This window comes from Paenibacillus camelliae (genome assembly GCF_023715345.1).
Classification (GTDB): Bacteria; Bacillota; Bacilli; order Paenibacillales; family Paenibacillaceae; genus Pristimantibacillus; species Pristimantibacillus camelliae.
Window position 1 is genome coordinate 115,343 of sequence record NZ_JAMBNY010000011.1, and the last position, 47,198, is coordinate 162,540.

The 47,198-nt window shown below is 43.8% G+C and carries 38 protein-coding genes, 14 tRNA genes, 1 rRNA gene and 1 other annotated feature; of the genes, 7 read left to right on the forward strand and 46 right to left on the reverse strand.

What is annotated here, in order from left to right; genetic code table 11:
* Positions 1 to 144: 144 nt before the first annotated feature.
* Positions 145 to 876, reverse strand: a complete 732-nt coding sequence (locus M3180_RS16515; protein WP_251669529.1) for a MerR family transcriptional regulator — start codon at positions 874 to 876, stop codon at positions 145 to 147.
* Between the two features lie 168 nt (positions 877 to 1,044).
* Positions 1,045 to 1,548: an AAA family ATPase gene (locus M3180_RS16520; protein ID WP_251669530.1), complete on the reverse strand. Its 504-nt coding sequence runs from the start codon at positions 1,546 to 1,548 to the stop codon at positions 1,045 to 1,047.
* A 250-nt stretch (positions 1,549 to 1,798) separates the two neighbouring features.
* On the opposite strand from M3180_RS16520, the gene M3180_RS16525 reads away from it, so the two are divergent.
* Together M3180_RS16525 and M3180_RS16530 are read left to right on the forward strand one after the other, a co-directional pair.
* Complete coding sequence (locus tag M3180_RS16525; protein ID WP_251669531.1) at positions 1,799 to 2,263, forward strand: hypothetical protein; 465 nt, start codon at positions 1,799 to 1,801, stop codon at positions 2,261 to 2,263.
* Between the two features lie 148 nt (positions 2,264 to 2,411).
* A protein-coding gene (locus tag M3180_RS16530; protein WP_251669533.1) for an IS3 family transposase occupies positions 2,412 to 3,745 on the forward strand; the annotation gives its coding sequence in 2 pieces (ribosomal slippage) (positions 2,412 to 2,796 and positions 2,796 to 3,745; 1,335 coding nt in all).
* A 220-nt stretch (positions 3,746 to 3,965) separates the two neighbouring features.
* Here the strand turns inward: M3180_RS16530 and M3180_RS16535 are convergent.
* The 32 genes from M3180_RS16535 to fabD form a co-directional block, all read right to left on the reverse strand.
* The gene (locus M3180_RS16535; RefSeq protein ID WP_251669535.1) at positions 3,966 to 4,697 is read right to left on the reverse strand and encodes an NADPH-dependent F420 reductase; all 732 of its coding nucleotides are present in this window, start codon (positions 4,695 to 4,697) and stop codon (positions 3,966 to 3,968) included.
* Between the two features lie 66 nt (positions 4,698 to 4,763).
* On the reverse strand, positions 4,764 to 6,212 hold the full coding sequence (locus M3180_RS16540) for a DHA2 family efflux MFS transporter permease subunit (RefSeq protein WP_251669537.1): 1,449 nt from the start codon (positions 6,210 to 6,212) through the stop codon (positions 4,764 to 4,766).
* Positions 6,213 to 6,237: 25 nt separating this feature from the next.
* Positions 6,238 to 6,978, reverse strand: coding sequence for an oxygen-insensitive NADPH nitroreductase (nfsA, locus tag M3180_RS16545; protein ID WP_251669539.1), 741 nt, complete (start codon positions 6,976 to 6,978; stop codon positions 6,238 to 6,240).
* A 27-nt stretch (positions 6,979 to 7,005) separates the two neighbouring features.
* On the reverse strand, positions 7,006 to 8,337 hold the full coding sequence (locus M3180_RS16550; protein WP_251669547.1) for an NtaA/DmoA family FMN-dependent monooxygenase: 1,332 nt from the start codon (positions 8,335 to 8,337) through the stop codon (positions 7,006 to 7,008).
* 96 nt (positions 8,338 to 8,433) lie between these two features.
* Positions 8,434 to 8,859 (reverse strand): MarR family winged helix-turn-helix transcriptional regulator, encoded by a 426-nt coding sequence (locus M3180_RS16555; protein WP_251669549.1) that lies wholly within the window; start codon positions 8,857 to 8,859, stop codon positions 8,434 to 8,436.
* A gap of 621 nt (positions 8,860 to 9,480) precedes the next feature.
* Positions 9,481 to 10,305, reverse strand: coding sequence for an ATP-grasp domain-containing protein (locus M3180_RS16560; RefSeq protein WP_251669551.1), 825 nt, complete (start codon positions 10,303 to 10,305; stop codon positions 9,481 to 9,483).
* Between the two features lie 60 nt (positions 10,306 to 10,365).
* Positions 10,366 to 10,617 (reverse strand) — a binding site (T-box leader).
* A 284-nt stretch (positions 10,618 to 10,901) separates the two neighbouring features.
* Positions 10,902 to 11,117, reverse strand: coding sequence for a helix-turn-helix domain-containing protein (locus M3180_RS16565; RefSeq protein ID WP_251669553.1), 216 nt, complete (start codon positions 11,115 to 11,117; stop codon positions 10,902 to 10,904).
* Positions 11,118 to 11,289: 172 nt separating this feature from the next.
* Positions 11,290 to 13,125 carry a glutamine--fructose-6-phosphate transaminase (isomerizing) gene (gene glmS / locus M3180_RS16570; RefSeq protein WP_251669555.1) on the reverse strand — a complete coding sequence of 612 codons (1,836 nt, stop codon included), beginning with the start codon at positions 13,123 to 13,125 and terminating at the stop codon, positions 11,290 to 11,292.
* A gap of 732 nt (positions 13,126 to 13,857) precedes the next feature.
* Positions 13,858 to 15,198, reverse strand: coding sequence for a phosphoglucosamine mutase (glmM, locus tag M3180_RS16575; protein WP_251669563.1), 1,341 nt, complete (start codon positions 15,196 to 15,198; stop codon positions 13,858 to 13,860).
* A 75-nt stretch (positions 15,199 to 15,273) separates the two neighbouring features.
* The gene (locus M3180_RS16580; RefSeq protein ID WP_251669565.1) at positions 15,274 to 16,770 is read right to left on the reverse strand and encodes a CdaR family protein; all 1,497 of its coding nucleotides are present in this window, start codon (positions 16,768 to 16,770) and stop codon (positions 15,274 to 15,276) included.
* The gene (gene cdaA / locus M3180_RS16585) at positions 16,763 to 17,596 is read right to left on the reverse strand and encodes a diadenylate cyclase CdaA (RefSeq protein ID WP_251669567.1); all 834 of its coding nucleotides are present in this window, start codon (positions 17,594 to 17,596) and stop codon (positions 16,763 to 16,765) included. The genes M3180_RS16580 and cdaA overlap by 8 nt, the downstream gene beginning before the upstream one ends.
* 132 nt (positions 17,597 to 17,728) lie before the next feature.
* On the reverse strand, positions 17,729 to 18,376 hold the full coding sequence (locus tag M3180_RS16590) for a zf-HC2 domain-containing protein (RefSeq protein ID WP_251669569.1): 648 nt from the start codon (positions 18,374 to 18,376) through the stop codon (positions 17,729 to 17,731).
* Between the two features lie 110 nt (positions 18,377 to 18,486).
* Positions 18,487 to 19,053, reverse strand: a complete 567-nt coding sequence (gene sigW, locus M3180_RS16595; RefSeq protein ID WP_251669571.1) for an RNA polymerase sigma factor SigW — start codon at positions 19,051 to 19,053, stop codon at positions 18,487 to 18,489.
* A 107-nt stretch (positions 19,054 to 19,160) separates the two neighbouring features.
* The gene (locus M3180_RS16600) at positions 19,161 to 20,207 is read right to left on the reverse strand and encodes a S1C family serine protease (RefSeq protein WP_251669572.1); all 1,047 of its coding nucleotides are present in this window, start codon (positions 20,205 to 20,207) and stop codon (positions 19,161 to 19,163) included.
* A gap of 295 nt (positions 20,208 to 20,502) precedes the next feature.
* Positions 20,503 to 23,307: a phosphoenolpyruvate carboxylase gene (ppc, locus tag M3180_RS16605; RefSeq protein WP_251669573.1), complete on the reverse strand. Its 2,805-nt coding sequence runs from the start codon at positions 23,305 to 23,307 to the stop codon at positions 20,503 to 20,505.
* 740 nt (positions 23,308 to 24,047) lie between these two features.
* Positions 24,048 to 24,121, reverse strand: a tRNA-Gly gene (locus tag M3180_RS16610).
* 8 nt (positions 24,122 to 24,129) lie between these two features.
* Positions 24,130 to 24,206 (reverse strand) — tRNA-Pro (locus M3180_RS16615).
* Positions 24,207 to 24,219: 13 nt separating this feature from the next.
* Positions 24,220 to 24,296 (reverse strand) — tRNA-Arg (locus M3180_RS16620).
* A 5-nt stretch (positions 24,297 to 24,301) separates the two neighbouring features.
* Positions 24,302 to 24,376: transfer RNA gene (locus tag M3180_RS16625), tRNA-Gly, on the reverse strand.
* A 254-nt stretch (positions 24,377 to 24,630) separates the two neighbouring features.
* On the reverse strand, positions 24,631 to 27,735 hold the full coding sequence (locus M3180_RS16630; protein WP_251669574.1) for an efflux RND transporter permease subunit: 3,105 nt from the start codon (positions 27,733 to 27,735) through the stop codon (positions 24,631 to 24,633).
* A 195-nt stretch (positions 27,736 to 27,930) separates the two neighbouring features.
* Positions 27,931 to 29,337, reverse strand: coding sequence for a DHA2 family efflux MFS transporter permease subunit (locus tag M3180_RS16635; RefSeq protein WP_251669575.1), 1,407 nt, complete (start codon positions 29,335 to 29,337; stop codon positions 27,931 to 27,933).
* Between the two features lie 85 nt (positions 29,338 to 29,422).
* A complete protein-coding gene (locus M3180_RS16640) occupies positions 29,423 to 30,880 on the reverse strand; it encodes a phytoene desaturase family protein (RefSeq protein WP_251669576.1) in 1,458 nt (485 codons plus the stop codon).
* Position 30,881: 1 nt separating this feature from the next.
* Complete coding sequence (locus M3180_RS16645) at positions 30,882 to 31,958, reverse strand: 3-oxoacyl-ACP synthase III family protein (protein WP_251669577.1); 1,077 nt, start codon at positions 31,956 to 31,958, stop codon at positions 30,882 to 30,884.
* Between the two features lie 15 nt (positions 31,959 to 31,973).
* The gene (locus M3180_RS16650) at positions 31,974 to 34,595 is read right to left on the reverse strand and encodes a beta-ketoacyl-ACP synthase II (protein ID WP_251669578.1); all 2,622 of its coding nucleotides are present in this window, start codon (positions 34,593 to 34,595) and stop codon (positions 31,974 to 31,976) included.
* 15 nt (positions 34,596 to 34,610) lie between these two features.
* A complete protein-coding gene (locus M3180_RS16655) occupies positions 34,611 to 35,876 on the reverse strand; it encodes a beta-ketoacyl-[acyl-carrier-protein] synthase family protein (protein ID WP_251669580.1) in 1,266 nt (421 codons plus the stop codon).
* On the reverse strand, positions 35,873 to 36,331 hold the full coding sequence (locus M3180_RS16660) for an ApeI family dehydratase (protein WP_251669582.1): 459 nt from the start codon (positions 36,329 to 36,331) through the stop codon (positions 35,873 to 35,875). Before M3180_RS16660 ends, M3180_RS16655 begins: the two co-directional genes overlap by 4 nt.
* A complete protein-coding gene (locus M3180_RS16665) occupies positions 36,318 to 37,595 on the reverse strand; it encodes a beta-ketoacyl-[acyl-carrier-protein] synthase family protein (RefSeq protein WP_251669584.1) in 1,278 nt (425 codons plus the stop codon). The genes M3180_RS16660 and M3180_RS16665 overlap by 14 nt, the downstream gene beginning before the upstream one ends.
* Complete coding sequence (locus M3180_RS16670; protein ID WP_251669586.1) at positions 37,592 to 38,044, reverse strand: hotdog family protein; 453 nt, start codon at positions 38,042 to 38,044, stop codon at positions 37,592 to 37,594. The genes M3180_RS16665 and M3180_RS16670 overlap by 4 nt, the downstream gene beginning before the upstream one ends.
* 10 nt (positions 38,045 to 38,054) lie before the next feature.
* A complete protein-coding gene (gene acpS / locus M3180_RS16675) occupies positions 38,055 to 38,429 on the reverse strand; it encodes a holo-ACP synthase (protein WP_340838707.1) in 375 nt (124 codons plus the stop codon).
* Positions 38,430 to 38,448: 19 nt separating this feature from the next.
* On the reverse strand, positions 38,449 to 38,856 hold the full coding sequence (locus tag M3180_RS16680; RefSeq protein ID WP_251669591.1) for an acyl carrier protein: 408 nt from the start codon (positions 38,854 to 38,856) through the stop codon (positions 38,449 to 38,451).
* A gap of 20 nt (positions 38,857 to 38,876) precedes the next feature.
* Complete coding sequence (locus M3180_RS16685; RefSeq protein ID WP_251669594.1) at positions 38,877 to 39,641, reverse strand: SDR family NAD(P)-dependent oxidoreductase; 765 nt, start codon at positions 39,639 to 39,641, stop codon at positions 38,877 to 38,879.
* A 250-nt stretch (positions 39,642 to 39,891) separates the two neighbouring features.
* On the reverse strand, positions 39,892 to 40,839 hold the full coding sequence (gene fabD / locus M3180_RS16690) for an ACP S-malonyltransferase (protein WP_251669596.1): 948 nt from the start codon (positions 40,837 to 40,839) through the stop codon (positions 39,892 to 39,894).
* Positions 40,840 to 41,087: 248 nt separating this feature from the next.
* On the opposite strand from fabD, the gene M3180_RS16695 reads away from it, so the two are divergent.
* The 5 genes from M3180_RS16695 (at position 41,088) to M3180_RS16715 (ending at position 45,113) form a co-directional block, all read left to right on the forward strand.
* A complete protein-coding gene (locus M3180_RS16695) occupies positions 41,088 to 41,672 on the forward strand; it encodes a hypothetical protein (RefSeq protein WP_251669598.1) in 585 nt (194 codons plus the stop codon).
* A gap of 105 nt (positions 41,673 to 41,777) precedes the next feature.
* The gene (locus M3180_RS16700) at positions 41,778 to 42,374 is read left to right on the forward strand and encodes a TetR/AcrR family transcriptional regulator (protein ID WP_251669600.1); all 597 of its coding nucleotides are present in this window, start codon (positions 41,778 to 41,780) and stop codon (positions 42,372 to 42,374) included.
* A gap of 14 nt (positions 42,375 to 42,388) precedes the next feature.
* The gene (locus M3180_RS16705) at positions 42,389 to 43,159 is read left to right on the forward strand and encodes an SDR family NAD(P)-dependent oxidoreductase (RefSeq protein ID WP_251669602.1); all 771 of its coding nucleotides are present in this window, start codon (positions 42,389 to 42,391) and stop codon (positions 43,157 to 43,159) included.
* A gap of 28 nt (positions 43,160 to 43,187) precedes the next feature.
* Positions 43,188 to 44,435, forward strand: coding sequence for an FAD-dependent oxidoreductase (locus tag M3180_RS16710; RefSeq protein ID WP_251669604.1), 1,248 nt, complete (start codon positions 43,188 to 43,190; stop codon positions 44,433 to 44,435).
* Positions 44,436 to 44,456: 21 nt separating this feature from the next.
* Positions 44,457 to 45,113 carry a LuxR C-terminal-related transcriptional regulator gene (locus M3180_RS16715; RefSeq protein WP_251669606.1) on the forward strand — a complete coding sequence of 219 codons (657 nt, stop codon included), beginning with the start codon at positions 44,457 to 44,459 and terminating at the stop codon, positions 45,111 to 45,113.
* 132 nt (positions 45,114 to 45,245) lie between these two features.
* On the opposite strand, the gene M3180_RS16720 is transcribed toward M3180_RS16715, so the two are convergent.
* The 12 genes from M3180_RS16720 to M3180_RS16775 all read right to left on the reverse strand — a co-directional run.
* Positions 45,246 to 45,328: transfer RNA gene (locus tag M3180_RS16720), tRNA-Leu, on the reverse strand.
* Positions 45,329 to 45,371: 43 nt separating this feature from the next.
* Positions 45,372 to 45,454: transfer RNA gene (locus M3180_RS16725), tRNA-Leu, on the reverse strand.
* A 39-nt stretch (positions 45,455 to 45,493) separates the two neighbouring features.
* Positions 45,494 to 45,576: transfer RNA gene (locus tag M3180_RS16730), tRNA-Leu, on the reverse strand.
* 179 nt (positions 45,577 to 45,755) lie between these two features.
* Positions 45,756 to 46,076 carry a heme oxygenase gene (locus tag M3180_RS16735; RefSeq protein ID WP_432806951.1) on the reverse strand — a complete coding sequence of 107 codons (321 nt, stop codon included), beginning with the start codon at positions 46,074 to 46,076 and terminating at the stop codon, positions 45,756 to 45,758.
* A 241-nt stretch (positions 46,077 to 46,317) separates the two neighbouring features.
* Positions 46,318 to 46,400 (reverse strand) — tRNA-Leu (locus M3180_RS16740).
* A gap of 14 nt (positions 46,401 to 46,414) precedes the next feature.
* A tRNA-Lys gene (locus M3180_RS16745) sits at positions 46,415 to 46,490 on the reverse strand.
* Positions 46,491 to 46,503: 13 nt separating this feature from the next.
* Positions 46,504 to 46,578 (reverse strand) — tRNA-Gln (locus tag M3180_RS16750).
* A 6-nt stretch (positions 46,579 to 46,584) separates the two neighbouring features.
* Positions 46,585 to 46,660, reverse strand: a tRNA-Val gene (locus M3180_RS16755).
* Between the two features lie 4 nt (positions 46,661 to 46,664).
* Positions 46,665 to 46,739, reverse strand: a tRNA-Glu gene (locus M3180_RS16760).
* Between the two features lie 37 nt (positions 46,740 to 46,776).
* A tRNA-Thr gene (locus tag M3180_RS16765) sits at positions 46,777 to 46,852 on the reverse strand.
* A gap of 2 nt (positions 46,853 to 46,854) precedes the next feature.
* Positions 46,855 to 46,930 (reverse strand) — tRNA-Asn (locus M3180_RS16770).
* Positions 46,931 to 47,091: 161 nt separating this feature from the next.
* A 23S ribosomal RNA gene (locus tag M3180_RS16775) occupies positions 47,092 to 47,198 on the reverse strand; the annotation flags it as partial.

The window sequence follows — 47,198 nt, forward strand, 5'->3', positions numbered from 1 at the left end:
GAAATATATATTTAACATTAATTTTGTCCATTAAGTAATGAAAGCCGAGCCGAATTCAGGAGATGATTAACCTGAAACTTTGGCTCGGCTAACTGTGCCTACTTATATAGCTTATAGGTTAGTCAATAACCTCAATGCCCATACTTAGCTATTCCTCTGTTCACGCTGATGACGGGTAATCTTACGCTGAATTAGCTCCTCAATGACCTGCTCCATAAATTTCTCTTCTTCCTTATTAAAGGCAGAAGGAAATAAATATGGGTTAGGCTCAACAATAGGCTTCATCGTGGATACCATCGCTTCGGCATGGTCAAGCACTTTAGGGTCACTCGGTGCTTTTCCCTCTTGAATGTATCGCTTCATTGTACTCGTCCATATGGTCATTTCCTTATCGGCTTCAAGCTGCACGTTGCTTGCGTGGATCTTATTCAATGCCGAAACTGCCTCATGCTCACGTAACCAGCGATTACGTGCATCCTCATTTTTTAAGGCATGAATAAGCACAAGCAGAGAGTCATGGTCGATTGCTTCCTGGCCCGTAGCAGTTCTTTGCACGCGGGCAATGATTTCTAGCACCGAGTCAATCTGTTTTCGTTTTTCTTCCAGCAGCTTTGCCTGAATGTCCAGTTTGCTCGATAGATCTTGCTGAGACAGCTTAAGATGCTCGGAAATTTCCAGCAGTGGCACATCTAAAAATTTTAGCACTAATATTTTTTGAAGCTCGGCAATGGAGCTATCGTCATACTTCCGATGCCCATGCTCCGTGTACTCCGAAGGCTTCAACAGCCCAATTTGATCATAGTGACGTAATGTGCGCTCCGTGATTCCTGTCAGCTTTGCAAATTCCCCAATAGAGTATTTTTTCTCCATCATCATTTACTGTTCACTCCCTTTCAGTATGAACGATATCACTTGACGTTACGTCAAGTGCAAGTGCATTTTTAGATGTGTTGGAACATTTGAACTGAAAACAGAAAGCCAAGCAAACGTCGGGATATCATCCTGCATCTGCTCGGCTTCAGTATGGTTTTAGTCGTGAACACATCAAGTTGAAAATCGCTGAATAATAACGTCCGCTGCTTGCTCTGCTGTGATGCTCGACACATCCACTTTCGTTGTATTCAGTTTTTCATATAGCGGAATGCGCGCTAAGCTTCTTAATATTATATCTTCCGTACGATGTCCGGCAGCTACATCCTTCATCAGTCGCTTAGTTAATGCATCCCTACTACAAACTAAGGATATGGGATGAACCTTGCAGCAATCTGTATCAAGACGTGAAATAATGTCGTCAACAATGGCTTGCTCATGCATAACCCAGCAAAACACAATATGGTTAAAAGCCGAGCACTTGATAAAGTTATTCAAAAGAAAGCATATATTTTGCATAACCATCTCTTTGGTTTCTTCGGTCACTTGAAATGGATTCATATCCCAGCACCAGTCCCCGTCAAGAAACACGCTGTTGTTCAATTTGTTCTTTAGCATTTGGCAGGTCGTTGTTTTACCAACGCCCATCGTACCGCCAATCAGATAGATATGTTTCATATCGAGGCCCTCTACCTTCTAATGAGTTTATCTATCGTTCGTTATACTATAATATTTCGCTGTAAACAAGCTTAGGTCGTTATCGTAACATACCGAGCAATAAGCAGGAGAATATGCTAAAAACCGGCTGAGCTATGATGAAAATACTATCTGAATGAATATAGTTATAAATTTTTAATGTAGACTAATTTGAAACAATTTAAACGAACCTTTATGATGATAAAGAACAACTGGAGAGGAGAATAACAACATGACAACAGAAACATCACCAAACGAACTTCGAAATTTTACCGTATCCACTGAAATATTCTTCAAGCCGAACCTTGATATTTATGCCCAAATGACTTATATCGTCCTTAGCTCCAGCACGTCTGATGCTGCTTCGCTAACGATCGAAGAGATTGCGAAGAAAGGGCGCATGTCGGCGAAGCAAGCGGTCAAATCAATGCAGGCGCTGATAGAAGAGAAGCTTATTCCACATAAATTGTTCCGTAAGATGATTGGAGAGTTCCAGGATGACCGCCTATCCTGGGCTGCTAAGGGGCTGCTTACCTACTGTAAGGAGAATCCAAGCATTACCATTTCAGAGCTTCTGGACCTTTCCGATCAATCTGGCGAGGACGAAAACAGCATTCGCAAGGCACTCTTAGAGCTTGAACGGCACGGCTATTTCGAGGAGCTGCCAGAGCTGCGGAAATTGTTACATAGTCAATAAAATATAAAAAAGCAGGTCAATTCCTCTGAAGTGCACCCCAATTGTTAGACACTAAAATGTACCCAATAAGATGGACACTTGAAAAAGGTCATCTTATTGGGTCTTTTTTTGTTTATAATGAAAAAAACAACAATCGGAGCGGATGTATATGAGCAAACAATTATTTACAAAACAACAACAGGAACAATTAAGACAGAATCCTCATGTAAAAAGAGTTAGCGAAAAAGCAATTACGTATACGGACGCATTTAAGCAGTTATTTACTCATGAAAATGAGCAAGGGAAACTCCCCTCTCAAATTTTTGAAGAAGCTGGGTTTGATGCAGAAGTGTTAGGGACGACACGCATCTGGAAGGCTTCTAGTCGTTGGCGTGCAGCTTATAAGGATAACGGAGTAGCGGGATTAGAGGATACACGTAAGCACAGTTCTGGTCGCCCGTTAGAGCGTGAGTTAAGCATCGAAGAGAAATATGCACGTTTAGAGGCGAAGATGAAATTAGTACAAGCGGAGAATGAACTATTAAAAAAGCTCGATCAACTAGAAAGGCAGATGATGAAAAAGAAATCCTATTAAGTACCAGTCAGAAATTTCAACTCATTTATCATATCATTGAGAAATATCAATTAAAACGTCTTGCTAGCTATCTTTGTAAACTCACAGGCGTATCACGTTCAGGCTATTATGGTTATTTCAAAGAAGAGGCAGTACGCAATCGGATAAAGCGTGAGGAAGCCGATATGAAATTGAGAGCGATCATTCTAAAAGCCTATCGTTTCCGCCATCGCAACAAAGGGGCACGTCAAATTAAAATGACGTTAGAAAATCAATATCAGATTGTATTTAACTTAAAACGAATTCGTCGTATTATGAAAAAGTTTTCAATCCTATGTCCGATTCGAAAAGCCAATCCATACCGAAGAATGGCGAAAGCAACAAAGGAACATCGAACATGTCCAAACCTGCTACAACGTCAGTTTAAGCAAGGGGTAGCAGGAAAAGTATTATTAACGGACATTACCTATTTAACGTATAGATACGGCAAGCGTGCCTATTTGTCTACCATAAAAGATGCCGAAACCAATGAAATTTTAGCCTATGAAGTATCCGATAAAATCACATTAGATATTGCAATCAACACGCTCCAAAAATTGAAGTTAAAACACCGTCATTTAACCAAAGATGCTATTATTCATTCCGATCAAGGTGTGCACTATACGAATCCGAAATTTCAAAAGATGGTAAAGAAAATGAAGTTAGGTCAATCGATGTCACGTAGAGGGAATTGTTGGGATAATGCCCGGCAAGAATCCTTCTTTGGTCATTTTAAAGATGAAACGAGAATCAATATTTGTGAAACGTTAGACGAGTTTAGACAAGAAATTAAAGACTATATAATCTATTACAATCATTATCGTGGTCAGTGGAATCTAAATAAGCTGCCGCCTGCAAAATACAGACAGCAGCTTATTCAAGTTGCCTGACCTTTTAATAATTGTCCTTTACAAAGGGTACATTTCAATACCTTATTTTCTTTGTTACGACTTTTTTTCTAGAAAATTCATTACCACATTTTAGAGCAGTTGTTATTTAACTATGCTGCCTTATAACGTGATAAGCCACCGGTATAATTTGTGGCAGTCTCATTGGTTTCCTTTCCCCCAATTCCGTTCCACGTTAGTTGAAGGTACAGAGATTAATATATTATGAATTGAATACTTCTCTATTTGTTTCAATAACATCATGAATTGAAAATGTACCTCCTGAAGCTACCAGCTTTTCCATCACCTTATCACGCAGAACTGGCGCTTTTTCTTTATTAGCTTTAGTTAAAGCTATAGTTAATTCCTCTATGGTGAGTTCTGTGCAGTATGCAGGAGTTCCAGGCTGTTGTCTCCATGAATCGTTTAAAGAACCACCATCTACGGCATCGAAGCCTAGATCGTTTGCTACACCCATAATGATTTGTTTATGGGATAGGTTATCCCCAGCAACCGCTATAGCAATGCGTCCATTCGTCCCCTCGGGAGTTCCATGATGCTCTAACGTATAGGCTAAGAAATTGTTGAATGCTTTAATGATGGGTTTTCCTAAATGTTTGGATACCCAAACACTTTCAACCATCCCGTTCTCAACTTCTTCGATTTTACCGCTCAATTGAGGATAATAATTTGAAGTGTCAACAATGACGACTTCCTCCCCAACTTTATCAATAATGTTGCGAATGCTTGGCAGTGCATGGAAAGGAATAGATATTACTAGAACATCAATATTTGTAATTACATCCTCTACACTTACGGGTGTTGCTGCAAGTACTTTTCCTTCTAGCCGTTCAATCCCACGAGCATCTGCAATTTTAACATCATGTCCACTCCCAACAAGTTTTTTTGCGATGTTCGAAGCGATTGGTCCTGCACCTATAATTCCAACATTCATTTTCATTTCTCCATTCTATATTTTATTTGAACTTAGCGATCGTCTCATCGGTTGCCATCGTGTATATCAATGTATGGATTTCATCGTCTCGCCATTCACTACGACGCGACGGATGAAGATTGCCATAACCAAGCCAATCAATGCGATAATCATCGTAAACAAGAACACATTTTGAGCTCCAGCCGTCATCGCGTTTGCAATTTCAGTCTGCTTGGACGGGGCGGAGGAGCCATGCAAATATTTCTCCATACCGCCAGTAAGGATACTGATTGCAACTGCTGTTCCAATCGCGCCTCCAACCTGCTGCAGTGTGTTCATGACTGCAGTGCCGTGCGGATATAATTCCGGCGGTAATTGATTTAGCCCGTTCGTTTGAGCTGGCGTCCAAATTAAGGCTATCCCAATCGTGAGCCCGATATGCAAAGCAATGATAAATGCCACTGTAGAGGTAACGGATATCGTTGTAAAGAACCATAACATGGCTGTAAGGATAACGAGCCCGGGAATAACAAGCCATTTTGGTCCATATTTATCGAATAAACGCCCCACATATGGTTGGATGAGACCGCTTAGTACACTACCCGGCAAAAGCATGAGTCCCGTGATTAACACAGACAGTTCTTTACCAGTTTGCAGAAACATCGGAAGTATAATCGTGCTCGACATACTGATCAACATACATGACATGATAAGAAGCATCCCAATAACGTACATTGGATACTTGAAAACGCGCAGATTCAACATTGGGTTGCTCATATTCTGTCGCAGTATGAAAAATAACAGTGCGACGAGCCCGATGGCGATTGATATGATCACAACCATGCTACTCCAACCTTCAGATCCTTCGCCTGCCTTACTGAAGCCAAAGACAACTCCTCCGAAGCCAATCGTTGACAATAAAACAGATAGTAGATCAATCCGAGGCTTAGTGACATCAGTAACGTTTTTCAAATACTTAAGCCCTATCAAAAACCCTATAACCAAAAGTGGTAACGATATCCAAAAGATGTAATGCCATGTAAAATATTCTATTAACAGACCGCCTATTGTCGGTCCAGAAGCTGGTGCGACCATGATAACAAGTGAGACCAATCCCATTGCCGCCCCCCGCTTTTCCGGTGGATATATAACAAGAACAGTATTAAATATGAGTGGAAGTAACAATCCCATCCCTATCGCTTGCAAAACTCTGGCGAACATCAACATTTCAAAATTGAATGCGAGCGCCGCAATCAATGTACCTACAATTAAACTAATGACCGAACCTGCGAACAGCTTCCTCGTCGAAAACATCTGCAACAGTAATCCACTCATTGGCATTAAAATGCCAAGAGTCAACATAAAACCAGTTGTTAACCACTGTGCGGTCGCAGCCAAAATTTGGAACACTTCCATTAAATTAGTCAATGCTATATTTAGAGAGGTTTCGTTAAACATGCCAACAGCACCGCATATAAGTAACGCTGTCAAGATGGCAAGCGTATTGTATTGATTCTTCAATTTATATCTCCTCATAAATCTATGTTTAATTAATATCAGATTAATTTTTAGCAAATCCTTGTTTGTTTAAATACTCAAGCATTAAGGGGAGTCTACTTCTATCAAGATGATCCTCAATATGATCTTTCCATCCTTTTACTTTCTTTACTGTGAAAGGCGCTTTAATAGGACGATCTTGATAATATTCACGCATCTGTTGGTCATATGCTGCTAATTTTTCTTCATCTAGAGATTGATACTGATTATCAAACATGACCATCGATTGAGGCAAACGCGGTTTCAGTCCTGGCTTCTCTCTAGCAGGATTTCCTATGCATAGCCCTACTAAAGGAATCACATACTTTGGCAAATTTAATACCTCGGTTAATTCAGTAATATTAGCTCTTACTCCACCAATATAAACACCACCGAGTCCCATGGATTCTGCTGCAGTCAATGCATTTTGAGCCATTAGGCCAGCATCGAATGAGCCGATTAAAAGATATTCAATATATCCAAGGTCAACATTCGGGGCAATTTGATGATTTCGGTTAAAATCTGCACAAAAAACCCAAAACTCTGCTGCTTCTTCGATATAAGGTTGATTTACAGAAAGTTTCATCACTTTTTTTCGTAGTTCTGGATCTGTAATTCTAATGATGGAGACCACTTGCAAAAGGCTGAATGATGAAGTTTGATTAGCTGCCTTAAAGATTGCATCTCTTTGTTCCTCTGTCAGTGGTTGATCTGTGTAAGACCGAACAGATGAATGATTATGAAGCAATTCAATCGTATTATTCATTTGATTCACTCCTCTATTTATTTTTCTTTATTTCAGCCTTCCGTATTCGTAGGGAACCCCCATATTCTCGCGTAGTGTTTTGCCCTCATATTCTCTGTGAAACAAACCGCGATCCTGCAAAATTGGGACAACCTGTTCCACAAAATCAGCAACTCCATCATAGGCTATATCGGGAACAACTGAGAATCCGTCACATGCACCAGCCAAAAACCATTCTTCCAAGAAGTCAGCAACTTGTACGGGGGTACCTGCAACTACCGGATGGTAGTTTATAACCCCATGCGCAAGAACATCTCGAATGGAAAGCCCTTGTTTCAACAGCTGTAAAGCCTTGGGGGAACGCGGATCTCGCGGGTTGGCGTATGCATTATTCAACAAGTCAGCCGCTAAAGGCTGGTCAATATCTACCACGTTCACTGATAGCGGTATACCAATCATGGAACCAAGGTAACTTACTCTGCTTGGAATCTCATCCGGATTAAAACTCATAAGCTGTCTTCGCCGTTCTAAAGCTTCTCCTTCCGTTGCGGCTAGCGAAAACATAAATCCTGCATACATTTTAATATCATCAGGATTTCGGCCAAATCGAACAGCACTTTGTCGAAGCGCTTGCCTGTGCCGACGAGCAGATTCTATATCATAAGGATTCGCATAGACACCAGATGCGTACTTCCCCGCCAATTCTAATCCTTCTTTCCCTCCGCCTGCTTGGAAAATAACGGGCTGACCTTGCTCGGAAGGTGGGATTGGCAAAGGACCACGAGATGCATAATACTGGCCTTCGAGATTTATAGGTTGAATCTTGTTCATGTCCGCAAATTTCCCACCTTCTACATCTAAAGTCCAAGCGTCTGCCTCCCAACTTCCCCATAATGCTTGGACAATTTGTATGCTTTCATGAGCCATGTCATACCGTTCCTTGCGATTAGCAATCTGAGCACCGAAGTTTGCTGCAGCTAATGGATCGGATGTGGTGACCGCATTCCATCCTACACGTCCATGACTGATAACATCTAATGCTTTGAACTGACGTGCAATGTTATATGGATAATTGAATGTCGTGGAGAGGGTAGCAACAAGCCCAATATGTTTCGTTTCTCTGGCTACAGCCATTAGCGCTAACATAGGGTCCATAGGGAACATGGGAGTCTGAGGACCTAAATCATTCGTTAGTGCAGGAGTATCGGCAATAAAAATCATTTGAAACTTTCCTTTTTCAGCTAACTTTGCCCGTTCCACATAACTATCCGTATTCGTGTAAGCCGCTGGGTCTGTGCCAGGCATTCTCCAGGCGCTGAATTCGGCACCGTACCCTGAAACCATTTGTAATGCTAGTTGCATTTCTTTTCTCTTTTTCATATGTCTCTTCTCCCTTTATTCTAAATAGGTAGATCAAATTATTTAGCATACTAAGTAATTTTGGTTAGCATACTAAGTAACTACGGAAGAGATAACTTATAATAAGTTACTCTCCATTTGCTTCAATAGTCTCCTTAATAATAAGCGCTCTTCTGGTAAAATTGTATGCAGTAGTTTTTCTTGCTGCTGTTTCCATCTTATTTCAACCGGTTTCTCTAATTCTTTGCCAATATCCGTTAGATAAATCCTCATAACTCTTGCGTCTTGTTTATCGCGTTCACGGTATATGAATCCGTTTTGCTCCAGTGATTTAACCATATTTGTTATTGTAGGTGGTTCGCATTTTAAGTGTTCACATAGTTGCATTTGTGTTATTCCATCACCTACCCACAAACGAGAAAGTAAATTATCTTGTCCTACATAAAGGTTAAGTTCCCTTAGAGACTCGCTATAATCTCGACGCATTTGGGAGGAAATCCTATCTAACGACTGACGAATATCACAGTCTACTGTATCTTTCATTATTAACCTCCTAAGCAGTCAATGAATAAATACTTAGCCCACTAAATATATCACGATAAAATTGTTTGTGTCAACAGATTCAATCAGAAGCTATTGGCTAAAAAAAATAATTGTCCAGGTCGATATTCTTCGCTACTGAACATAAATCTGTGCAGTTGACACCATTCAAGCAACTCAGCATCTATAATATGTATTATATCGATGGCATATATTCACACGATTACATATCTTATATTCACCACGTTATCCTGCCAAATAGCTTAATACATACCGTCAGTCTAATCCTTTATTTTTTAGTCTACAACTTTATTTTCTCGATACATGGAGCGCCTCATTTCTGTTAAAGAAGTCCAAGAGGTCATTCCCTGCTGGCTCCAAACCTATTCTGGGCGGTTGTTCCCTTAGAGGTCACTGCACATTGTATATATACGCCTATTAGCGACCAAATCCTTCTAAATACCGTACCAGTTACCGCAAATACTTTATAGAAGTCTTTTTAGGCTCCACATTAGACTCAGTGGTTAACTGGTACCAATCTCTATTAGCACTTTTATCTAAAGTAATAAAAGTTTCTCGTTCAACTAACGTTCTCCGTTAGCTTAATAAACTATTTGATTATGATTAGGCTTGGAGAGCTTTTTGTAATGATTTTTTCATTGTTTCCACTAAATTCTGACGTGTTTCAGCAGATAATTCTAATAGGGAAAGGTAAGGGTTTAAATCTTCCAATTCGACTAATAAAAGCTCCCCTTGCTCATTCCGACAAGCATCAACTCGTTGAATTCCCCAATCAAGATTGTTCCATTCAATAAATCGTTTAGCAAAAGCTAGATCTTCTTCCGTAGGTACATACTCTTTCAATTCCCATCTTTTATCTTTATCTGGTGCATAAAGAGCATACTGAAATTCTTTGTCGATAAAATAAAATGAGACTTCATATTCAAAATTGATAAATGGTTGTACCAATGTATTTTTCGATTCTGAATTAACTTTTTCACTCAGTTCATCTTTTGTAACAAATTCCATCCCGATAGAGTCTGCTCCATCTTTCGGCTTTACGATATACATGTCCACACTAGGAAGTTTATTTAGGGAATCAAGGGTATCAATGGTTGGAATAACAGGAAAATGAGCATTTGTTAGTTCAATTAAATATTCTTTTCCGTTCATATCAGCCTTCCCGTCAAACGAATTATATGTGTTTAAATGTTTAGAAACAATTCGGCTGCGGAATGCTTCATATTTGTCTTTAAAATTTGCGACTGGACCTGCATTTCGGAAAACAATTAAATCAGCATTATCTTCAAATGCTTCAATATCTTCAGGATGACAGATGACTAAATTAAAGGCTTCTCTAAGTTTTGAAGTTAGAAATAAATCCTCTTCATAATAGTTTCTTCCTTTTGCTTCATAATATAAATCTGTTACAAATAGTAGCGTCTTCATTACGCCTTCACCTGCTTTTCTTTAGATTTTTATTGCTAAAAAACAAAAAATCCCGTCTCAGTAAGAGACGAGATTGAAACTCGCGGTACCACTCTTGTTTAATAAGATGTTTGAAAACATTTTATTACCCTTTACAAACGTACATTCATACGTTGTCCCTTGTAACGGAGGAAACCGATAAAGCTTACTAAACATTCGGCTTTACTTCTCAGAGATGATTTTCGGTTATTATCTGAACACTGGTTTTCAGCAAAACACCAGCTCTCTTTGGAACAGAAATAATAACGTACTCTTTCTCTTCATAGAATTTTATATAAAGTAAATTATTTTTTTATGATTATATATTAGACAGGCAATAAAATCAATAGTAGTAAAAGGTAAATACTTCTTTTTCCTTTTTCCACAAACCTGCACCTTAGTTCAATAATAAAGGACGCTCCCGCGCCTTCGCTTGGGCTATGTCCTACTCATTATATTACCACTTCCCATTATTAATTAAAGCATATACGCGAGTAGCATGTAGTGTTTTAAATAGATCCTTAACTTAATTTAAGCACTAAGAAAATACTTAATTTTCTTTAACCATTTATACTTTATTATGATTTATTCGGCCTACCTTCACCTAATAAGAGCCAATTCAAATTAATATCATACTTCTTAGATAAAGATATTAAAGTTTCTGCTGAGGGCTTACATTTATTCTTCTCAATCTCGCTCAATCGGCCTTGTGATATTTCTATTTCATTAGCAAATTGCTGTTGGGTTAATTTCACTAACTCTCGTACATGCTTAACTCTTTCTCCAATACTCATTTAGAAACCTCTCCTTAAAATAAAAAGTCCCGATGAAATAATTCATCGGGACTGAATTTGTAGTTCCACACTTTTTTTACTGGTTCCAAAGTTTCTTTATTGGTTCCAAACTTTTTTTACTGGTTCCATACTTTTTTATCACTGGACAAGTGAGTTACCCCTCACTCGAACCCTATTCCACAGTCACGCTCTTCGCAAGGTTACGAGGTTTATCCACGTCATGACCTAGTGCAAGTGATGCGTAGTAGCTGATCAACTGCAGCGGCACTACAGCTAGAGCTGGTGTTAGCACCGGCAATGTTTTCGGAATAGAGAATACTTCGTCTACAGACTTCGCTACCTCGTCCTCAAACCCTTGATTCGTTACCGCAAGCACATGCGCACCGCGTGCTTTTACTTCCTTAATATTGCTTAGCGTCTTCTCGTACAGATCCTCTTGTGAGATGAGCGCAATAACTGGAATATCGTCCTCGATAAGCGCAAGTGTACCATGCTTCAATTCACCGGCTGCATATGCTTCAGAGTGAATATAGGAGATTTCCTTCAGCTTCAAGGAGCCTTCCTGTGCAACCGCATAGTCCACGCCACGGCCGATGAAAAACAAACTTGTATGATGGGACATCGATTCCGCTACTTGCTTCAATACAGCAGATTGCTTCAAGATTTCTTCTACTTGCTCCGGGAGAGCAGTCAGAGCTTCAATGATATGTGCCATTTGCTCTGAAGTTTGTGTACCACGTACACGGGCAAGATGAAGACCAAACAAGTAGAATGCAATCAATTGTGAAGAATATGCTTTTGTAGAAGCAACAGCGATCTCAGGTCCAGCCCAAGTAACAAGTACATCATCCGCTTCACGAGCGACAGATGATCCAACAACGTTCGTAATCGCTAGCACGCGCGCACCATTACGTTGTGCTTCACGCATTGCTGCGAGTGTATCTGCTGTTTCACCAGATTGACTTACAACGATCACAAGAGTATCTGGTGTAATAATTGGATTACGATAGCGGTACTCAGATGCAACATCGGTCTCAACTGGGATACGCGCTAATGATTCAATAACACTTTTACCAACAAGTCCTGCATGATATGCAGTACCGCAGGCAACAATATGAACCTTATTGATCGACTTCACATAGTCGTCGTTCATTTCGAGCTCTTTGCTAAGGTTAACGGACTGACCATCCTCAGCAACACGGCCAAGCATCGTTTCACGATAAGCCTTTGGCTGCTCATAAATTTCTTTTAGCATGAAGTGGTCAAAGCCTGCTTTTTCCGCAGTGACAAGATCCCAATCGATATGCATAATATCTTTGGCGATTGTTTCACCACTTAGGTTAAGCAGCTCTACACCATTAGCTGTAAGCACAGCCATTTCACCGTCATCTAAAATATAAACGTCACGGGTATATTCAAGAATAGCTGGAATGTCGGAACCGATAAAGTTCTCGCCTTTCCCTACTCCGATAATAAGTGGACTTGCATAACGAACAGCAACAAGCTTTTCTGGCTCATGAGACGTAAGCACGCCAAGAGCAAATGCACCTCTCATACGCTTAGTCGCACGTTGCACTGCTTCAACAAGATTGCCATCATACTCATCTGCAATTAGATGAGATACAACCTCTGTGTCCGTCTCAGATACAAATACATGACCCTTCGCGATCAATTCCTCTTTAAGATCTAGATAATTCTCAATAATACCGTTATGAACAACGGAAAATTGATGCGAGTTATCTGTATGCGGATGAGAGTTGACATCTGAAGGTCTGCCGTGCGTTGCCCAGCGAGTATGGCCAATACCTGCTGTACCGTGTAATGGTGCACCATCAAGCTTTTCTTCCAAATTAGCAATGCGGCCCTTAGCTTTTTGAATCTCAAGGCCTTGCTCAGTAAACACTGCAATACCTGCAGAATCATAACCACGATATTCAAGCTTTTTCAAGCCAGATAGCAAAATTTCTTGTGTTTCACCGTTACCAATATATCCTACAATACCACACATAATTGTAATCCTCCGTATTGTGCATCGCTCACATCATCTAGCTGCTTATGCTATAGGATGTGCTGCCCCTTAAGCTTCTATGCTCAAGGGATGTTATGCCAACACTTGTCTTGTGTAGGTGGTACTCTATGAAATGGGCAATCTTAATACAGTTCCCCCAACCCAGCAACCACCTACTCTCCCTAGTAAGCAGAAGCTAGATTCGAACGATCACATTCATTTATTTTTTAATTTTCATACAGTAAACCAGCTTTCAGCACCGAGAATATTGGATAAAGCTAAGGTCTGAGGAAGCGGAGCGTACGTATTTGGTACGTGAGCATCCGAAGACCTGGCTGAATTCAATATTCGATGTCGACATCACGTTAAGTATTGCTTCGTGATCAAAGTTGGTTTTGCAGACAGCTAGCTGTTTGTACGATCAGTTGCCCAATCGCTTTGCAGTCTAGCTTACGGTTGTCTGGATTACCGAAAGGTCCCCGCCGAATGTTTCGAACACCTTTACCTCGTCAGCTTAACATTACAGGCCCACTGTCCTGTTCTCCGATCGTTAAGCTCTGGCGCTTATGTTGCTTTGTAACCTCTATCCTCGCTTTCCTTCTAGAATCATAATATCTATCATATTCATTTTCATGCTTGGATGCAACAATTTATTATGAAATGGACAAGAGCTGAAGTGGACAGCACCCGCCATCGCTCTCCAGCTCTGTACTTTTTCGTTGTTAAAAAAATTTAACCTAATTGTTCCTTCACGACTTTCGCAATACGATCAACGTAAGCATCGACAAGCTCCTTGTCAGGACCTTCAGCCATGACGCGAATTAACGATTCTGTACCGGATGGACGAACGAGCACACGACCGTTGTCGCCAAGCTCAGCCTCAACCTCAGCTACTGCTTTTAGAATCGCTTCGTTGCCTTGATACAAGCTCTTGTCTGCAACACGCACGTTAACAAGCTGCTGCGGATATTTACGCATCAGTGTTTTTAGCTCAGACAGCTTTTTGCCTGATTGCTTTATCGTGTCAACCAGCTGAAGTGCCGTAAGAATACCGTCACCCGTCGTAATATAGTCTAGGAATATAACGTGTCCGGATTGCTCACCGCCTAGGTTATAGCCGCCACGACGCATTTCCTCCATCACATAACGGTCGCCAACAGCAGTTTGAGCTGTCTTAAGTCCAATGCTCTCTGCGCCCTTGAAGAAGCCAATATTCGCCATAACCGTTGTAACGACGGTGTCATTCTTGAGTCTGCCTTCACGCTTCATACGATCGCCAATGATGCATAGAATAAAGTCGCCATCGACTTCTTCACCCTTCTCATCAACTGCGATTAAGCGGTCTGCATCGCCATCGAAGGACAGGCCAAAGTCTGCATTATTCGCTAATACCTGCTCACGCAAATACTCTGGATGTGTTGATCCTACGCCATCGTTAATGTTTTTGCCATCTGGCTCTGCCCCAACCGTAATGATGTCCGCTCCGAGCTCTCTGAAAATTTGCGGAGCTAGCTCATAGGCAGAGCCATGTGCGCAGTCCAGCACAATTTTCAATCCATCGAATGTGCTTGCTACTGTAGTTTTCAAGTACTCCACATACTTCTGTGCAAGCTCACGTGCATCAATACGCGAACCAACATCTCCGCCAATTGGGCGAGGCAGCTCATCAACCTCTGCATCAATTAAAGCTTCGATCTCAAGCTCTGTTTCATCAGATAGCTTGAAGCCATCGCCTGCGAAAAACTTAATTCCGTTATCCTGTACCGGATTATGCGAAGCTGAGATCATAACCCCTGCATCCGCCTTTAATTCCTTCGTTAAGTAAGCTACAGCTGGTGTGGATACGACGCCAACGCGAATAACATCCGCACCAATGGACAATAGTCCAGATGTAAGTGCTGCTTCAAGCATTTGACCAGAAATACGTGTATCTCGACCGATTACTACCTTCGGCTTAGCAGCTGTACGTGTGAGCACATAACCTCCACAGCGACCAATTTTATATGCCAATTCTGGTGTAAGCTCCGTATTTGCTACTCCACGTACACCATCTGTTCCAAAGTATTTCCCCATCGTTCTTCTCCCTTTTATTACGAGTTTATTTGTTACGATTTATTAATCTATTCTGCGATAATCGTTTTTGCTAATTTAAGGTGTTGGACTAGGTTCAGCTTCTCCGTCATCGGTGCTGCCATTCTCGTCCTTCGAATCTGGCTTGTCGCTAGGACTAGGACCTGCAGTCTCATTCTCTGTGCTATCTTCCTCATCCTGAGGCTTCTTCACACCGTCATTACCGGAGGTAGCGCCTGTTGAGCCGCTACCCCCGTCTGGCTGCTTTTGATCTGTCTCCTGCTGCGTGCCGTCATTTCGATTCGGGTCGTTATTTAATGCATCTACCTCTTCTGTGCTGCTAATTTTCACGGTGACAGATAGTGAAAATTCATCGGTCTCGGCAATCTGTAAATATGCAGGCAGTTGTGCATCAACGGTCAGCTCATGCGTTCCGACGGCAAGTCCAGTGACATCGAGTGAAAGCTTAATATCTGAAGCTCTCAGCCTTTGCAGCAGCGTTGTCGCCCCTTTTATATTCACAGGGATGCGCCCATTACTTGAGTTGTCTATGCTTGCCTTCAGGTCATCAGCTAGTCCAATCAGCGTAACTGGAATATTCGACATCGTTCGCTGCTCTGTCGCCTCAATGACGATGTTAACAGGAATCTCTTCTGGAGTAACCGCAGCGATCCCATCTGTTTTTTCTGCCTTCACCATGATTTGACCTGTTTCCTTCACTTTGGAAAGATCCAGGATAAACCCATCGAACATCGCCACCTCGTCGAGCTTTGCTTGCATGGCGTTAATCGTAACCGATTGCTGAGGTGTGCTGATCGATACTAAGCTATAGCCCTCCGGCAAGGTGCCTGTATAACGCAGCTGAACAGGCACTTCCTTGGATGGCAGTGTAATTTTTGTCTCTGCAGTTAATGTGTCGGGAACAATGGTCACATTATTAATCGGATTGCCTTGCGTGTCATAGGCAACCACCTTCGCCTTTTTGTTCACTACAGCAGCATCAGCGCCACTTACATCAACCGTCACAGCAACCATACCGAGGCGAGCATAATCATCCTTCGGCATCGTCACTTCAACGACATTACCTGTGTCGCCAATAATCGAGGATTCACCAATTAAATAGCCTTCTGCAGGTGTTCCTTCGGTTAGCACCTTCACTTCATGCGTCTGAGTTTCAAGCTCCTCGATCTGGACCATCACTACGCGAGGCGAAATTTCAATATCTCGTATTCCTGATGGCAGATCGACCGTCAGCGGCAGCTCCTGAATACCAGGGCCGACCCCTGTTAGATCAAGCTTAACGACGTAATCATCGTTATTAGCCGCCAGCAGGCTTGAGATCCGCCCTTCTACGACTAATCGTGCTACGGTCGGCTCCATGGCGGTAAGTATATATTTATCCGTATTCAGACCTTCATGCACGATAGCTGCTGCTTCAATTACCTTCGTATCTGTATTAGACGTTACGGACTGCGGAGAAGTTTCTGGGTCGATATGTACAACAACCCAAATCAATAAAGCCACTAATACAGCGATGACTTTCAATGAGGTAGGATGATTTAATAATTTATCCATGCTCACCCTCCTTTTTGCGTCTAAACCAATTAAATTCCTTCTTGGTTGACTCTTTACTTGGAGATAGCTCCTCATACAGCTTAGAAATTAAAGATTCTTCATTAATATCGCGGACAATCATTCCGTTGATCGACAGCGACACTTGTCCTGTCTCCTCTGAAACGATTAATGAGATCGCATCGCTGACCTCACTCACTCCAATTGCTGCACGATGTCGCGTTCCGAGTTCCTTGCTGATGAACGGGTTCTCAGACAACGGCAGATAACAGCCAGCAGCCATAATCTGATTAGCTCGAATAATAACTGCCCCATCATGCAACGGAGAATTCGGCGTAAAAATATTCAATAACAGCTCTGAGGATATTTTTGATTCGAGGGCAATCCCTGACTCAATCATTTCTGTAACCCCAGTTTTTCGCTCGAAGACGATGAGTGCCCCGATTTTACGCTTTGACATAGAGCGAACTGCTCTAATAATTTCATCAATCTGCTCATTTAGATCAGTACGATCGAGCGTAGAGCTTCGCGAAAACAAATTGCCTCGTCCAAGCTGCTCCAATACCCTTCGTAATTCAGGCTGGAAAATGATGAGCACCGTAACAATACCGAAGGTGAACATCTGATTCATTAACCATTTTAATGTATAAAGATCAAACCATGTGCTGATTGCCCACGTCGCTACGAGCACAAAGATCCCTTTCAGCAGCTGTACTGCTCGTGTTCCACGTACAAGCAGCATCATTTTATATATAATAAAAGCGACGATCCCCACATCAATGATATCTTTAACCCAATCCTGCCATGTGGAATCCGCAAAATAATTCATCGCTCAACCCCCAACTGCCAATAAGACGAATGCTAAACACGAAGCCTCTTATTGCTTTCGATATTGTCGAAGTAAAATCCTTTATCTAGCAAAAAAAATAAAAACTCCCCTAGAAAAGGGGAGCTTTGTCGATTACTGTGGAATCACTTCATTAAAAGATGAAGTTACCTTATACCAGAACCAATCCAATGCTTGATCGATGACTTTGCTTTGTCCTGCAATATGTCCTGTTGAGGCTAGTACCATCTTGCCATCGATAACGGTAACATTACCGCTAACCGCACCCTTCACCTCAACTATACCATTTTCTACAACCAAATCGCCAGTCAACTCGATGCCTTCTGGCACAATTATTGTATTTCCTTGAATAACTACATGCTGAAGGTCGTCCTGGGAGGCAGAAATGATCAATTTTGAGTCCTGATCCCACGATGCAAACAAGCTTACAATCATCACTGCAATAAATACAGCAGCCGCCGTTAGACCAGGGTAACGATATAACCAGCGAACAAATCTCGCTTTGGATTTCGTTTGGTGCTTCGTTGGCAACTGCGCAAGAATCGATTGCCTTAGCTTCGTAGCATCTGCAGTGCTGCGCTCACTTACAATCGATGATTGCAGTGTATACTTCGCAAGCGCATCTGTCCGTTCATATTGCTCGTATGTTTTCATACAGCTATCGCATTGATTCAAATGCGACTTTAACTGTTCATGCTGATTACCTTCAAGCTCACCGTCTAGGTATTGATGAATGAATTCAACCGCTACCTTACAATTCATAGCAGCCAGCCCTCTTTCCGTCTTATGGTCATGCTTTTTAGCCTTATTAGCAATACGAAATATTCTCGAATATGTTTCAAAAGAATGCTGCATTATTTTTCGAATGCAGCTTATAAGCGATACTCCAGCTTTTTGCGTAAAAATTCACGCCCGCGGTGGACTCTTGTTTTAATCGTTGTGACTGGCATGTCCAATATATCTCCTACCTCTTGTAGCGATAGCTCATGAATATAACGTAATATCATAACGGTTTTGTATTTGGGCGGTAAAGAATCAATCGCCTGGTGAATAATACGCTGAGTTTCAGATAGTAACAACTCAGATTCTGGGGTGCGATTGTCGCTTGGGATCATGGAATAACCGTCCAGACCTTCATATTCTGACGACTCTGCATCCAAAGAATAAATAGGCTTACGTTTTCGAAGCCGATCAATACATAAATTCGTAGCAATGCGATAAATCCACGTAGAAAACTTCATCGTATCGATATATCGCTCTAAGTTGTTATAGACACGCAGGAACGTATCCTGTACAACATCCTCAGCCTCCTGACGATTGTTAAGCATCCGATAGGCCATGTGATAAAGCTTTTCCTGATACAGATCTACAAGCTCTGCAAAAGCAGCCTGATCGCCTTTCAATGCCAGCTTTACGAGCTGACTCTCTAATAAATTCACTCCACTATTCCTCCAAACGTCTCATGGTACGTCTGATCATTATTCATATATTTTATCCTATAATAGAAAAAGATTCGAGCCTTATGTCTCGAATCTTCAGAAATATTTTATTGTGTCGTTACGGCTGATGCAATCCCTTCAATATATTCGACAATGATATTAGATGGAATCGCGAAGCCAATCCCTTGAGCCTCTGAGCTAACCGCCGTATTCATACCAATCACTTCTCCTGTTTCGTTAAGAAGTGGTCCTCCTGAGTTCCCGGGGTTAATCGCAGCATCCGTTTGCAGCATATGCTCAATAGTTTGAGGCTGGCCATTCTCATCTTGAACGGTAATCGGTCGCTCTTTCGCACTAATGACGCCCATCGTAAGCGTATAATCATAGCCGTATGGATTGCCAATCGCCATCACCCAATCCCCGATGACAAGATTATCTGAATTGGCGATCGTTAGCGCCGGCAACGATCGATGATCAGGTGCCGTAATCTGCAGCAGTGCAATATCGAGCTCAGTATCACTGTTCATAACCGTTGCAACCATAGGCTCATCGTAGCCTGTAACGAATACCTCGACCTTCTCAGCTTCTGACACTACATGCGCATTCGTAACGATATAGCCTGCTTCATCTATAATAAACCCTGTCCCTGAGCCGCTTAGCTGCAGAATTGAGTCCTCATTCCCCTCCTGCTGCTGATGCTGGGATGAATCCTGCTCCGGCATAATACCGAAATATTGCCACATTCGCGGATCATCGAACATGCTTGAACGCTGCGGTGCGGTATAGGTTTGGATTTTCACGACCGCAGGTGAAGCTTCTGCATATACATCAGATGGTGTCTTCGCGTCTGTTTTATTCGAGGCTGTTGTCAGCCCTGCCCCACTATAGTTATAGCTTACTGCTTCTCTGGCCGCCTCTATTCCACCAGTGAATACATTCAAGCGATCCGCTGCAAAGCTTAGCCCTCCGATCAACAAAGCACCCGCTAAAAATGCGGACATATAAGAGATATAAGATCGATTCGACTTTTTTCGTTTTTTTGCTCCCGATGGTGAATATTTCTCCAGCTGACGATAGTAAGCTTCGAACTGTTCCTCACCAGCAGGTGGATTAGTTTGTAATGTTGTATGGTCATGAAGATGTTTGTTTTGCATGATGCATAGCTCCCTTCATCTGTGTATCTATGTGCTACTCTGTTAATCAGAGCTGCGCTTTATTGGATACTTCTATATTGAAGGCTGCACCTTAAATCAAACTTAAAGGAACTATAAAGCAACATAAAACTTGAACACATAGGTAGCAACCAAAGTTAAATGTTCAGTAGAGTTAATTCAAGCGAAGTAATTTAAGTAGTAGACTACAAGCTTTTAAACAGAAAACCCTGTTCCGTCAGACGGAACAGGGTTTTCATTCAATATATTATGCTATACAGGATCAGACATTCATGCATTAGCCCGTATTACGAAGGCCTGCTGCAATACCATTAATCGTAAGCAATACTTCACGAAGCAGCTCTTGATCGTCATTGCCCGTTTCACGAATCGCACGCAGCTCTTGAAGCAGTTGAACCTGCAAGTAGCTAAGCGGATCAACATACGGGTTGCGCAATTTAATCGACTCTTGAATAACTGGAACATTATCAAGAATTTCGTTTTGATTCGTAATTTTAAGAATAAGCTCAGACGTAAGCTTAAATTCCTTCTCAATCTGCGTGAAGATTCTTTCACGGACTGTGTCATCCTTAATCATCGTAGCGTACTGAGACGCGATCTGCATATCTGCTTTCGCAAGTGCCATTTGCAGATTGTTGATCAGACTATGGAAGAATGGGAATTTCTCATACATCGTCTGAAGTGTAGCTAGCTTCTTCTCATCGCCGCCGACATACTGCTGAAGCGCAGTACCTGCAGCATACCAAGCAGGCAGCAGATAACGGCTTTGTGTCCAAGAGAATACCCATGGAATCGCACGTAGATCCTCAAAACGATCACTGTTTTTACGTTTTGATGGACGAGAACCGATATTCAGCTCTCCCACTTCTTGAAGCGGCGTTGATTCCTTAAGGAATGTTAGGAAATCTGGATCACGGAAGATCAGATCCTGGTATTTATTCAATGCTGTTTCGGAGATCTCAGCAGAAATCTCTTCCCATTCCTTCTCCACCTGAGGCGCTTGATCAGGATATTTTGCAAGGAAAGCATTCGTAATGAGTGCCCACGTTGCTTGCTCTAGCGAACGAGACGCAATACCCTGCAAGGAATAACGAGAAGATAGAACCTCGCCCTGCTCCGTAATTTTAATGCCCGCGCCCACTGTATGTGGAGGCTGCGCAAGAATACTACGATTAAGCGACATACCGCCACGACCTAGTGAACCGCCACGACCATGGAAGAATTTCAGCTTCACATCATACTCGCCTGCAGCCTTCGTGATGCTCTTCAGAGCAATACGAAGCTCCCAGTTCGCAGTAATGGCTCCGCCATCCTTGTTGCTGTCAGAATAGCCAAGCATAATTTCATGCATATTGCCACGAGCAGCAACCGCTTTGCGGTACATTGGAATTTCGAACAGCTGCTTCATAATAGCTGGGGCAGCGTGTAGATCTTCGATCGTCTCGAATAAAGGTACAGCTTGAATCGTACAGATGACGTTACCTTCTTCATCTATGCGGAACAAACCAACTTCCTTCGCAAATACCATGACCTCAAGCATATCGCTTACTGCTTCCGTCATACTTATGAGATAGCTTGTAATGCAGTTTGTACCGAATTCTTTCTGTGCTTTAGCTACTACCTCGTACACATCCAAGCATTCACGCGTTGATGCAGAATACTCAATATGATGAGATGTAAGTGGACGTTGATCCTCAAGCAGCTTGACAAGCACTTTAATTTTCTCATCTTCGGACAATTCACTATAGTTATCCACAATACCTAGCTTGTGAAGCACTTCTGTCATTGCATTTTCGTGCTCTTGGCTATGCTGACGAATATCTAGCGTCATCAGATGGAAGCCGAATAGCTCCACTTGACGCAATAGCTTCGCCAAATAAGTGTCTGCAAAATAATCCGCATAGTGATTGCGTAAGCTACGATCAATAATACGAAGATCCACCATTAGCTCTTCCGGGCTGCTATAATAAGGCGCGCCCTCTGCTGATTCTGGGTCCACTGTATTTGAAAGTTTTTCAATCATAAAAGCGATTTTAACACGATATGGTTCCGTTGGATTTCTCCATAGATCCGTTGTTTTATTATCGATAACGCTACGATCTTGCTCAATCGAAGCTAACAGCTCATCCGTTACAGAAACAAGATTGGTGCTGAAGCTGAGCATACTCATCATCTCACGAAGCTGCTCCTCGTATTTCTGAACAGCTAATTGGCGATGCAGCGTAAGGGTCTGCCAAGTGACATCAGACGTTACGGAAGGGTTTCCGTCACGGTCTCCTCCTATCCATGAGCCAAATCTCAAGTAGCTAGGAACATGCCATTTTTTCTCTGGATAATATTTAGTTAAACAACGCTCAAGCTCTTCATATACGCTTGGAATTGCATCAAATAATGTTTCATCAAAATAATATAAGCCGTTTTTAACTTCATCTATAACGGTAGGCTTACGATCACGAAGCTCATCTGTTTGCCATAGAATTAATACTTCATTCATTAGCTTCTCAGTCAGCTTCTCACGCTCACGATAGGTTAGTGTAGGATTATCTAGCTCCATCACATCTGCTGCAATGCGCTTATGAATATCCAATACTGCACGACGCGTAGCTTCCGTTGGATGTGCGGTCATAACAAGCTCTAATGAAATGCCCGCTAGCATATCTTCAATATCTTCAGTCGAGATGTTTCGATCCTTCAGTGCTTTAATCGCACTTTCAATCGAACCATTTTGAACCTCTTCACCAGCTAAAAATTCGTAATCACGTTTTCTTCTAATGCGATGGTTTTGTTCTGCAATGTTGACTAACTGGAAATAAATCGCGAATGCACGAATGACTTGGTGACGCTTTTCTGAGCTAAGCGATGAAATTGTTTTTTTCATGTCTTCAAACAACTCAGGGCTAAATTCAGCGCGCAGCGCTTTGCTTTGCTCTCTGATTTGTTCAACTAATTCTAAAAGCTCACGTCCACCTTGATGGACGAGCACTTCACCGAGTATATTGCCCAGGTAACGGACATCGCGTCTAAGTAAATTGTTAGATTGCGTCCGATTAGTCGCTGTTGATGTTACGCTTTGATCCGACATACTCTTCCTCCCACAGATCTGTACAGCAAACTCACAAACCATGCTTAATATACAAGCTATAAACCATATTCGTAAGATTACTCTCAGTTATTCGCAAAAAAATCACTTCGTTTATTATACAACAAAATACAACATCATAGAAGCCTTACAAGCATAATTAATCTAAAAAATAGCTGAATTTGACCTCTTTTTTAGATGGAAAGCGCTTAATCAGGAAATTGTGATACATGTAAATAAGTACAAACTTTTTTATCTATTCTTTAATGTGTTTGATTCATAGGAAACTCTTCTATAATTGAGAACAATCTTAGTATTGCCAATTAATTAACGTTGATGTATAGCGTGCCCTCTCTAATAATATTATCGTAATACTATAAACTTTATTTAAATGCGGTCTAGGTTTTTACAATATAAGGGTATAACAAGGGGACGGAAGCTCTGACAGAATAATGTAAATAGCGGGGCATATTTATAAGCCGTAGTGAATATTCGGGTAATATATGGGTAAAGAAGAAAAGTGCAAATAAAAGCGAGGGATATATACGCTGAATTGCCTGCTATGAAGCCTAATATACACAACATAGCTCTAGCTGCACCTATAGACTTACATCACATAGACGAAGGCCGAACAATCACTTCTATTATATATAGGGGAGTCGGAGCATGCACGAGGCTTGGAGCGCTGCGCGAACAACAAAAAAAGCCTTGATCAAGATCAAGGCTTTACGATGTCTTAGTTATGGAGCGGGCGATGGGAATCGAACCCACGCTATTAGCTTGGAAGGCTAAAGTTCTACCATTGAACTACGCCCGCATATATAATGGTCGGGATGACACGATTTGAACATGCGACCCCCTGGTCCCAAACCAGGTGCTCTACCAAGCTGAGCTACATCCCGAAGTGTAATTAAGTGGCGCGGCCTAAGAGATTCGAACTCCTGACCTTTTGATTCGTAGTCAAACGCTCTATCCAGCTGAGCTAAGGCCGCAAATATGGAGCGGAAGACGGGAATCGAACCCGCGACCCTCGCCTTGGCAAGGCGATGCTCTACCGCTGAGCCACTTCCGCAAAACTTAATTACGTTCGTCATTCGCAACGTTTTGTCGCGGCGACAAGTAATAATATATCACTAACGAAAACAGATTGCAAGTATTTTTTCAAAAAAATTTATGATTTCTTATAAATGACTTGTTAGAGCGAATACAAGCAAAGCGAATATGCTTTTACTCCAAGGTTCGAAGCAAAAGCATATCCACGTTTTTAGCATTTCATCGCTTCTGTTGTTATTCTATTCTTCCTATGAAGTAGATATACTTCAGCCCTTATAGCGATGAATGCTCAGCGGTATGCTGCTGAAGCTTGCTAGCAGACTTCTCCTGCCTTCTTGCCACAATGACATACATGACAGGCACAACGATAAGCGTAAGCAATGTAGAGTATAACAGGCCGGATATAATCGCTACTGCCATCGGCTTAAACAATGAGCTTCCATCAATCGCCATCGGCGTTAATGCGCCGACAGCTGTAAACGTTGTAATAAGAATTGGACGCAGTCTAACCTTACCCGCATTCGCTACAGCCTCATACAATGACTTGCCAGCATGGCGTTCCTGCTCAATAAATTCAATAAGAATGATACCATTGCGGACAACGATACCTGTTAAGCTGACAACGCCCATAAACGCCATAAAGCCTAGTGGTGAATTCGTTAAGAATAATCCAATTAATGCTCCACCGAAAGCAAGATAGACAGACATCAGTATAATGACAGGGAGCAGCAACGATTTAAACTGCATCACCATTAAAATATAGATCAGCAATACGACGACAATCCATAGCTTAGTAATGGAGTTGAATGCATCATCCCGCTGCTCGTTCTCCCCGCCAACTAATACACTATAGTTATCTGGTAGCTCAAGCTGCTTTAGCTTTTCATTCAATTCATCTGTAATTTCACTCGGCAATTTGCCTTCATTATAGCTTTGAATCGTTACAACTCTTCGTGAATCCTTATGAAGGATGGAGTGCACCTGCTCATCACGCTCTAGCGTCACAACCTCATCCAGCTTAACAAGCTCTCCTCCTCTTGCAGGAACGGCTAGCTGATTGAAGGCATCACTGATATCGCTGCCTTTATCGTGAAGAACTCTCACCTTCACATCTAGCAGCTGGTTATTGTCGGATAGATCAGCTACCTTTATCCCTTCACTTATTAAGCGAAGCGTAGTCGACACATCCTTCTCTGCAATTCCTTCTTGCTGCAATCGTTGTTGATCCATATTGAATTCAACAATCGGCATATTCGAGCCCATATCATCAGAGATGTTAATCGCACCATCGATCTCCGCTAGATAACCCTTCACCTTGGAGGATAGCTCCTTCAATACATCAAGATCGTCACCTTTAATGCTAACGGCAACTGGTGCCCCGACTGGAGGCCCCTGCTCCAGCTCTCTTGCAACGATATCAACTCCAGGGAATTTCTCCTGTAGGCCGACACGCCAAGGCTGCAGCATATCCTTTGTTTTTATCTGCTCCATATCAATCTTTACAAACAACTGCCCAACCGTTTCGCCATAGCTGCCTGTCTCTGAATAGTAGAACTTCGGTGTTGCTCGACCGGTGTAAGCAGTAACCGAGCTAACTCCCTCTTGCTCGCGTAACCAAGCGGAGGCATCATTCATAACCTGACGCGTCGTCTCAATCGAGCTCCCGATCGGCAATCTGAAGTCGATTAGCATCACCTCTCGCTCTGCTTTCGGGAAAAATTGCATGCCGAGTAACGGAAATAGTGCGAGACTACTGCTGCCCACGACGAGCGCGACGATAGCAGTTAATACCGGTCGCTTAATAAAGCGTACAATTTGCTTTTCATAGAATAGGCTTAATTTGTGAATTGGCTTACCTAATAAGCCAGGTGTTACGTTATTAATTCGGTGCTGCTTACCTTTACGAACGGCTCTTTCACTAATCCACAATCGAAAAATTGGGATGACCGTAATCGATACAAGCAAGGAAGCCAGCATCGTCAGCGTAATAACAACAGGCAATGGATGAATAAAGTTACCGACGTTGCCCGTCATAAAATATAAAGGGACAAAGGAAGCTATCGTTGCTAAAGTAGCTGTCGTAATCGAGATCGCTACATCCTTACTTCCTTTAATAGATGCCTGCATCGGTGAATCGCCCAGCGATAGTCTGCGCTGAATACTATCGTTCACTACGACTGCGTCATCGACAAGTATCCCGAGCACAATAATTAACGCTACGATCGAGATCTGATTAAGATCAACACCGAAGCTCTCAATGGGTATAAAACCAATCGCAGCAGAGACCGGTATCGCTAACGCAACAATGATCGATGTAATGAAGGAAAGGCCGAAGGAGCATATAATAATAACGATAATCATACCGATAAGCAGCTCTCGTCCTAGGTCAAGAAACAGATGATCGACGCTTTCCTTCTGTGAGAATTCAGATACTAGCTGCACGTATGCTGGCAGCTCCTTCTCTAATGAAGCAACTACGCCATCAATATCCTCCTGCAGCGCATAAACATCGACACCACTACCTGAATTGACAACTAACGTGAGCGCGTACAGATCGTTGTACTGCACGAAGGCATTATCATTTACAGCAGCTTTTTCAACATTAGCAATATCCTCAATCCGGATCGTTGCTTGTTCATTTTGAAAAACGACGACTTGATTAATGTCATCAATAGATTCCCATTCACCGCTAAGCTTCAGATAAGAGTATTGCTCTGCCTCCTGAATGCCACCGAGCGGCACGCGCTGGTACGCATTTGAGATTGCCTGTACAACTGCACCCCAAGGTAGACCGAGCTCATTCATTTTTTCTGTATCTAGATAGATCGCTACCTCTTCCTCAGGCAGCCCTACAATTTCAACATTACTAACACCAGACAGCTGACTTAATTCAAACTTCCATTGCTCCGCAACTGCTCTTAATTCCTCCAGCTGTTCAGGAGACTCCACCGCAAACTGATAAATTTGCTGGGCAATATTGTTTAGATTATCAAGCAAGACGGGCTTGTAAGCTTCCTCTGGCAAATCATTTTCTGCTAATTGGATTTTCTGCCGCAATACATCCCATACCTTGCGGTTATCTTCATCCGTACCAGGCTCAACCTCTACAATAATTGTTGACACATTTAATGAAGAGGTTGAATCAACACGAATAATTTGAGAGATATCTTTAATGCTGTTTTCGAGCGGGGTTGTTACATACTGCTCTACTTTTTCAGGAGATGCACCGGGGAATATCGTTTGAATTACGGCTACGGTTAACGATACCTCTGGATTTTCTCTTTTGGGCATCGTAAAGAAGCTTAAGCTTCCGATTAAGGTTGCCATAATAAAAAACAATAGAGTAACCTTACGATTTCTCAGTATAAACTCAATCAATTTCTCTCCTCCTATGATCTAATCTAATCGCTATGACCTCATAAGAAAAGCTACAGCAGAAGCTAGTGTTACATTCTTTCATTGCTTCATGGTGCAGCTTTTCATGTTTAATTATTGTATGATTTCAATAAACTGTAAATCGCAGTGCACTACTAATCTAACCCGCAATATAGTAGTGGAGCATGTAGTAGTTTTCTACTGCCCACTTATGTGATGAATAGCTTTCTTAGGCAAAGGCTTTACATAGAGATATAGCAGTGAAATACTTGCCAGTCCGATCATGCCCGCACACACATATACGGTAGGCACAAGCGCTTCAGCAAAGGCATGCCCACTCGTAACAAGTCCATTGCGATGAAACACAACACCCGCTATCGCAATGCCAAATACACCGCCAAGCTCCCGTATCGCATTACTCACACCGGAGCCTTCGCCTGTATAGGCATCGGGAATACCCTCAAGCACACCATGTTGAATGCCAGTAAAGCATAGCCCCATCCCGATGCCAGCACCGATCATACCTGGAGCTAAATAACCAAATGAAAAGATCGGTCCAAGTTGGTTAATGACAAGACCAAAGCTGCATAGCGCAATAACCTGTAGCAGCAAGCCTACCATTAATATAGAGCGGACACGATATTTGTTCATAAACACTCCTGCCAAAGGCGCAGCGATCATCGTCATCGTCGTCCACAGCATTTCACGCACACCCGCTTCCAGCGGACTGTACCCTTGCACCTGCTGCAAGAACAAGGTCAGAACGAATATCGAGCCGAATATGCCTGCACTCATCCAAAACCCTACGAAATTCGTTACCGAAAACGATGGATAACGGAACAGCTTTAATGTGATTAACGAATACGAGCAGCGAGACTCCCATATTAGAAAAGCAATGAGCAAGATTGCGCCGCCAATTGCACCAATCATAATCGAGAGATGACTCCACGTTAATAGATTGCCTGTGATCAGTGCATATACAATGCCGAACAAGCCAGAAGTAAGCAGAACTAGACCAACGATATCGAAACGTTTCTTAATTCCGTACGATTCCTCGATCCAGAAGAAGCATAGCAGCACGGTAATGATGCCGACAGGAACATTAACGAGAAAGATCATCTCCCACGTGAAATAGTCGAGGATGATGCCGCCAATTAGCGGACCAATCGTCAGCCCAAGTCCGGATATTCCAGACCAAATCCCAACAGCGAGCGCACGCTTTTCTTCTGGGAAGGCGGTATAAATTAGCGTTAAGCTAATCGGCAGAATGGCAGCCGCCCCGATGCCTTGAATGCCTCTTGCTACAATTAAGAGGAGAATGGATTGACTAAGACCTGCAAGAAGTGAGCCCGCAGTAAATAAAGCGAGACCGAGTACAAAGCCATTCCTTCTGCCATACCTTTCTGCAAGCAGACTAAATGGGATCATCCCAACGGCAAACATAAGGGTATAGGCATTCATTACCCACTCCAAATGCACCATATCTGTCTGCAGCAATAGCTCAATCTGTGGTAATGCTACTCCAACAATCAACGTATCCAGCATAGCCATGAATAAACCTAAACATGAAATTGTCATAATCTTGCCATTGCGCCACTTATTCATACAGCCTCCTAGATCTATGCAGAGAGTCGCACGTTTTTTCTTGCCCTTAACCATTTAGATAAGTAAGTCTATATAGTCACTTCATCTATACCTTAACAATCGTATCCGCCGTCATCCTGCCAGACTTCATCACACCATAAACACCATGTACATTGCGGGTCCAATGTCCAGCAAGATACAAGCCAGAAACCGGCGTTCTCGGTCCCATATTCGATCCCCATCGTTGACTATGGCCTTTCCTCCAGCCATATATCGAGCCTGCTTGGTTCAACGTATAGCGTTCAATCGTACGAGGTGTCGCAAGCTCGAAGAAATGGATTCGTTCCTTAAAGCCCGGCATAATCGAATCAATGAGAGCGATAAATTGTTCCTCAATATAGGACTTTCCATATTCCTCACGAATCTGTTCCATATGCTCTGCTTCACAGAGTGCCATCACTGAAACAATCCCGTAGCCCTCGGGAGCTAGCTGAGCATCGGTATGCGTCGGACTGCATATCGACAGCCAAGGATGCTCGTCGTTCCTCGTTGGATCATACAAGCGCAAGGAATCTTCCATGCCGTCATTCGGGAACCAAAACAGCTCATGCGGCAGCTGCTCCAGCCAATGATCCTTATGCATCGCCGCATACAATACGACGCTAGAGTAGGAAGGCTTAAGTGAATTTATTCTTCGATGATAGGCTGCTGGCAAGTCTGATTCATCCAGCAAATGCGTGAATGTCTGCTTCATATCTGCATTCGATATAATTAATGGAGCGTAATATTCATTGCCTTTATGATCAATGACCCCATGAACCCGTTCCTGCTCCATCAGTATGCGCTCTACTCGGCGCCGAATCTGCACCTTGCCGCCACGTGATTCTATGGCCAACTTCAACGTATCGGCGATTTTCTGTGAGCTGCCTTTAATATAGAAGGCTCCGCCATGATACGAAACCATCGTGCTCATCATATAGGTAGTAGATAGCTGTGCAGGCGATATCCCTGCATAAGGACATAATGAGCTTAGCAAAAATGCTGTTCTTGGGTTTTGGAATCGATCGGCTAGATACTGTGCGAACGATTGACGGTTAATGTCCAGCAGTCTCTCATTGAGCGCCTGATTGCTGCCATAGGAGCCGTCATTCAGCATATAACCTCCTAGCTGTTTTATCTCGGAGATTACCGCTTCAACAGCCGCTTTGTCCTCAGGGAACCAGCTGCCTAGACGTTCTGCCATGTCATCTAGATTAGCTGGAATATCATAACGCGCATCCTCGATTTGTACCGTGAACATTGGATCAACTGGAATGAAGGAGATATGCTGCTCTACACCAAGCCGCTCGAATATGCGCTGCAGCTCACCCCCTGGCTCGCATCCCCCAATCAAATGTACAGCCGCATCGAAGATGAAGCCCTTTCTGCGAAAGGAGCTAGCACATCCGCCTACGATATAATGCTGCTCCAGCACTAACACCCTTTTACCCGCTTCCGCCAGTATTGCCGCTGTCGTCAAACCTCCTAGGCCAGAACCAACGACGATCGCATCATAGGACGTCATACTAAACTCCCTTCCATTGAAACACCGTGCCTGCGAAAAGCCACTTACTCGTTTCGATAGCTAAGAACATGACGTTGTCTCCTTGATTAACCTTGCCTGTACGCACAGCATGCTCGAATGCAAGCAGAACAGCGGGAGAGCCGGTATTGCCAACGTATTTTAGGTTGTCATATACACGATTCTCGATCTCTAGCCATTCCTCGCTTAGCTTCCCTGAGCGCTGCAGGTCATCGCGCAGGTAACCTGTGTTGCCTTCAGGAATAATACAGCCTTGAATGTCCTTGGCTGTTACGCCCGCTTTGCTCAATGTTTCATGGAAGCCCTCATGTAAAATATCTGCTGTATATTTGGCAGAGCCTGTAAAGTCCACCTTTAATGAAAAAAGTCCTTTATCTAACGCTTCATGGGTAATCGGAATGGCTGTTCCGCCAATCGGCACGATCATGCCCGGCTTCTTCCCACCGCCTGCACACGCAAACGCACTTTTGCCGATCAAATGTCCGTTCGCCTGCTCACTCGCCTGCAGCACCATTGCCGCGGAGCCGTCACCGAACGAATAAATGCACAGCTTATCCCGTAAACGCAGATCATCCTTATCCTTATGTCCGTACATCTGGTAGAGCAGCGGTGAGATCACCTCTGTACCGATGACGAGTGCCGTGCGGTATTGCCCTGTGCTAAGATACAGCTTCGCGATATCCAGCGCTTGAACAGCACCGCAGCAGCCAGAACGAACCTCGATTGTCGCTGCAGTTCTAAGTCCTAAGTTATCCTGCACCTGGGTTACTGTAGCTGGCAACGGATAATCTGGGCTGCAGGTCGACATAACGATAAGATCAACATCCTCTGCCGATACGCCTGCCTTCTCTAAGGCAAGCCTTGCTGACTTTGCTGAAATATCACTGTTCGACTCAGAAGGCTCACCTGTCTCTGCATTAATGGTCCAATAGCGATCCTGCACATCAACCTGAGCCATTAATTCTTCATCCAGCTCCCCAATTAAACTTGCTAGTCTATCATTGGATATAGATTCACCTGGCATATAGGAAGCAATACTTAAAATATTGACGAAACTCATTCACCATTCCCACCTTTATTCATATTTGCTAAGTAAAATGCTTGTATACGATCCTGTTAAGGAAGCACCATTGACAAGAATATGTTCCAATGAAACATCCTTGGCTAGCGTCGTAGCATGCTCGCGTACTTGTGGCAAGCAGCCTTGCTGCATCGATAACAGGGCAGCAATCAGTTGAAAGCCATTAGCCGCTCCTTGTACCTCACCGATGACATGCTTGCAGGAAGCAAGCAGCGGCGCATCCGAGTATAAGCGAGCAATCGCCTGGCGCTCTGCTGAAGCAGCAGCATCCATAGCTGGCTGTGCCATAAAAATTGCATCCGGCACAATCGATTCACCGTGCACACTTTGCAACGCTTTCTGCATTGCTCGCTCTAAACCGCCGCGACGAGCCAGCTCGGCAACAGCTGTATCATACGTAGGCTCTGCGAGCGATACAGCTTCTCCGCGCCCTGTTGAACTAAGTTGTGCTCCACGCTCCGTGTCACCTAGCGATACAGCCTGAGCAACAGTCTCCGTACGATTCGCCAACATAGCTTGAGTGACTGCCCCCTTGTGATTCACTTGAGAAGGCTCGAACGTTCTCCCATATCCTGAAACCTCAGCATAAATCGTCGCATGACGAGCTAGTGCATGGGTAAGTGACTCGACTACAACGGCTACTGCCCCTTCTCCGAGCACAAAGCCTGACTGATCGGCTGAGTTAAAGTCCGCTGCTTCAGCGGGATGCGAGCTTATCAACCCTGCGTCCTTGTAGCCACTAATGACGTATGGGGTAAGCACATCGGCAGCAATTGCGACGATCGCCTCAGCATCTCTGCTTTGAATATGCTCATAAGCCATACAAAGCGCTGAGGAGAAGGACGCATGACCATCCACTACAGTAGAGGAAACACCTCTAGCCTGAGTGTGCATCGCTACTTGACCGGCAGCTTGATTGAAGACAGTATTCGGAAAATGTGCTGGATTGGCAGCTGGCGCTCCTTCGTTCAGCACTGGAAAATAAAATTGCTCTAAGCTTTCCATCGTTCCGTTAGCCGTACCGAATACGACGCCAACCTGATTGGAATTATAATCCGTCAGCTCTAGCTCACTATCCTTCAGTGCATCCATTGCAACGGAAACCGTTAGCTTTCCGAGCGTATCCATTCTTCTTGCGTCTTTTCGAGAAATATAATCTGTGGAATTATAATCGGTTAGCTTGCTCACATACGTGCGGTTTTGATCAGCATCGAGCATCTCTGTCCATAGACTCTGTGCTGCATCCGTTTCCGCACTCGTTATCGCATCCCATAAGGAGGATGGCTTCGTGCCAGCGGCGCTAATTTGAGCAATGCCTGTAATGACAACACGCTCACGTTCACGCTCGAGGGATGCTGCTGCATCAGCGGAGTTAGCTTCCTTTGCCTGCTTATAATCAGCTGATGGCTCATAGGCGCGAAATACGACGGAGCAATTGTTGCCTCCAAAAGCAAAATTGTTGGATATGGCGTAGATGAGCTTCTGCTGAATCGCTTCATTAGGGGTATAATCCAAATCACACTCGGGATCTGGCTTGGTGTAGTTTGCTGTTGGAGGGATATGGTGATGGTGTAAGGCTAGCACAGTGACAATGCCTTCAACGGCTCCAGCTGCGCCTAGTAAATGTCCAATCATCGACTTCGTGCTGCTAACCCTTGCACGACTCGCTGCCACTTCGCCGAGCGCTTGCTTAATAGCCATCGTTTCTGCACTATCGTTTTTAGGAGTTCCTGTTCCATGTCCATTAATATAGTCTACGTCTTCAGGGTGGACACCGCTTTTCTCAAGAGCCATGGAAATCGCGCGTGCAGCACCTTCGCCTTCAGGATGCGGAGCAGTTGGATGGTAGCCATCTGCAGAAAGACCGAATTCAAGCACTTCGGCGTAGATACGCGCCTGCCGTGCTGCGGCATGCTGCTCACTTTCTAGCACCAATATTCCCGCTCCTTCTCCTAGTGATAGCCCATCACGGTCTCCAGAGTATGGCTTGCAGGGCTCAGTGGACAGGGATTGCAGAGAATGGAAGCCAGATACCGCAAGGATCGAGAGCGCATCTGCTCCACCGGCTAGTACAACGGACGCTTTCCCGCTTCGAATAAGGTCAGCTGCATGACCGATCGCATTACCACCTGCTGCACAAGCGGTCGATATCGTAACGACAGGTCCATGGATTCCAGCATGGGAGCTGACCGTTTCCGCAATTCCGTTAAAGCGAACCTGCTGCCATAATTCGGCTTCCGCCTGTTCGCCTGCTTGCCTTTGCTTGATCCAACGCTCCCAGCTCTTTGCTCCTCCAAGGCATGTTCCAATGACGCAGCCCGCATCCTCTGGAAGCTGCTGAAGCTTTGCAGATTGAAGCGCCTCTTCTGCTGCTCGTAATGCAAAGGATACCGCGCGATCCGTGGCATGAAGATTCTGTGCAGCCTCAAGCTCTTCAAGCGGCTGCTTCACCTCGCCTGCGATATTAGCCATATAGCCATCCATCGCAATAGATTCCACCTTATGTATGCCATGAGTACCTTGAAGGACAGCATGCCATAGCTCTTCTGCATTGGTGCCTAGCGCTGTAATTGCTCCGATCCCTGTCACAACAACCTTTTGCTTTTGATTACTCACTGCTACTCCTCCCAATTATGCGAGCGCCTTAAATATAAGCGCCGTATTTTCTCCATTCAATCCCCGTGCGAGCGACATAACTGCAGTTACCGAGACTTCCCTAGGCTGCTCAGCGATAAAATCAACCTTCCACGATGGATCAGCTTGCGATAGATGAAGCGTATGAGGCAGCACGCCTGATTGAATGGCCATTAACGAGGCATAGGCATTGAATGCCCCTGCATTGGAAAATTGATGACCAACCGTCGGCTTGATCGAGCTGACCGCGGTTGTCTGGGCAGCAAATATCGAGGCGATTGCTCGTGCTTCTGATTCATCTCCACTTTTTGTGCCGCTGCCGTGCGCACATACATACTTGATCTCAGCTGGTGAAAGATTGCTATGACGCAGTGCCTTTTTCATCGCTGTCTGCAGTCCAATTCCTTCATCCGATGGCTTAACGATATTGTCGCAATCCATTCCGTTGCCATAGCCAACGATCTCCCCATACACCTTCGCGCCGCGCGCTAATGCATGCTCAAGCTCCTCAACAACGAGCATCGTTGAGCCTTCTCCTAGCAAGGCACCTTTGCGCTGTCTATCGAACGGACGATAATAACGCCGATCTTCTCCCTCTTCCCTGTTCAGCACGCCCATTCCATCAACCTTCAAGTAATTCCACCACGTTAATGGATCGGAAAAGCCTCCTGCGAGCGCAGCATCTGCCTCGCCCATAGCTACAGCCCGCGCTGCGTTGCCGATCGCAACGGCACTGGCATTCGCGGTTCCCATGTAATAGCAATTAGGCCCTCTTAAATCAAGCTCCTCCGATATATAAAACATCGAGGAGGCAGGCAAGCCTTTAACGAAAAACAGCGGATGTACATGATCTCTAACCTTCATAACGAAATCACTAATCGTCTCAACACTCGGCTCCATAATCGCTTCAACCATATCCTCTGGCGGTGTATCCACTTCTTTACTTCCACCAACGTACAAACCAAAGCGCTGGCCCGATACGAAGCCTTTAGGCAGCCCAGCATCCTCCATCGCCAGCATCGAGGCGGAATAACACATCGAGTCTCCACGAGACATCATTCGCAGCTTTTTCACTGATTTGATATACGCCTTTGGATTATAGGAGATAATCGGATAGCCATACTGCGTATTGAATTTATCTGCTCGAAGATGTGACAGCTTTTGCACCGCACTATCTCCTCGCAAAATCGAATGCCAAACCTCCTCATTACTTGAGCCCAGTGGGGAGATCAATCCTAACCCAGTTACAACGACACGTCTCATACAACAACCACCTGCTTTACACCTCTTTGTTGCCAATAAGCGCTCATTTGCTGCTGGATTTCAGCTGTCGCCTTAGCAGCACTGAAGCTCATTCTCCCAACGGTTACGACCGTTTTTCCCGCTACCTGAATCTTTCCCTTAAACTGCATAAGCTCAGGTTCCTTCCCAGTCAGCTCTACCTTCACCATCATCCGATCACCCGGCTTTACATAGGAACGCCACTTCACATTGCTAAGCTCCGTCATACAATAAGCTGTAGCATAATCGTCCTGACTGGCCAGTACTCCTTCAGCTAAACGCTGCATCGCCATAATCGACAGCATCCCAGGCCATACCGGCTTTAGCGGAAAATGCGTATCAAAAATAATATGGCTCATCGTAATATGCTGATAAGCTTCTGCTTTCTCGCCTGGTAACCATTCCACTACTCGATCAATAACGTTAATTGACATCATTACGCTCTCCCTCGAATGATTTAACAGCCAAGCAAACATTAGTCCCGCCAAATGCAAATGCATTAACTAAAGCCGTCTCGACGCTTGCTTGGCGTGAAGCATTAGGAACACAATCCAGCGTCAGCTTTATATCTGGCGTCTCGTAATTAATGGTAGGCGGCAACATCCCATCACGCATCGCAAGCACTGCACTAATAAAATTAATACCGCCTGATGCATTCGTCAGATGACCGATCATCGATTTGACGGAGCTTACAGCAACTTCCTCAGCAGCCTCGCCTAATGCAGCTCGAATCGCCATCGTTTCACTATAATCGTTGTACGGTGTGCTCGTGCCGTGAACCGATATGTAATCCACCTCGTTTGGCTCAAGCCCCGCTTCAGCCATCGCTTGGCGCATAACCGTAATACACTCCCCACCATCAGGTGGAGAATCTGTAATCCGATAAGCATTCATCGTGCTCGAAAAACCTACAAGCTCGGCATAAATGTGCGCATTTCTAGCTAAGGCATGCTCTAGCTCCTCCAGCACAATCATCGTTGCGCCTTCGCCGATAACAAAGCCATCTCGTTCCTTGTCGAAAGGGCGGGAAGCATGTGCAGGATCATCGTTACGTGTAGATAAAGCACCTAGCAAGCTGAAGCCAAGCACGTCTATGTAATTAATCATCGAGTCGTATCCACCAGCGACCATAATCGAAGCCTCACCTGCTTGGATAGCACGAAAAGCGGTACCAATTGAATGTGCACTCGATGCGCATGCAGTATTGATCGTATACATCGGTCCAGCAGCACGAAGCCATTGCGCCATTAACGACGCTCCCGTAACACTGCTTCGCTTCAAAATATCGAGCGGACCGAAGAAGCCCTCTGCTGTCTCTTCATCATCCTTAAAGTAACGAATGAACGTTTCTTGAAACTGCTTTAGATCTGGGTAAATTAACCCGCAGCCCATAGCAATCCCGATATCCGGATTCGGTGCATCGCCCGCTGAAAGCTTCGCATCTTGGATAGCCTCCAAAAAAGCATTAAGCCCAAAGCCAGAGGATCGAGAAAGAAGCTTAGTCAGCTTTACCGGTAGTGTTGGGTGCAGTTCAAAATCTTTAACCTCAGCAGCAATTCGCGTATCCATACTTGAAGCATCAAACAATGTAATCGTGTCCGTTCCCGACTTTCCAGCTAGCATATTACGCCATGTCTGTTCTGTATTGAGACCTAGTGGTGTTACGCAGCCTAATCCAGTAACAACAACTCTTTTCTTCATTGCCCCTCCCCCGATGACAGCTCATGAAACGTACGCTTTGTACGCTCTACATCCTCCAGCTCAGCAGTCGAAACTAGAGAACACATCATATAGTTCATCTTCATTACCACTTCATCATTTACAGCACCATGCCCAGAAAAAACCGCCGCATTTTCATGCAGCGAATCTACATGCCCGTATAGCACAAGCTCATCTCCAGGGATGACACGCTTATGGAAGGTGATCGATTCTGCTGACAGAAGCACGGCTCGCTGCTTAAAATTTGTCGTCAGCATAATAAGCCAAGCACCTGCCTGACATAGTGCCTCCACCATTAAAGGCTCCGGAAAATAATGCTCACCCGTAATCGCATCCTTCATGTAGCAATCCTGGTAATTCAACAATTTACTTGCTGTAATCGATTCACCTGCATTCCAATCCTTTATCCGGTCAACCATATAAAATCTCATAACGAACACCTCACTTTCGTTCTTGATCAAGCAGCAGTACGACTTGAGCGATCGCATATTCATCGGAATGGCTAAGCGATACATCCATCGAAACTACACCCAGCTTGTTGACGAACTGAAGCGCATTGCCTAGCAGCTCTAGGTTGGGCTTACCAGATAAAGCCTCGTTTCTAATCCCGATCTCATTCAGCTCTATCCCTTTGCCCATGCCCGTTCCAATCGCTTTAAGGAAAGCCTCCTTCGCCGCAAACCTAGCCGATAAATACTCAGCCTTCCTTCGTTTCCCTTCCGCATAGGCAAGCTCCCTTAATGTAAAAATACTATCCATTCTTAGCTGATTGGATAGTATTTTTTTCTCCATAATGGCAACGCTTTGCAGGTCCACTCCGGTACGGATATCAAGTTTAGTGAGTAACAGAAGCCATTTCTCCTTTTCTGATCTCAACAAGGCTAACCAGATTGTCTACCGTGAACAGCGTAAGCACTCGTTCCGCTTCAAACTTGCGCAAGCTGTCTACATCAATTTGAGGCAAGCTTTTTTTAAGCTGTGCTAAGCCAACATCAGAGAGATAGCCTTCCTCTGTCCCGAACTCCTCGTCTGGAATTCCACCTGTAATCATTAGCGTAATGTCGTTGATCGTTACCTTGAAGCCTAGCTTACGCTCAATACGGAAGAGTACATCGAGCAGATCTAGCGATTCAGCACCCAAATCCCCAAGCAACGTTGCTTCACCTACTACTTCATCCTCGTCTACACCAATTGCATCAACTAATGCTTGCTGAACAACCTCAAAAATTTCATTGCGTTCCATGTTCATTCCTCCAATTGTTTTTATAATGGTCTACCAATTCCAACGGTGCATAGTGCACCGCCATCCACAGCAAGTGTACTTCCCGTGATGTGACTTGCATCATCCGATGCTAAAAACAGCACGGCTTGTGCTACCTCCTCGGGCTTACCAAACCGCTTTTGCGGTATTTGAGGGAGATAGCGCTTTTCTTCCTTCAGCAAGCCTTCCACCATTTCGGTCTCAGAGAAGCCTGGCAATACAGCGCATACTCTAATATTGAAGCGCGCGAGCTCAACAGCGGCAGTACGAGTAAATGCGTTAATTGCAGCCTTCGAGCATGCGTAATTCGATTGTCCGACCCAGCCGCCTTCACTCATTGCAGAGGATACATTGACGATAACCCCGCTTCGCTGAAGCATCATTGGCTCCAGTGCAGCCTTCGAGCAATTGAACACTCCACCAAAATTAACATTCATCACCTTCTGCCAATCTTCAGGCTCCATCTGGAATACTAATCGATCATAAGCGATTCCTGCGTTGTTAACGACGATGTCGAGCTTTCCATATGTATCTAAAATAAACGTCATCATTTCCTTTACCTGCTGCATGTCACTTACATCAGCTCTATAGATGGATGCGGTACCTCCTTGTGCCTTAATGAGCTTACAAACTTCCTCCGCTTGAGCTTGGTTGCGGTTATAGTTAATGACTACCGTTGCACCTCGACTTGCAGCTGCTATACTTATTGCTCGACCAATCCCGCGAGACCCACCCGTAACAAGCATCACTTTATCTGTCAAATTCACTTCCCTACACCTCCCTTCGAATAGAGCGTCACGCGCGTGTGATGTTCATCGTCATGCGCAGTGCTATGTTCAGCGTCATGCACCAGTATGATGTGCAGCGCTAATGTGTCTCATTGTTGCCCATCCATGTCGTCAGCTATGTATGTTGACTGTACAATGCGCTAGCTATCATTCGTTCTGTACGTTGACCTATGTGGGCTACATAATATGTAAGTTACGCGTACTACCTTTTCCACTTCTGCCAGCCAGTCTATGTCGATATTGCCTTCGTCTTATTAAGCCACGACTCAAGCTTTTTGTAGCTATCGATATTGACAGCCTGAATGGAGTGATCTAGGTGCTTAACAAGTCCACTTAATACGCGTCCTGGTCCAACTTCTACAAACTGGACATCGTCCATTGCTTCTACTACTTTAGCGACAACCTGCTGCCACTTTACTGGCGCAGTCGCTTGAGCTACCAGAAGCTCCGCTACTCTATCTCCATCTGTCTCGAATGCTTCGCTTACGCTGCTAATTAATGGTACTTGCAGTGGCTGTATAGATATCTGTTCAATTTTACTTCTCAATGCTGGAACGATGCCTTCGATAAGTGGACTGTGAAATGCTCCACTAACCGGTAGCTTTACAACTCGCTCCGCACCTTCCGCTTCAGATGCACGCATCGCTTCATGTACCAGTTCATCCTCACCTGAAATCACTAGCTGTGAAGGACCATTATAGTTCGCAATCATAATTACTCCGCGCTCACGCAGCGATGCACAGATAGCTTCCAGCTTTTCAGCATCTAGCCCCATAATGGCTGCCATACTCCCAGCATGCATTTTCTGAGCATGCTGCATAAGCCGTCCTCGTTCAGCTACAATTTCAAGACCTTCCAGGAAGCTAAAGCCCTTTGCCGCAGCAACTGCGGAAAACTCCCCTAAGCTATGACCGATTACCGCTGAGCTGCTTACTTCATGCTCTTCAAGCAAAGCATGCAATGCCATAGACACGGTATAGATAGCTGGTTGTGCATACTGCGTCTGCTTAAGCTGCTGCTCATCACCGGAAAAACAAAGCTCACTTAGCTTGTATCCTAGCAACTCATCTGCAGCTTCGAAATAATTTTGTCGAATAGCAGGAAAATTTTCATAGATCTCTTTCCCCATACCCAGTCTCTGCGATCCCTGCCCCGGAAACATAAAACATATCTGCATAATTGAACGAGCCTCCATATCACAATTCCATAAATTTGTATTTATGGTGCTACATACCTAATGATATACAGTTTTCTCATTCAAGTTAATAGCTTTAAACCTCTAAACATCTAGTAGTCAAACACTATTTTTTCAGTGGAATTCATGCAAAACTACTATTTACCAAATTAGCTACAACTTGTATTGTGGGAATGTCGTATATGAGAAGAAGGACGAGTCACAACATTTGTCAAAAGGAGTTGAAATTTGTGGAGTTAAGCGAAGCATTAAGACAACATTTATTAGAGATATTTTCCCAGCTACCATATGAGCAGTGGGACGAGCGTTTTCAAGAGATATGCCAACATAATTCCGAGCTGCAAAAGTATAATGATCTCCCTAGCTACGATCTACTAATCGAACTCATGGAGTATAGCTTTGGTCAAATCGTTAGTCACATTGACCCGATTGTGTCAGACCCCAAGCTAGATACTGTTTCGAAGCTGCAATTATTGACAAAGGCATTTATAAAATTTGCGATTAGTGATCCATACGCTTATCGTATTGCATTTCTAGTTAGGCCAGCAGGCAACACCCATGAGCATATTCCAGTTGAATCCGCTATTCGTTTCCGTGTGCTCATAAGAAAGGTTTTTCGATCATTATCACAGCGACATTCCCGTACTGAGCCCTTAGAATTACAGGTACAAGGCTTAATGTGCGTGCTTAATGGCATTGTTGTATCGTCTTTGTTCCTGCAGCGTATGGATCTCATCGAAGTAGAAAGCTTAAGCAGCTATGTCACTTCTCATTATTTACGCGGAATTTTGCAAGAGAATTTTCCTCAAAGTTAAAGTGTTGACAAATATTGGTGTTATTGCTATAGTGATCTCGGAAACTAAAAATTAAATTTCAGTTTCCATTGATCCTACCAGCAGTACATTTAAGGAGCGAACATATTGGACGAAATCAATCAAGAAGCTATGCAACTTAAAGATAAAATTATGAAAAAGTATTTTCAGCTTGGTATGGAGCAAGGATTCAGTAAAGTATTACTCGATCAAGTCGCCTCAGAGCTCTCGATCAGTAAAAAAACGATTTACAAATTTTTCACAAGTAAAGAAGAAATTATATCTGCTTGTATCGATGACGTCTTTACTACGATTGATGCTGAGGTGCTTCCGATCATGACGGATCAATCCATTGGCATTATTGAAAAAATCACTCGTTTACCAGAGATCGTAGCGAAGCATCTTATGTTCTTTACTCGTCAGCAGGTTGTAGAGATTCAACGGACATTTCCTCATCTGTGGAGCAAAGTATTAGAGCAGCGGAAGCTAAGAATTGAACGCTATGAAGCGTTGTTTCGAGCAGCCAAAGAAAGAGGGTTCATTATTGACGTAGAGCCTAAGCTACTCGTTCACTTCTTTCTAGTAACGATTGAAGCCTTTACGAAGGAAAGCTTTATGGATGAGCACAATATTTCGTATGCAGAGTCTCTTCAGATGGTAAGTAAAATTTTGTTAGAAGGAATATTGAGTAAATCGAGTAATTGAAAGGAGACCAGTTTATGAAAAACAAAAATGTTCTCATTGTTGGGGCTTCAAGCGGTATCGGGCGGGCTGTATCGTTACAGTTCGCGAGGGAAGGTGCGAATGTCATCATCTCCTCCCGATCATCAAGTGCGCTTGAATCCTTAAGGAGGCAAATCGAAGTAAGTGGAGGATCATGCTATGTGCATCCTTGTGACATATGCTCAGAGGAAGCGGTTCAGCAGTTAATTGCGGAGACTACTGAGCGATTTGGTCATATTGATATCGCTATTTTAGGTTCTGCGGTGCAGTATATCGATCGTGTGGATCAGCTTGATCTTAGTGAGGTTGATGCAATGTTCCAGACCAACGTCGTAGGCATTATTCGTTGCTCTCGCTATTTGCTACCTCATATGCTTAAACGAAAATCGGGGCAGATCGTGCTAATCTCATCAATTATGGCCGAGGCCGCATTCCCACAAATGGTTCCTTATGGTGCGACGAAAGCAGCGATATCTAACTTTGCTCGAGGTTTGCAAAGAGAGGTTGCCCCTCAGGGTGTAGTTGTCACGCTCGTTTCACCAGGTCATATGAATACCAATCTAAGCTCACATCTTCAGGATCGGCTTCCGCACTGGTATGGTAAATCAGGCTCCCTGGACATTAACAAGGTAGCAGAAGAAATGGTAGTAGCGATAAAAAATAAACGTACAGAGGTTGTCATTGGCCGTCAAAATAAAATGCTTGGGCAAATGATTAAGTTTTTACCTCCTGTAGCGAACAATATCATCCGAAAGATAACTACCTAAGCTTTATTATTCGGAAGGAGTAGATTATATGGATTTGGAAACAGATATTATTATCGTCGGTGGTGCTGTTGCAGGCGCTGCACTAGCATGTGCATTAGCTAAATATAATTTCAAGGTTCTTGTCGTTGACCGCCGTAAGGATCCTGGCAGTATGAATCGCGGAGATGGACTGCAGCCAAGAACGCTAGAGATTCTTGAGCAGTGGGGTGTGCTACAGCAATTTCAACAAATCCCTCATATCAAATCCTATGGCATCGAGCTTCATCACGGGGTGTTCAAGGAGCTTATGAAAATTGACCTCAAGCCACTGTCTTCAAGTAAATATAATTACATTATGAACATTCCCCATCGTGAGATTGAGCAAGGCCTGCTTGATTGGGCAAACAGCTACGAGCATATTCAGATTATGCGAGGAAGCTCTGTAGAGCGTATGCTCTACAATGATCAAGGCAACGTATCCGGTGTGGTTATTAAGACGGGCAAGGAGCTAACCACCTGCCATGCTAAAATTGTCGTCGCAGCAGATGGAGGGCAATCGCTACTTCGTAAGGAGCTTAGCATTAAGGCAGATCGAATGGTGTATAATCATGAGCTTGTCGTGCTTCATATGCCTCGACCTGCTTCGTTTCAGGGTGACCTAAGAACACAGGTTCATCTGCATCGAGACGGTGCTGTTGTATTAATCCCATTACCCGATCAGCAAATGAGAATTACAGTCGTTGTCCCATCTGGAAAGGCTTCAGAGTGGCGAAAATACAGTGATAACGAGCTACTGCAGCAATTAGCAAGACGTGTGCCTATGTTAAAAGAAATTAGCATCTTCCATCGCGAGGGTGAGCACGTCTACAAAATGGTACGCATGCACGCTGATCAATACTATGCGAAGCAAGCTGCCCTGATCGGTGATGCAGCTCATCTCACTCATGCATCTTCCGGACAAGGGATGAATATGGCCATTCAAGACGCGGACGTCTTAAGTAAACTGCTTGCCAAAAGCTTGCACGGTCAGCTGGCCATTGACGAGGCTCTTGCATTGTACGAGCAAGTCCGCAAGCCTATAAACGAGGATATCCTCTCAAGATCAAACTTCATGTCTTCAGTCGTGTTTACTCCCAACAAACTTCTTCATGCCGGAAAAATGTTTGGCATGTTCTCAACGAGATTCCTACCTGGTCTACGACACAAAATTAGCAGTAAAATCGCACTTGGCATTGCAGGTGTAAATCAAGAAGAAACCATTCGGTTGCAATTATCTTCAGTTATAGAGCATATGTGATAGGATTGGAGAGAGACCATAATGGATAATGTTAGAATCAACATTCTAATTGGAGTTCCGAAAAACTTTCTGTGGAAAATTGGCATTGAAAAGGCTATTAGCAGTATGCCTAGCTATTCAATTATCGGTGAATATGCAAGTGGTGAGGAGATCATTACAGCATGTAAGGAATCAACCATTAGATTGCTCATACTCGATCAGCAGCTTAACGATATGACAGCTGTCGAGCTGCATGAACGTTTGATCTCCAAGAAAATAAACATTCCGATTTTATTAATTGGAGACAATAAAACCATCGACACCGAAATTAGTGAGCTGTTCCAAATCGGAATCAAAGGTTATATTCTTAATAATTGCACTGAGGAGCAGCTTATGGATGCAATAACCCATGTGAGCAGAAATAAGGAATGGTGCTCACCAACCTGTAACCCTAGGCTTTTTATCTCAAAAAGCCTATCCAATAGATTCGATCATACCCGAAAAAAGATAACGCATCGAGAGCATGAAATATTAAATCTCATGATGAAGGGTCACAATAACAGTGAAATTTCTGATTTACTATGTCTAAGCATCAATACGGTGCAAAATCATATCTGTAATATCTACTCTAAATTCGGTGTTAGAGAGCGATTAAAAGCCATTAATTATGCGCTAAAGGAAGGATTAATTGAGATTTAGTGCAGCACGACGATTAAAACTTCACTCCCCCATCGACGCCTTAGCTCGGATCAAGTATTCATAGCTCGTTACGATATCCCTTCCACACAACAAAAAAACCACCAGATCAACTGGTGGTGTCCAATTCGTATATGGTGCGCGTGGAGGGACTTGAACCCCCACGGTCGCCCGCTAGATCCTAAGTCTAGTGCGTCTGCCAATTCCGCCACACGCGCACATTGTGTATACTCATATGAACTTGTCCTTTAAGGAGTTAAATGGTGCGCGTGGAGGGACTTGAACCCCCACGGTCGCCCGCTAGATCCTAAGTCTAGTGCGTCTGCCAATTCCGCCACACGCGCACATTGTATACTCATATGAACTTGTCCTTTAAGGGTTAATGGTGCGCGTGGAGGGACTTGAACCCCCACGGTCGCCCGCTAGATCCTAAGTCTAGTGCGTCTGCCAATTCCGCCACACGCGCACACCCAAAAATTGAGTACCTTTATAGAATACAGGATTGAAAAAGAAAAGTCAACTATTTTCCACTGTAAAATTTCTACACTAACATGCTTAATAATGTGCAATATGTTCAAGCCTTCTGCTGCATGAAGCATGTAGCAGAAGGCTTGATCTATTGCTATGATATGCCATCTTTGATTGCTATTCAGGCAAACTTGTCGTTGCAGCTACCTTAGCTGTAATAATCTCGCTGCCCAAAATTGGACTTTCACCGGAAGGGGGACCTTGGTTAGCATGTGCCTGATGGAACATATCACTATTTCTCCATGCTTCGAAGCTTTCATAAGTATCCCGGTACATATTCACATCCATAATGTCATGATCCTCATGATTAACGATCAGTACCTCTACTTTGTGAAAGCCTTCTAGCTTGTGCATAGGACTTGGTGCTGTAAAGCGAGGTGCCATTTTCTCAGCAAACCCCTTTTTGGTTTTGATACGATTGGTAACGACGATCATCATCTTCACTCCTTCTTTTATAATACTCCGATTAATTACGTAAGGAGCTTAATTAGCCCCTGTTAGCCCTATTAAGCAGTGTTGTTTAACGTGAAATTGTATGTACACTCTACACTCCTGGTAACAACTATTATAGTATAAGCTAATTTCATCTTATTAATCAAAATTAGCAGGTGCTCTAATAAATAAAAACATAGAAATACAAAAAAACCACCAGATTAACTGGTGGTGTCCAATTCGTATATGGTGCGCGTGGAGGGACTTGAACCCCCACGGTCGCCCGCTAGATCCTAAGTCTAGTGCGTCTGCCAATTCCGCCACACGCGCACATTGTATAAAACTGGTGAGCCATGAAGGACTCGAACCTTCGACACCCTGATTAAAAGTCAGGTGCTCTACCAACTGAGCTAATGGCTCTCATAAGAGAAAATGGCTGGGGATCAAGGATTCGAACCTTGGAATGACGGAGTCAAAGTCCGTTGCCTTACCGCTTGGCTAATCCCCATTATAATGGTGGAGGATGACGGGATCGAACCGCCGACCCTCTGCTTGTAAGGCAGATGCTCTCCCAGCTGAGCTAATCCTCCAATTTGGTGACCCGTAGGGGATTCGAACCCCTGTTACCTCCGTGAAAGGGAGGTGTCTTAACCCCTTGACCAACGGGCCATATTCATTTGTACGTCTTGTCCAACCATGTTGTAAATGGAGCTCTCAACCGGGATCGAACCGGTGACCTCATCCTTACCATGGATGCACTCTACCGACTGAGCTATGAGAGCAATGGCTCCCCGAACAGGACTCGAACCTGTGACAACTCGATTAACAGTCGAGTGCTCTACCAACTGAGCTATCAGGGAACGATACAGTCGCTCACATTGTTCGCTATAAGCAAACAATATTGAAGGTTGTACCTTCAAAACTGGATATGAAAGTTGTGAATCTCCAAAGTAATCAAGCAGAAGCATATGCTTCCGATGTGACTTGTGAACCTTCGCTTGCGCTCCGTATTCAAAGTCTGTAGGATAAGCCCTCGACCGATTAGTACTGGTCAGCTCCATGCATTGCTGCACTTCCACCCCCAGCCTATCAACCTCGTCGTCTTCAAGGGGTCTTACTAATTGGGAA

Bases quoted from the DNA above. Each gene is read 5' to 3' on its own strand.
- M3180_RS16645 (WP_251669577.1), bottom strand. From the start codon at position 31,958: ATGAGTTTCGTCAATATTTTAAGTATTGCTTCCTATATGCCAGGTGAA.
- M3180_RS16600 (WP_251669572.1), bottom strand. From the start codon at position 20,207: ATGCAAAACAAACATCTTCATGACCATACAACATTACAAACTAATCCA.
- M3180_RS16520 (WP_251669530.1), bottom strand. From the start codon at position 1,548: ATGAAACATATCTATCTGATTGGCGGTACGATGGGCGTTGGTAAAACA.
- M3180_RS16550 (WP_251669547.1), bottom strand. From the start codon at position 8,337: ATGAAAAAGAGAAAAGAAATGCAACTAGCATTACAAATGGTTTCAGGG.
- M3180_RS16735 (WP_432806951.1), bottom strand. From the start codon at position 46,076: ATGATGATCGTCGTTACCAATCGTATCAAAACCAAAAAGGGGTTTGCT.
- M3180_RS16525 (WP_251669531.1), top strand. From the start codon at position 1,799: ATGACAACAGAAACATCACCAAACGAACTTCGAAATTTTACCGTATCC.
- M3180_RS16705 (WP_251669602.1), top strand. From the start codon at position 42,389: ATGAAAAACAAAAATGTTCTCATTGTTGGGGCTTCAAGCGGTATCGGG.
- M3180_RS16565 (WP_251669553.1), bottom strand. From the start codon at position 11,117: ATGAGTATTGGAGAAAGAGTTAAGCATGTACGAGAGTTAGTGAAATTA.
- M3180_RS16710 (WP_251669604.1), top strand. From the start codon at position 43,188: ATGGATTTGGAAACAGATATTATTATCGTCGGTGGTGCTGTTGCAGGC.
- M3180_RS16670 (WP_251669586.1), bottom strand. From the start codon at position 38,044: ATGAGATTTTATATGGTTGACCGGATAAAGGATTGGAATGCAGGTGAA.
- M3180_RS16715 (WP_251669606.1), top strand. From the start codon at position 44,457: ATGGATAATGTTAGAATCAACATTCTAATTGGAGTTCCGAAAAACTTT.
- fabD (WP_251669596.1), bottom strand. From the start codon at position 40,839: ATGCAGATATGTTTTATGTTTCCGGGGCAGGGATCGCAGAGACTGGGT.
- glmM (WP_251669563.1), bottom strand. From the start codon at position 15,198: ATGGGGAAATACTTTGGAACAGATGGTGTACGTGGAGTAGCAAATACG.
- M3180_RS16540 (WP_251669537.1), bottom strand. From the start codon at position 6,212: ATGAGGAGATATAAATTGAAGAATCAATACAATACGCTTGCCATCTTG.
- M3180_RS16515 (WP_251669529.1), bottom strand. From the start codon at position 876: ATGATGATGGAGAAAAAATACTCTATTGGGGAATTTGCAAAGCTGACA.
- ppc (WP_251669573.1), bottom strand. From the start codon at position 23,307: ATGTCGGATCAAAGCGTAACATCAACAGCGACTAATCGGACGCAATCT.
- M3180_RS16680 (WP_251669591.1), bottom strand. From the start codon at position 38,856: ATGGAACGCAATGAAATTTTTGAGGTTGTTCAGCAAGCATTAGTTGAT.
- M3180_RS16635 (WP_251669575.1), bottom strand. From the start codon at position 29,337: ATGAATAAGTGGCGCAATGGCAAGATTATGACAATTTCATGTTTAGGT.
- nfsA (WP_251669539.1), bottom strand. From the start codon at position 6,978: ATGAATAATACGATTGAATTGCTTCATAATCATTCATCTGTTCGGTCT.
- M3180_RS16560 (WP_251669551.1), bottom strand. From the start codon at position 10,305: ATGAAGACGCTACTATTTGTAACAGATTTATATTATGAAGCAAAAGGA.
- M3180_RS16590 (WP_251669569.1), bottom strand. From the start codon at position 18,376: ATGAATTGTAAGGTAGCGGTTGAATTCATTCATCAATACCTAGACGGT.
- M3180_RS16640 (WP_251669576.1), bottom strand. From the start codon at position 30,880: ATGACGTCCTATGATGCGATCGTCGTTGGTTCTGGCCTAGGAGGTTTG.
- M3180_RS16655 (WP_251669580.1), bottom strand. From the start codon at position 35,876: ATGAGACGTGTCGTTGTAACTGGGTTAGGATTGATCTCCCCACTGGGC.
- M3180_RS16580 (WP_251669565.1), bottom strand. From the start codon at position 16,770: ATGGATAAATTATTAAATCATCCTACCTCATTGAAAGTCATCGCTGTA.
- M3180_RS16660 (WP_251669582.1), bottom strand. From the start codon at position 36,331: ATGATGTCAATTAACGTTATTGATCGAGTAGTGGAATGGTTACCAGGC.
- M3180_RS16665 (WP_251669584.1), bottom strand. From the start codon at position 37,595: ATGAAGAAAAGAGTTGTTGTTACTGGATTAGGCTGCGTAACACCACTA.
- M3180_RS16535 (WP_251669535.1), bottom strand. From the start codon at position 4,697: ATGAATGTTGGAATTATAGGTGCAGGACCAATCGCTTCGAACATCGCA.
- cdaA (WP_251669567.1), bottom strand. From the start codon at position 17,596: ATGAATTATTTTGCGGATTCCACATGGCAGGATTGGGTTAAAGATATC.
- M3180_RS16555 (WP_251669549.1), bottom strand. From the start codon at position 8,859: ATGAAAGATACAGTAGACTGTGATATTCGTCAGTCGTTAGATAGGATT.
- glmS (WP_251669555.1), bottom strand. From the start codon at position 13,125: ATGTGTGGTATTGTAGGATATATTGGTAACGGTGAAACACAAGAAATT.